Source organism: Pseudomonas sp. R38(2017) (assembly GCF_002112395.1).
Lineage (GTDB): Bacteria > Pseudomonadota > Gammaproteobacteria > Pseudomonadales > Pseudomonadaceae > Aquipseudomonas.
This window is the reverse complement of record NZ_NEHN01000006.1, coordinates 1-57,671: the sequence shown is the minus strand read 5'-3', so window position 1 is coordinate 57,671 and position 57,671 is coordinate 1. Positions and strand designations below refer to the sequence as shown.

The window sequence follows — 57,671 nt, the reverse complement described above, 5'->3', positions numbered from 1 at the left end:
TGAACGTCACACCGGCGGCGGTAGCATTGTTGCCGACCAGCGTGCCCGACGAAACCGGCTTGCTGTCAGCGGTGACCGGCGCGGCGTACAGGTCGAAAGCCGTGGCGCTGGTGAACTTCAGGATCGCACCGCCGCCGGACGGGAATGCCGCGTCGTAGGCCGCCTGATTGGTTACACCGGAGCCAGTGATGACCGCGGTCGACGGGTTGCCCGCGCTGCGCGAGGTGGTGAACGAGTCAGGCGTGGCCGCCAGCTGGAAGCTGTGGCCGGCGATGACCGCATCCGGGTTGGTGTCGCCAGGCTTGAGGTTGATGTTCAACTTCAGGTCGACACCACGGAAGCTGACGGTCTGGTTGGCACCGTTGCTGTTGGTGATCGCACCGCTCTGACTGGCTTCGCTCGTCACGTCGTTGCCCAGGGCATCGGTGATTTTCAACTGCGTGCTGCTGATGAAATCCACGGTGTAGGGCTGGCCGGCCGCGAACTTGGCGTTGTACGTCGCAGCAGTGCCAACGATACCGTTGGTCAGCACCACACGACCATCATCGACGGCAGGCGCGGTCATGGTGGTCGTGGTGCGGCTGGTGTTGATGGTCTGCTGGAATGCATCCCAACCCGTGGTGTTGGTGGCTACCGAGAGGCCGTCGCCAATGCCCAGGTTGATCTGGGTCTGGTCACCATTGTAGGTGTAGGTGCCATCGGCATTCTGCGAGTACGGCGCGGTATCGGTCTTGGAGCCGGAAAACAGGTAATTGCCATTGGCGTCCTTGGAGTTCATCAGGCCCAGCACTTGTTGCTGGATCTGGCTCAGCTCGGATGCGTAGGCCTTGCGGTCTGCGTCGGTGGCAATACCGTTGTTGGCCGCCAGGCCGATTTCCTTGGCGCGCTGCAAGGCCGTGGTGATGGAGTTCAGCGTGGACTCCTGCACGGTCAGTGCACTCTTGGTGGTATCGATGTTGCCCTGATATTGCTCGAGCATCGAGGCCTGCTGACCCAGCTTGAGCAGGCGCCCGGCACCGATCGGATCATCGGCGGCGGTATTGATGCGCTGCAGGCTGCTCGCTTCGTTCGCGGTGGCAACAGTCTTGCTGTAGTTACGCTGATATTGGGAAGCTTGTGTCGCGTAATACTGAGCGGTGGAAATGCGCATGAATTACGACTCCTTAAAGACTGTTGATCAGCGTGGCGAAAGTTTCCTGCGCAGCCTTGATGATCTGCGAAGACGCTGTGTAGTACTGCTGATACTTGACCAGGTTGCCGGTCTCTTCATCCAGGTTGACCTGGGACAGCGAGTCGCGCGCACCCTTGGCCTGATCGAGGATCGTCGAGGTGGCTTCGTTGTCGGACTTGCTCTGGGCCGCCTTGGTACCGACGTTGGTCACCAGTTTGTTGTACGCGTCGGTCAGGCTGATGCCCTTGCTGCCGGTGCCGGTGTCCACGGTCTGCTTGGTCTGCAGGCCGACCAGCGCCTGCGCGTTGCGGTTGTCCGAAGAGGCGGCGCCGGTCAGGTTGATCGTGAAGGTTTCGCCTGGCTTTGGCGTCGCGCCCACGGTGGTCTGCACGGTGAAGGTTTTCTGCACGTTCGGCGTGACCGAGGTATCCATCACCGGTGCACCGGTGGAGTCGACCATGCCGATCTTCAGGTTCAGGGTGTTGGCCTGCCCCGGCACGATGGTGCCGGTGCCGATGGTGTTGCCCTTGGCATCGACCATGTTGTACGACTGGCTGCCGCTGGTGACCGCACCCATGACCAGTTTGACCGGCGTCGAATACTTGAGCGCGTTCTGCAACTCGGCCTGGGAGGCCGGGTTGGTGATGTCGATGGTATCGACCAGTGTCGGCTGGGTGTAGGTGCCGGAGTTGTTGGCACTGGCCACGCCGGTCAACGGTGCTGCTGCCGCGATTTTCTTCGGATCGGTGAGCACGGTCTGAATGTTGGTGGCCGCGTCACGGGTCGGGGTCACCTTGAAGGAGTCACCGGCACTCATCGCGCCGCCGTTCAAGGCCAGGGTAAAGCCGTCGATCACCGGCGGTGGCGTGGTGGTGGTGCTGAACGAACCCATGTCGGTGCCGTCGGAGCGCTTGACCGAATAGTTGGTGGCGCTGGTGAAGGTGACCTGGTAATCGCTGGTGGTCAGCTTGCCGGTGTCCTTGATGGTGACGTTCAGGTTACCCGAGCCTGCGCTGTTGCCTGCCGAGGCAATGCTGCGCTGGCTGATCAGCGCGGCACTGTTGATGTCGTTGAAGATCGGCGCGCCGAAGTCACCATTCTTGTCGATGCCCTGGGCTTGCTGGCGATTCATCTGGTCGGCAATGACCAGTGCTACACGGCCCAGCTCGTTGAGCGACGGGTTGAGCACTTCATTGCGATAGGTCAGCAGCCCGCCGATTTCACCGCCGCTGATCACCGAAGTGATGTCGATGGTGCTTGAGCCACGATCCATCTGGATGCCCATGCGCGACGGGTCGTCCTTGCTCGGAACGGTGCTCAGGGTGTTGGTGGTGTTGCCGACGACCAGCGGCTGACCGCTGCCGACGTAAACGTCGAAGCTGGTGCCGCGCTCGACCACTTGCGCGCCGACCAGTTCGGAGAGCTGGCGCACCGCTTCGTTACGGCTGTCGAGCAGATCGTTCGGCTGACCGCCGCTGGTGGAAACTTCGCCGATCTTCTGGTTGAGATTGGCAATCGAGGTGGCCAGCTTGTTGACCTGGGCGGCCATGTCGCCGAGGTTGCCATTGATCGTGGTGTTCTGATCGTTCAGCTGTTTGGCCAGGGCGTTGAAGCGGCTGGTCAGCGCTTGCGAGCCGGTCAGTACCGACTGACGGGACGTGTCGTCGGTCGCCGAAGTCGCCACACCCTGCATCGAGGTGAAGAACTTCTGCAGTACGCCGGTCAGGCCTGTGTTGGTATCGGACAACGAGTTGTCCAGGGCAGTCGCCTGGCCACCGTAGGCAGCCGCTTCACTGTTGAGCGACGTGGCGGTATGCAGCTGGGTTTCCAGGTAAGAGTTGTACACCCGGCGCACGTCGGCCAGGGTCGTGCCCGTACCGATGAACACGTTGCCAGTCTGGATCGAGGACTTGGTGCCCTGCACGGTTTGCTGGCGTGAATAACCGGCGGTGTCGACGTTGGCAATGTTGTTACCTGTCACAGCCAGAGAGGACGAACTCGCGGCCAACCCCGACATCCCGATATTGAGCAAACTCATGATTCAAACCTTACCTTGTGTTTATAAAGGCGTTGTTGAAACGCCGGCCGCAGCGTAGTTCTGATTTACCGTCATCTGCCTGGCAATCTGCGAAATCTTGCTTGCGTAGTTCGGGTCGGTCGCATAACCGGCCTTTTGCAATTCGCGTACAAACTGTTCTGGGTTATCGGCCGACTTCAGCACATCTTGATAGCGATTATTGCTCTGCAGCAAAGTCACCAGATCGTGGAAGCTGTCCTTGTACGAGGCGTAGGAACGGAACTCGGCCGTCTCCTTGACCATCTGCCCGTTGCGGAACTCGCTGGTGATCGCCCGGGCCGAATCGCCCTTCCAGTTGCTGCTGGCCTTGATGCCGAACAGGTTGTGGCTGCTGGTGCCGTCCTGGGCGCGCATGACCGATTTGCCATAACCGGTTTCCAGTGCGGCCTGAGCCACCAGATAACGCGGATCGACGCCAATGCGCGCCGCCGCCTCTTTGGCCATCGGCAGCATGGTGTTGACGAATTCGTCGGCGTTGCTGAACGCCTTCTTCGCCGGTGCCAGCGGAATCTGCGCCATGGCGCGACCGTAAATCTGCATCTGCCCGCCGGAGGCCTTGTCCGCCTCGGCGCGGGCCAGCCAGTCGCCGTTGTACAGCGGGCCGGAACCGGTGGCGGCAGCCATTGTGTCGCGCTGCGGCAATTGAGTGGCTGCGGTGTTCGTGGCCGAAGGCACCAGACCTGCCAGAAGGCGGTCAGCCAGTTTCGGCGGCAGCGCCAGGCGACGCTGGTTGATCATTTCCATGTCATTGCGATGGGCCAGCTGAGTGTTCGGCGCATGCACCGAACGCGAAGCCCACAACGGACGCTCGCCATTGAGGCGCGACAGCGGGCCGTTGGTGGCCACGGTGCCGGCGGCAATCGGCGTTTCCACCGCAGCGGCCTTGGCCAGCGCTTCCTGCTGCTTGGCAGCGGACGCGGCAGCAGCCTCACCCGGCGCCATCGGTTTGTTCTTCGACATTTGCTTCATCAGCACGTCGGCCAGACCGATACCACCACCCTCGCGGGACAGGGACACCGCCAGTTGCTGGTCGTACATTTCCTGATATTGCTTGGCCGCCGGGGTATTGAGCGGGTTGTCCTGGCCCAGCGCTTCAGTGGCCGAGCGCATCGACTTGAGCATCTCGCCCAGGAACAGCGATTCGAATTCCTGCGCCACCTTGCGCATGTTGCCGTCGCTGTTCTTGTCGCCGACCTTGAGCTGGTTCAGACGATTGAGGTCGGAGTACGAACCCGAATCGCTGCTGCTGACCAGACCGCTTTTGCGCATATCCATGGGCGGCGTCCTCAGATCACGATCAGGTCGGCTTGCAACGCGCCGGCCTGCTTCAGTGCTTCGAGAATGGCCATCAGGTCACCCGGTGCCGCGCCGACCTGGTTCACCGCACGGACGATTTCGTCGAGGGTGGTGCCCGGGCCGAACTTGAACATCGGCTTGGCTTCCTGCTGAGCATTCACACGCGAGCGAGGGACCACGGCGGTCTGACCATTGGACAGCGGGCCAGGCTGGCTGACGATCGGGTCTTCGGTGATGGTCACGGTCAGGCTGCCGTGGGTCACGGCGGCCGGCGACACCTTCACGTTCTGGCCGATGACGATGGTGCCGGTACGGGAGTTGATGATGACTTTCGCCACCGCCTGACCCGGGTCGACTTCGAGGTTTTCCAGGATCGACAGATAGTCGACGCGCTGGCTCGGATCGAGCGGAGCGGTGACGCGGATCGAACCGCCGTCGATGGCCTGGGCGACACCTGGACCGAGCATGTCGTTGATCTTGTCGACGATGCGCTTGGCGGTGGTGAAGTCGGAACGGTTGAGATTCAGCGTCAGGCTGTTGCCCTGGTTGAAACCGCTCGGCACCGAACGCTCGACCGAGGCACCGCCCGGAATGCGACCGGCCGACGGAACGTTGACGGTGATCTTCGAACCGTCACGACCTTCGGCATCAAAACCGCCGACCACCAGGTTGCCCTGGGCGATGGCGTAGACATTGCCGTCGATACCCTTGAGCGGGGTCAGCAACAGGGTGCCGCCGCGCAGGCTCTTGGAGTTACCGATGGACGAAACAGTGATGTCGACCTGCTGACCCGGCTTGGCGAACGCCGGCAGATCGGCACTGACCGATACCGCCGCGACGTTTTTCAACTGCACGTTGCCCGATCCCGGCGGCACCTTGATGCCGAACTGCGAGAGCATGTTGTTGAAGGTCTGCAGGGTGAACGGGGTTTGCGTCGTCTGGTCGCCGGTGCCGTTAAGCCCGACCACCAGGCCGTAGCCGATCAACTGGTTGGAACGCACGCCGGAAATGCTGGCGATATCCTTCAGCCGCTCGGCGTGGGCACCAAAGGCTGCGGACATCAACGCCGCAGCGAGCATGAGGCTCTTGAAATTCAACGTAGCCACCTAGAAAGGGAACAGCGGGCTGAGGAAGAAACGGTCGAACCAGCCTGGCTGACTCGCATCGGCAAACGAGCCGGTGCCCGAGTAGGTGATGCGCGCATCGGCGACCCGGGTCGACGACACGGTGTTGTCGGTGGCGATGTCATCGGCACGTACGAGGCCGGCGATTCGCACCAGCTCGTCGCCGGTGTTGAGGGTCATCCACTTCTCGCCGCGCACGGCGATGATGCCGTTGGGCAGTACGTCAGCGACGGTCACGGTGATCGAACCGGTCAGGGTGTTGCCCTGAGCTGCCTTGCTGTCACCCTTGGTCGCGCGGTCGCCGCTGTAGCCGACGTCGAGGCTCAGATCATTGCCACCCAACGGGTTGTTGGTGGTGCCGCTGCCGCCGAACAGCGAAGTCAGGCCGATGCCGGTCTTACTGTTCTTGGCCACTTGCGAGTTGGCGTTTTTACTGGCCTGGGTCTTCTCGTTCAGGGTGATGGTGATGATGTCACCGACCCGGAACGCCTTGCGGTCGCTGTACAGGTTCTGTTCGAAACCGGCCTGATAGATCGAGCCGTTGTTGGCGGCCGCCGGCAACGGCGTACGCGGCAACACCGGGGCGTAGTAAGGGTCATTGGGCTTGGGCGTCGGAGCGACGCAGCCCGCGAGCGAGACCACCCCACCCAATGCCAGAACAGATACGAAGCGTTTCATGACCCTTACCTCACGGTGTTGCAGGCGGCCTCATGGCCGCCTCATAGACTTGATTACAGATTCTGCGTTACGAACGAGAGCATCTGGTCGGCGGTGGAGATCACCTTGGAATTCATCTCGTAAGCGCGCTGAGTGGTGATCATGTTGACCATCTCTTCCACGGTGCTGACGTTGGAGGTTTCCAGGGTGTTCTGCAGGGTGGTGCCGAAACCGTTCAGGCCCGGAGTACCGACTTGCGGCGCGCCGGAAGCGGCGGTTTCCAGGAACAGGTTGTTGCCCACGGCTTGCAGACCGGCCGGGTTGATGAAGTCGGCGGTCTGCAGGTTGCCGATCACTTGCGAAGCGGCGTTGCCGGCAACGGTGATCGACACGGTGCCGTCACGGCCGACGGTAAAGGTCTGAGCGTTGTTCGGGATGACAATTGCCGGCTCCAGAGCGAAACCGCTGGCGTTGACGATCTGGCCATTGGAGTCGAGGTGGAAAGTACCGTCACGGGTGTAGGACGTGGTGCCATCCGGCTGCAGGATCTGGAAGAAACCACGGCCATCGATGGCCATGTCCAGCGGCTGCTCGGTGGTTTGCAGGCTACCGGCGGTGAAGTTTTTCTGGGTGCCGACGATGCGCACACCGGTACCCACTTGCAGACCCGACGGCAGTTCGCTGTCCTGGGTCGACTGGGCGCCTGGCTGACGCTTGATCTGATACAGCAGGTCCTGGAACTCGGCGCGGTCACGTTTGAAACCCGTGGTCGACACGTTGGCCAGGTTGTTGGAAATGGTGGTCAGGTTGGTGTCCTGGGCGGACAGACCTGTTTTGGCAACCCATAGAGCCGGAAGCATTCGATTCTCCTCGTGCGCCTGTTTTACGGCGCGACGTTCTGATAATTAGCTGATCTGCAAGACCCGAGCCATGGCCTGGTCGTCGTCTTTGGCGGTATTCATCATCTTGACGTGCAACTCGAACTGCTTGGCCAGGGCCAGCACCGAGGTCATCTCTTCCACGGCATTGACGTTGCTCGACTCCAGGAAACCCGACACCAGTTTGACGTTGGCGTCGGCCGGCGCAGGCTGGCCGTCCTTGGTGTAGATCGAACCGTCCAGGCCCTTGTTCATGTTCTTGATGTCAGGATTGACCAACTTGATCCGGTCGACTTCGGCCATTACGCGCGGACCCTCGCCCATCGCACGGATACTGATGGTGCCGTCTTCGCCGACTTCCACCTGCTGCTCCGGCGGAATGGCAATCGGGCCGCCATTGCCCAGGACCGGCATGCCGTTGCCGGCACGCAACACGCCAAGGGCGTCGATATTCAGGCTGCCGGTGCGCACGTAGCTTTCGCCGCCATTGGGGTTCTGTACGGCAATGAAGCCGTTGCCGCTGACGGCCACGTCGAGGTCACGCCCGGTCTGCACCAGGGAGCCCGGAGTGAAATCGGTGGCAGGCCGTTCGCTCATGGCAAACGCACGCGCCGGAAAGCTGTCACCGAACACCGGCATCGAACGCGCCTGCTCCAGGTCGCGCTGAAAACCATTGGTGGAGATGTTCGCCAGGTTGTTGGCATGAGCCTTTTGCGCCAGAGCGTTCTGGCTGGCGCCGGTCATTGCCACATAAAGGTACTTGTCCACACTCTTTCCTCTGCATGCCGGACGTTTGCCGCCCACCGCTGTACTGCTGAGCCACAAGCAATTTGCAGACCAACTTTTTTCTGGCGGTCGAGGACCCGATAAACAAAGGACTTGAGGGGTTTTGCGGGAAAGAAGGAAATGTATCGAAGACGAAAAACCGGCGGTGTCATGCCGCTTGGCGGCAATGGTGCTGCGCGATCGCCCCGTGCGTTGCGCAGGAGCGATCGCGCAGGGATCAAGAATCGGTCTTGCCTACCTCATATTCACGCAGTTTGTTGGCAATCGTGGTGTGCGAGACGCCTAGCCGCTTACCCAGTTGCCGACTGCTAGGATGCTCGGAATACAAACGCTCCAGCACTGCTTTCTCGAAGCGCCCGACAATCTCGTCCAGCCCGCCTTCGAGGGAGAAATCGCCAAGCGGCTGACGCACGCCATAGTCTGGCAGACGAATATGTTCGGCTTTGACCGTCCCGCCATCACACAGCGAAACCGCCTGGAACAGCACATTCTCCAGTTGCCTCACGTTGCCCGGCCAATGGTAATGACTGAGCCGATCCATCGCCGCCGGTGCCAGTTTCGGCAACGGACAACCGATCTGCCGACTGGCCTGATCAAGGAAGTGCTCCACCAGCGGCGTCAAACCGTCGAGACATTCGCGCAGCGGCGGAATGTGCAATGAGAGCACGTTGAGGCGGTGGTACAAATCCTGGCGAAACTCGCCGCGAGCACACAACTCTGACAGGTCGACCTGGGTGGCGCAGATCACCCGCACATCCAGATAAACCTCTTCATCACTACCCACTCGACGGAAACATCCGTCCTGCAGGAAGCGCAGCAATTTCACCTGCAAGCGCGGGCTCATTTCGCCGACACCATCAAGGAACAACGTCCCGCCCGCCGTCAGCTCCAGCAGCCCGAGCTTGCCTTCCGCCCGCGCGCCTTCAAAGGCACCGGGACCGTAGCCGAACAGTTCGGTCTCGGCCATCGACTCCGGCAGCCCCGCACAGTTGAGCGCCATCAACGGCGACTGGCCACGCGGGCTCGCCAGGTGACAGGCCCGCGCCAGCAACTCTTTACCGGTGCCGGTTTCGCCTTCAATTAGAAGAGGCGCATCGAGCGGCGCCATGCGCCGGGCTTCGCGCACCACCGCCGCCATCACTTTCGAGCTCTGGAAGATGCTGTCGAAACCACGCAACTCCTGCTTGCGCACGTTATAGATGCGCTCGCCAACCCGGTCCGCCCGGTGCAGCGTCAATACCGCACCGGCCATGGCCTCGCTGTCGTCGTGCTCCGATTGCAGCGGGGCGATGTCGGCCAGAAAGATATCGCCCTTGACCTTGACCCGCATGCCATTGATTCGCGACTTGTTGGCGCGCACCAGTTCCGGCAGGTCGAAGTCTTCGGCGTAACGCGACAGCGGAATCCCCGGCACCTCGTCCACCCGCACCCCGAGCAACTGCGCCGCAGCACGGTTGGCGGCAACGATCGAGCCACCCATATCGATCGACAACACCGGAAACTCCAGTGCACCGAGCAACGCATTCAGCTCCATGTGCCGACGCTCGCTGGGCATCAGCCCTACTCGCTTGACGCCGAACACCCCGGCGATGGCTTCGAATTTGGGCCGCAACGCCTGGAACTGCAGATTGATCAGGTTCGGACAATGCAGATAGATCGCGTTGCCGTGCTCACCGCCGACCTCGCCGCGGGCGACGTTGATCCCGTACTCCACCAGCAGATTGAGAATGTCGCGCAGGATGCCGATGCGGTTCTGGCAGTGGACTTTGATACGCATATAAAGGCCCGAAACAGGTAGAGGGGCGGATTTTTCTCTGCCGCCCGCAAGATAGTCGTCAAGATTATGTGACAGACACAGGTCGTTTCAAACCCGCGAATCACTGCAATCCCGACTTATCGCACAAAGCGTAACGATAATTTTACGTTTTAAAGAGACTTTTCCTACTCGACAGGTCTTCAACCTGCTGCAACACGGCACGCTCTGGGGTATTTCTCAGTCCATAGCAGGACATAACAAGAACGAATTTCCCTCGCAGGAGAGCAGTATGAAGCAGACGCAATACGTGGCCCGCGAGCCCGATGCGCAAGGTTTTATCGACTACCCCGCCGAAGAACACGCGGTGTGGAACACGCTGATCACCCGCCAGTTGAAAGTGATCGAGGGTCGGGCGTGCCAGGAATACCTGGACGGTATCGAAAAACTCGGACTGCCCCACGACCGCATCCCGCAACTGGGCGAGATCAACAAGGTGCTCGGCGAGACCACCGGTTGGCAGGTTGCCCGCGTCCCGGCGCTGATTCCCTTCCAGACCTTTTTCGAATTGCTCGCCAGCAAGCAGTTTCCGGTGGCCACCTTCATTCGCACCCGCGAAGAACTGGACTACCTGCAAGAGCCGGACATTTTCCACGAGATCTTTGGTCACTGCCCGCTGCTGACCAACCCTTGGTTCGCCGAATTCACCCACACCTACGGCAAGCTCGGCCTGCAAGCGACCAAGGAAGAACGCGTGTACCTGGCGCGCCTGTACTGGATGACCATCGAATTCGGCCTGGTCGACACCCCGCAGGGCAAACGCATCTACGGCGGCGGCATCCTGTCATCGCCGAAGGAAACTGTTTACTCGCTGTCGGACGAGCCCGAGCATCAGGCCTTCGATCCGCTGGAAGCGATGCGCACGCCGTATCGCATCGACATCCTGCAACCGCTGTACTTTGTCCTGCCGAACCTCAAGCGCCTGTTCGACCTCGCCCACGAAGACATCATGGGCATGGTCAAGCAAGGCATGCAGCTGGGTCTGCACGCACCGAAATTTCCGCCGAAACCAAAAGCTGCGTGAACCGTGGCTTTTACTTACAAGTGAGTCTGTCAGTCGTCGCGGCTTTGGTTTAGCGTGACGACATTGCCAGCCAATATAAAAAAACACCTCTAGATTTCAGGAAGTACACCATGTCCACCTTGAACCAAGCCCATTGCGAAGCGTGCCGTGCCGATGCTCCACAGGTCAGCGATGAAGAATTGCCGATCCTGATCAAGCAGATCCCTGACTGGAACATCGAAGTGCGTGACAGCATCATGCAGTTGGAAAAAGTCTTCCTGTTCAAGAATTTCAAGCACGCCCTGGCCTTCACCAACGCCGTCGGCGAGATCTCCGAGGCCGAAGGTCACCACCCGGGCCTGCTGACCGAGTGGGGCAAAGTCACCGTGACCTGGTGGAGCCACTCGATCAAGGGCCTGCACCGCAACGACTTCATCATGGCCGCGCGCACTGACGAAGTGGCCAAGACTGCAGAAGGACGCAAGTAATGCACTTCGACGCCATCGGCCGGGTGCCCGGCGACCCGATCCTCGGCCTGATGGAGGCCTACGCGCAGGATTCCAACCCGCGCAAGTTCGACCTTGGCGTGGGCGTCTACAAGGACGCCCAAGGCCTGACGCCGATTCCCGAGGCGGTGAAAATCGCCGAGGCGCGTCTGGTCGAGAGCCAGGACACCAAGACCTACATCGGTGGCCACGGCAATCCGCTGTTCGGCAAGGTCATCAACGAGCTTGTGCTCGGCGCCGATTCGGCACTGATCGCCCAGCAACGTGCCGGCGCCACCCAGACCCCGGGCGGCACCGGTGCCCTGCGTCTGGCGGCGGACTTCATCGCACAATGCCTGCCGGGCAAGGGCGTCTGGTTGAGCAACCCGACCTGGCCGATCCACGAAACGATTTTCGCGGCCGCCGGGGTCAAGATCAGTCATTACCCGTACGTGGGCAGCGACAACCGCCTCGACGTCGATGCAATGCTCGCCGTGCTCAATGAAGTGCCGAAGGGCGATGTGGTGCTGCTGCATGCGTGCTGCCACAACCCGACCGGTTTCGACCTGAGTCACGACGACTGGCGTCGGGTGCTGGACGTGGTGCGCAGCCGCAATCTGCTGCCGCTGATCGACTTTGCCTACCAGGGCTTCGGCGACGGTCTGGAGCAGGATGCATGGTCAACCCGGCTGTTCGCTGCCGAGTTGCCCGAGCTGCTGATCACCAGTTCCTGCTCGAAGAACTTCGGCCTGTACCGCGACCGCACCGGTGCGCTGATCGTCTGCGCGAAAACCGCCGACAAGCTCATCGACATCCGCAGCCAGCTGGCCCACATCGCCCGCAACCTGTGGTCGACACCACCGGATCACGGCGCAGCCGTCGTCGCCATGATCCTCGCCGACCCGGAGCTGAAACGCCGCTGGGCCGACGAAGTGGAAGCCATGCGCCTGCGTATCGCCCAGTTGCGCAGCGGTTTGGTCGAAGCACTGGAACCGCACGGTCTGCGCGAGCGTTTTGCGCACATTGGCGTGCAACGCGGCATGTTTTCCTACACCGGCCTGTCGCCGGAACAAGTGAAAAACCTGCGCGAACATCACAGCGTTTACATGGTCAGCTCGGGCCGGGCCAACGTCGCCGGGATCGATGCGACGCGTCTGGACCTGCTGGCCGAGGCGATCGCCAACGTCTGCAAATAAACCAATGTCAGGGGCGGCGGGCACACCGCCGCTCCCGCATTTGCCCTGCGTCACCCTGTCGCACTTGTCTAGACAATCCCGCCCGTCGCAACAAGCGGAATTAAAAATCTGTTTGTCATTTTTACTGCTGTATCCTTCGCAGGCTTTCTGAAAGCGCGGATCTACCAGATCTATCAACAGACTTAGCGAGGAGCGCAACCATGCACGAGATTCCGAATCTCCCCTTCCCAAGCCTGCACGTACCTGAGCAGACGACCACGCAACAAGCCGGTGCCCAACAGCCCGAGCCGAAAGAAGCCGCCGAAAGCCGTCCGGCCGACAGCGAAGAGTAAGCAACACCCGCCGTACAGACCGTGTGGAAAGCGCTAACATGCGCTTTCCACACTGCCTGAAACCTGAGACTGCCATGACCGACGAAACCTTTAACGAACAACAGGCTGAAATCCTTATCGGCGCCACCGAGAAGATGATCGAGATCTGGAGCCGTCTCTCGCCCGAGAAACAGGCCGCACTGCTCGCCCGTTTCGGCAGCGAAGAAAACGCCCTCGCCGCACTGGTCACCACGCAACTGGTCGCCCCGGCCAAATAGTTTTACTTTTCCCCGCCGCAGAATCGTCCACGCCGGTATCATGAGCAGCCTATCTATTCTGCTCTCCCCGTGGATCGTTACCCATGTCGTCCTCTATGCCAGAACCCCAGCGCCCCCTGGCGGTCACGCTGCAAGTCGTTTCCATCGTCCTGTTCACCTTCATCGGCTACCTGAATATCGGCATTCCGCTGGCGGTGCTGCCCGGCTACGTACATAGCGACCTGGGCTTCGGCGCGGTCATCGCCGGTCTGGTGATCAGCGTGCAATACCTCGCCACCCTGCTCAGTCGTCCGTATGCCGGCAAGATCATCGACAACCAGGGCAGCAAACGTGCGGTGATGATTGGTCTGGCCGGGTGTGGACTGAGTGGCGTGTTCATGCTGATTTCGGCCTGGACGCCCAATCTGCCGATGCTCAGCCTGATCAGCCTGTTCATCGGCCGTCTGGTACTGGGCAGTGCGGAAAGTCTCGTCGGCTCCGGATCGATCGGCTGGGGCATCGGCCGCGTCGGCGCGGCCAACACGGCCAAAGTCATCTCATGGAACGGGATCGCCAGTTATGGTGCGCTGGCCATCGGGGCGCCGCTGGGTGTGTGGCTGGTCAGCCATTTCGGTCTGTGGAGCATGGGCGTGAGCATTCTGTTGCTCGCATCGTTGGGCCTGCTGCTGGCCTGGCCGAAAACCGCCGCGCCGATTGTCGCTGGCGAGCGTTTGCCGTTCATGCATGTGCTGGGTCGCGTCTTTCCCCACGGCTGCGGACTGGCGCTGGGCTCGATCGGTTTCGGCACAATCGCCACCTTCATCACTCTGTATTACGCCACACAGCATTGGGAAAACGCGGTGCTGTGCCTGAGTCTGTTCGGTGCAAGCTTCATCGGCGCGCGACTGCTGTTCGGTAACCTGATCAACCGCCTCGGCGGCTTTCGCGTGGCGATTGCCTGCCTGTCGGTGGAAACACTGGGCCTGCTGTTGCTATGGCTGGCGCCGGACGCGCACTGGGCAGTGGCGGGTGCGGCATTGAGCGGTTTCGGCTTCTCGCTGGTGTTCCCGGCGCTGGGCGTGGAAGCGGTGAACCTGGTGCCGGCTTCCAGTCGCGGTGCGGCGGTCGGCGCCTATTCGCTGTTCATCGATCTGTCGCTGGGGATCACCGGGCCATTGGCCGGGGCGATTGCGGCGGGCTTCGGTTTTGCCTCGATCTTCCTGTTCGCCGCAATCGCCGCATTGAGTGGCCTGGCGTTGAGCGTCTATCTGTATCGGCACACGTCGAAGTACCGCGAAGACTAGAAATCCACCTTGCCGCGCCCGGCCTTGATGCTGCCGCGCTTGGTCTTCGACTCCAGCCGACGCTTCTTCGACCCCAGCGTCGGCTTGGTTGGACGGCGTTTCTTCTCGACCTTGGTGGCGCTGAGGATCAACTCGGTCAGACGCTCCAGTGCATCGGCGCGATTCTGTTCCTGCGTGCGGTATTGCTGAGCCTTGATGATCAGCACGCCATCGCTGGTGATGCGAGTGTCGCGAAGCGCCAGCAGCCGCTCCTTGTAGAACTCGGGCAAGGACGAGGCAGGAATATCGAAGCGCAAGTGCACGGCGCTGGAGACCTTGTTGACGTTCTGCCCGCCAGCCCCTTGGGCGCGGATGGCAGTCAGTTCGATCTCGGCATCCGGCAGATGCACGTTATTGGAAATCTTCAGCATTGCATTCTCATCGTAAAGCCTGTTTCGCCGCACCTGTAGCAGCTACGGTCAGCATGACCCTGAGTGTGCTTTCAGCGTCGCGTCTTTTCACTATACACGGCGACTATCTGGCGAAACGGGAAAACTGCCCCGTCAACATGGGGGCATTAATCAGTGCCAACGAGCGCCGTACTACGTAGAATATCGCCACGGCAATGAACACCCGAGACAAGAATCTCCTCGATTATTGTTCGAATATTGCATTTACCCTTTCAATGCAGGAAGCATAACCATGAGCAATAAAGCAGTCATCGTATTTAGCGGCGGGCAGGACTCAACAACCTGTTTGATCCATGCCTTGACCCACTACGATGAAATCCACTGCATCACGTTTGACTATGGCCAGCGCCATCGTGCAGAAATTGAAGTTGCACAGCAACTGGCAAAAGAACTTGGTGTAACCGTACACAAGACCATGGACGTGTCGCTGCTTAATGAACTGGCCATCAGCAGCCTGACGCGCGACAACATTCCAGTCCCGACCATTAATAGTTCAGGAGAAAGCCTGCCGAGTACATTTGTGCCGGGCAGGAACATTCTGTTTTTGACCCTGGCTTCCATATATGCGTACCAGGTTCAGGCCAGGACCGTCATTACCGGTGTTTGTGAAACAGACTTCTCCGGCTACCCGGATTGCCGAGATGACTTTGTCAAGGCACTGAACAAAGCCCTTGAACTGGGTATGGATTATAAATTGACCCTGGACACTCCGCTGATGTGGCTGAACAAAGCGGAAACCTGGGCCCTGGCCGATTACCATAACCGGCTGGAGTTTATTCGCGACCAGACACTGACCTGCTACAACGGCATTAAAGGTAACGGTTGCTCTAATTGCGATGCCTGTAATCTTCGCGCCAAAGGCCTCAATGAGTTTCTCAATAACAAAGATCAAGTTACGCTCAGTCTGAAAGCAAAACTGAATTTGAACTGAGTATTTAACTGCACAGCAACAAGCGCTCACCTGGAATTATGGTAACGACCTACCCGGCGAGCGCCATCCTGCATTATTGCGCCTGACTGCCGGTCAAGTATTTCTTGAACAATGCCCTTGCCCCGTAGGCAGGCAAGACATTGAAGAAAGCGAAACCAACCTTTATCGCAATCTGAACATAGATCATGTTCAGTATCGCGCTGGTTTCCATCGCGCCATAAAACGCAATGAAGCAGAAAAGAAAGCTGTCGATGATCACCGCAAACAACGTACTTAAAAACACGCGCAAAAACAGGAATCTGGAGTTAGTGAGTTCTTTGATTTTGCACAACAAATACGAGTTAATATTCTCGGAAACCAGAAACGAAACAGAAGACGCCACCAGGACAGAAGACAACTGACTGATGACATCATTGTAAGGCCCGTCGAGCTTCCAGCCCGGCAGCCCGGGGAGATGAGTCGTGATGGCCAGCAAGATAATGATGGCCGCGTTGCTGATAAAAGCGAAAAGTATCGCTTTTCGCGCAAGCCTGAGACCGAATGTCTCATTCAACAAGTCGACGATCAGAAAGGTCAACGGATAAAGAAAAGTACCCGGCGTAACGATAATATCAAAGTATTCCAGATAGATCGGCTTGGTCGCGGCGATACTGGTAAAGATGTACAGCGTAAACAACATAAGGTTCAGAATGATATAGATCATCCAGGAACTCTCATGACGATCATTAAGATCATAGGCGGTGAGCGTCCCTCCCTGGGAATAAAATTTCTTGTACAGGTTTTTGACTTCTATTTTATTCAGATTATCCATAATCTCACTATTCAACACTTCACTCAGTTTTATTTTAATAATCTTTCCGGTCGCGATGACCATGATGACGGCCAGGCTTTTTCCATTTTCAAATCCCAATAGCTTGTACTTGCTGTTTTCCATTTCAACACTACAACCCATTAAATCGTTCCTCGATTATATCCCCTACAACACAAATGCGATCCGTAGCCACGTCGGACTTTTGGATTACAAGCAGCCTGTTTGTGATTTTGTCATACACCAGCTTTTCCCTGTCGCCGGTCGACGAACCTTTCTGCACGATCAATAGATCGCCTGGCTCATGCAAACCATTGATCTCGTTCTCCAGCAGAACACCTATCAAGTTGAAGGAAGTGCCGAAATAATAAGTCAATGGGTAAATCGTGGCCAACTCGCCTATCCTCTTATCCAGACTCTGGATAACCAGGCTCTCTTTTATAATAGGTACTGCCGCCGGGTTCATATTCCCTTGCGGAGAAATACTGCTTTCTATGATCTCCTTCTCTTCAAAATCAATCGTTTCTATTTCTTCATAAGAAACACCAAAAAAATCAGAAATCTTGCGAACCGTGGACTGCTGTACGTTGACCACCTTCCCTTCGAGAATATTGTAAATGGTCGTTCGAGTCAGGCCACTGGAGTTACACAAGGACAGCTGCGTCTCCCCACGACTTTTTATCAAGTACTTGATGTTATTTTTCAGATTCTCCGATCTTTCTCTTCTGTGCATGAAGTGCTTACCATCCATTTATAACCGTAATTGACATCACACCCCGAGCGCTCGCTATTGGATCACTCAAGTCAAGTGGGTCATTACAGTTGCATCCGTATCAAAGCCGCGCGCGATCATAGCATCCTCCCTCCTTGAGCGACTAAACGAACACCGAATAGTCCAGGCCAGCAAAGTCTGTACTGACTTGTTAGTTCTCCTTGTCATCACGCACAGCACCGGAAAGCCACGCCTGCCGAGCCGCAGTTTTACACCCTTCCGGGGGACAAAAAGAATCATTTTATTTGAACAATGTTCATTTTTCTGATTAATCTTGTGGCATTCCCAAGCAAAAAACCTATGATGCATCCGGCGATACTCTCCTCACGGTTACGAGCAGAGGTCATGAAAACCGGCTGTTTATACAGGCTTTAGTTTTGCGCGCATCGCCGCCAGAACACGGATCGGCCTGTATGGCGTTTGGCAGAACATGGACGCAGGTGCGCACACGCAAGACCAGGGAAGGCGCGCGATTGTTGGTTGCGCGCAACAAACAGGGAAGGAAAACAGACAATGCCAGTCAATACCGAACAGCTTACGAATCAGGCCGATTTACTGCGACGTGGCCTGGCGGATCTCCGGGCGGAAGACGCCGAACTCGCACAGATCCTCGACGCTGAAGTCACGCGTCAACACCGGACGCTCTCGCTGGTCTCCTCCTCTTGCGCAGTCAAGCCTCGCACGTTGGTGGCATCGGCGTCGGCGCTGGTCAATGTGACGGCCGAGGGCATGCCCGGCAGGCGCTATAACGCCGGGTGCGAGAACGTCACCCGGGTCGAGTCGCTGGCCATCCGAAGAGCTCGGGAGCTGTTCGACGCCCAGTACGCCAACGTGCAATCACACTCGGCGTCGAACGCCAACTACCAGGTGCTCACCGGCCTGCTTGAGCCGGGAGATACGCTGCTGGGAATGGCCGTCGAACACGGAGGCCATCTCACCCACGGCAACACCGCCGCATTCTCGGGCGACCACTACAAGGCGATCCAGTACGGCACGACCGCCGAAGGTCTGATCGATTACGACCAGGTACGCCGACTGGCCCTCGACCACCGCCCGCGCATCATCATGTGCTGTGCCAATGCCTATTCGCAGGTAGTGGACTTCGAACGGTTCCGTGAGATTGCCGATGAAGCCGGGGCCATCCTGCTCGCTGATATTTCGCACATCGCCGGACTGGTTGCCACCGGGCGACATCCGAGCCCGATCAACGTTGCACACGTCACCACGACCTGCACACACAAGCAACTCATGGGCCCCCGCGGCGGCCTGATCCTTTCCGGCCGGGACGCGAACACCAAAGTACCCGGCCTGAGGACGACCTTCAGTCGTGCCCTTGATCAAGCCGTGTTTCCCGGAATGCAGGGCGCGCCGGCCGTCAACATGATCGCGGCAAAGGCGGCGGCACTTGGCTATGCAAGGTCGGCAGAGTTCGACGCCTACATGGCGCGGATCCGGAGCACGGCCGATGAGTTCGCCAGTGCGTTTCAGGCCCATGACTACGAGGTTGTGGGCGGGCGCAGTGAAAACCACGCGGTTCTGCTTCAGTTGCGCAACGGCATCACCGGCGCCATTGCAGAGGCGGCGCTGGAGCACTGCGGGATCATCGTGAACAAACACCGCGTCCCCGGCGAAACCCGATCATCCCTCGTGACCAGTGGGCTGCGCATCGGCACCGGATCCATCGCGCAACGCCACATCGACGCCCGGGGATGTCGACAGATTGTCGATCTGATGTGCCGGATCCTGGACAATGTGACGCCGCTCGGCGAGCAGGATTACACGCTGGCCCCCACACTGAGGGAGCAATTCCGCCTACAGACCGAAGCGCTGTGCGCGCTGTATCCCATCACTGACTACGCATAGCAGCTGGAGTGGCTCGAAACTCGGAGAAGCCTCCAGAATCTGCTAACACAAAAAACCCGGCACTTGGCCGGGTTTGTTGTTTCTGCAGCGTCGCTTATTTGGAAGCGCTTGCTGCAGACAGTGCTTGCTGCGCACCACGCTTGTTCTTGATCACGTAGCAGACCCACATGAACACGACCCACACCGGAATCGCATACACCGAGATCTGGATGCCCGGGATCAGCAACATCACACCCAGAATGAACGCGACGAACGCCAGGCAGATGTAGTTGCCGTACGGGTACCACAGCGCCTTGAACAGCGGCTTCTGGTTAGTTTTGTTCATGTGCTGACGGAACTTGAAGTGCGAGAAGCTGATCATCGCCCAGTTGATCACCAGCGTTGCAACCACCAGCGACATCAGCAGTTCCAGCGCGTGTTGCGGAATCAGGTAGTTGAGCAGCACAGCCACCAGCGTTACCGCTGCCGAAGCCAGAATCGAACGCACCGGCACGCCGCGTTTGTCGATCTTCGCCAGACCTTTCGGCGCATCGCCCTGCTCGGCCATGCCCAGCAACATACGGCTGTTGCAGTAGGTGCCGCTGTTGTACACCGACAGTGCCGCCGTCAGGACCACGAAGTTGAGGATGTGCGCGGCGGTGTTGCTGCCGAGCATCGAGAACACCTGCACGAACGGGCTGCCGCTGTAGGAATCGCCCGACGCGTTGAGGGTTTCCAGCAGGCTGTCCCATGGGGTCAGCGACAGCAGGATCACCAGTGCACCGATGTAGAAAATCAGGATCCGGTAGATCACCTGGTTGATCGCTTTCGGGATCACGGTTTTCGGCTTGTCGGCTTCGGCAGCGGTGAAACCGAGCATTTCCAGACCGCCGAAGGAGAACATGATGATCGCCATGGCCATGACCAGACCGCTGACGCCGTTCGGGAAGAAGCCGCCGTGGGACCACAGGTTGCTGACCGACGCCTGCGGGCCGCCATGGCCGCTGACCAGCAGATAGCTGCCCAGAGCAATCATGCCGACAATCGCCACGACCTTGATGATCGCGAACCAGAACTCGGCCTCACCGAAGACTTTCACGTTGGCCAGGTTGATCGCGTTGATCAGCAGGAAGAACGCCGCCGCGGTGACCCAGCTCGGAATGTCCGGCGCCCAGTAGTGGATGTACTTGCCGACCGCGGTCAGCTCCGACATGCCCACCAGGATGTACAGGATCCAGCAGTTCCAGCCCGAAAGGAAACCGGCGAAGCCGCCCCAGTACTTGTGCGCAAAGTGGCTGAAGGAACCGGCCACCGGCTCCTCGACGATCATCTCGCCGAGCTGGCGCATGATCATGAAAGCGATGAAGCCGCAGATGGCATAGCCGAGGATCATCGACGGGCCGGCGGATTTCAGCACCCCGGCCGAGCCGAGGAACAATCCGGTACCAATCGCGCCACCGAGGGCGATCAGTTGAATATGGCGATTTTTCAGGCCGCGTTTCAGCTCGCCTGATTGCGAGTTTTGTCCACTCATGAAAAAGGTCTCACGCAAGGTTTGATGATGTTCAGTAGACGTTGCTGCAAGGTTGCGATTTCAACCAACCTTGATCAAACCCCAGCGCAGGCACCAGGAATTCAGCTTTATTACAACGGTCATGCGTCACCTGTTTGTTTTTATCTGTGACGAAATCGAACCCGACACGCTCGTGACGCGACGGAGTGAACAAGACGGATAGTCTTGAGGTATGCGCGATTACGCAGAGGGTCACAGTTAAAACGCGGCGCATTGTACACCGCTAACCCCCTGCTGCCAGACCCCGCTGGATCAGCGTGTCGGTTGCCGGGATTGCGTGTGTCCGCCCCGAGAGGCCCGGGCGGCTGCAAAAATTGAGTCAGGCCTTTGCAGGCCATCGGCGTGGACGATGGAAAATCCGTCCCACGTAGAGAAGTGAAAATGGATATCGGCGTTCATTGCGCCTCCTTCTTGTTATGCACCTGCACGACAGGCATGGGGCGCATCTCACCTCTCAAACGAACCTGAAACAAGCATGCCAGAGCGCTGCGCCAGGCCCGGCGGACGGGGCTTCGGCAGATTTTCCTTACAGCCAGGAAGAAGCACAGGATCCACGGGGCTTCATGGGCTTTTTCGTAAATATTCGCTGACAGCGCGTAACGTAAAGTTTCCACTCCTGACCATTCGAAGCCGGGACCGATGCTTGACGTTAGCTGGCTAACTATCTGAAAGGCGTCATTTTTTTGTTTTAAAACAAGAAAAAAACACCCAAAAAAAAGAAATAAAAAATCCAAAAAAAAACGCCAACCTTGAGGTTGGCGTTTCTGTTTTCAGCTTGAAGCGTGCCGCTCGAAGCTTATATCTGCGTTATTCCGGCTTCTTGCGACCGAAACCCGGACGCTGGCCGGAACCGGTCGGAGCGCCACGACGCTTGCCCGACGGCTTGTCATCGTCAGCCAGTTTGATGCCTGGACGCTTCGGTGCCGGTTTGGCCGGACGCTTGGTCTCGGCAGGACGATCCGCCACTGGCGTACCGCGACCGGTCGGTGCACGACCCTCACCGCGCTCGGTACGGCCACGCGGAGCGCGCTCGCCCTCCGGACGCGCTGCCGGCTTGCGACCCGGACGCTCGCCTTCGATCTGCGGCTCACGCACGGTACGCGGGCCGGTAGCCGCCGGTGCGCCATTGGCCGGACGCAAGGTACGCACGCGCTCGGTGCGAGGCATCGGGCGCGACGACTTGCGCTGCATGCGGTCGAGCTTGTCTTTGCTCTTGGCGTTCAATTGCGGCATGGCCACCGGGGTCAGACCGACTTCGGCGCTCAGCACGTCGACTTCGTACTGGCTCATTTCGCGCCAGCGGCCCATCGGCAGGTCGGAGTTGAGGAACACCGGACCGAAACGCACGCGCTTCAGGCGGCTGACCACCAGACCCTGGGATTCCCACAGACGACGCACTTCACGGTTACGACCTTCCATCACCACGCAGTGATACCAGTGGTTGAAGCCTTCGCCGCCCGGTGCCTGTTGAATGTCGGTGAAACGCGCAGGGCCGTCTTCCAACACAACGCCGGCCTTCAGGCGCTCGATCATCTCGTCATCGACTTCGCCGCGAACACGTACCGCGTACTCACGGTCCATTTCATAGGACGGGTGCATCAGACGGTTGGCCAGCTCACCGTCGGTGGTAAACATCAGCAAACCGGTGGTGTTGATGTCGAGACGACCGATGTTGATCCAGCGCCCTTCTTTAGGACGCGGCAGCTTGTCGAACACGGTCGGACGGCCTTCCGGATCGTCACGGGTGCAGATCTCGCCATCGGGTTTGTTGTACATGATCACGCGGCGGACCGACTCGGCGGCCTCTTCGCGCTTGATGACCTTGCCATCAATGGTGATGGCATCGTGCATGTCGACGCGCAGGCCGAGGGTGGCCTCTGTGCCGTTGACCTTGATCCGGCCCTGGCTGATCCACGCTTCTACGTCACGGCGCGAGCCGACGCCGATACGGGCGAGGACTTTCTGCAGTTTTTCGCCTGCTGGGCCGATTTCCTGGTCGTTTTTCTGGTTGTCACTCATCTGGGCACCTCCCGGTGTGATCTGATCAGCGGCTCTGGATTGGGCCTGCCGAAGCATTGAAATCTGGGTTTTCGAGCGAAGGGATCGCCGAAGGGTCGCGAATCATACGCGGATGTGTTCGTTCGCGCATCAGAGACTAGTCGATCGAGGCCAGGTTATTTCTTTTTCCGCCGACCGGTGGCGCCGAGCTTGATCAGGCGCAGCGAAGCTTCGGCGAGCACCGTGCGCTTGTCGTCCTTGTCGAGTTTCTTCCAGGCCCTGATCTCGCGCTTGCTGCGACCGCAGCCAAGGCAGACGTCGTCGCTGAACTTGCATAGGCTGATGCACGGGTCTTTGGTCGAGCTCATGCTCAATCTTCGAACTCGCGGCGTTCGGCTTCGATGGCTTCGGCCAGGGCGCGGGCTTCGGCTTCTTCTTCGCTCAGTTCTTCCTCAGGTTCTGGTGCGGGTCGTTCGAGGCGGGCGACAGCGGCCAGCAGTTTTTCCCGGGCTTCAGCCACGCCGAGCACATCGTCTTCCTGCTCAGGCTCGGGCTCAAACTCAGGCTCAAAATCGACCTCCGGCTCTGCTTCGGCCTCTGCCTCGACCGACGGTTCGAGCGAATCGGACTCAAACCCCGACGGCATCGGCTCGCCATCCGCGACATCACGCAGCAAGTCGTCGAAGTCGGTCTTGATCCCCTCCTCCATGCTGTCCAGTTCCAGCAGCAAGCTGTGGAAACTGGTTTCCTCTTTCGGCTCTTCCGGCTCGGCGCTGGCATCGGCCTGCTCCTGCAAGCCTGCAGGTACGGGAGCGTCGTCGAAGTCGAGCACCGGATCCGGCTCGATCTCACGCAACTCCGCCAGCGGCGGCAATTCGTCGAGGCTCTTGAGGTTGAAATGATCGAGGAATAGTTTGGTGGTCGCGAACATCGCCGGTTTGCCCGGCACGTCGCGATAACCGACGACGCGGATCCACTCGCGCTCCATCAGCGTCTTGACGATGTTGGTGTTGACCGCCACGCCTCGCACGTCTTCGATCTCGCCTCGGGTGATCGGCTGGCGATAGGCGATCAGCGCCATGGTTTCCAGCAAGGCTCGGGAATAACGCTGTGGGCGCTCTTCCCACAGTCGGCCGACCCATGGCGCGAACTTCTCGCGAATCTGCAGGCGATAGCCGGAGGCAACCTCCACGAGCTCAAACGCTCGCCCCTCGCAGGACTTGCCGAGCAGGGTCAGGGCTTTCTTGAAGACCGACGGTTCCGGCCGTTCGCCTTCCTCGAACAACTCGTACAGGCGTTCAAGGGTCTGCGGCTTTCCCGAGGCCAACAGAAAGGCTTCAAGCAGGGGCGCCAGCTCGCGGGGTTCACTCAGGTTCATATCGGGACTCGTTATTCGGCTCGGGCTCGCACGTGGATCGCGGCGAACGGCTCATTCTGCACCAGCTCGATCAGGGATTCCTTGACCAGTTCAAGGATCGCCATGAAGGTCACCACCACGCCGAGCCGGCCTTCCTCGGCAGTGAACAGCTCGACGAACGGCACAAACCCGGCGCCCTTGAGCCGTTCCAGCACATCGCTCATGCGTTCTCGGGTGGACAGTGCCTCGCGGCTGACCTGATGGCTTTCAAACATGTCGCCACGGCGCAGCACTTCGGCCATGGACATCAATATCTCTTCCAGCGCCACGTCCGGCAACAGTTTGCGTGCCCGGGCTTCCGGGGCGTCGAGCTTGGGCACGATCACGTCGCGGCCGACCCGGCTCAGTCCGTCGATGCCTTCGGCAGCGGCCTTGAAGCGTTCGTATTCCTGCAGTCGGCGGATCAGTTCGGCCCGCGGGTCTTCCTCTTCCTCTTCGACGGTTTCGGCCCGGGGCAACAGCATCCGCGACTTGATCTCGGCCAGCATCGCCGCCATCACCAGGTATTCGGCGGCCAGCTCCAGGCGCACCGACTGCATCAGCTCGACATAGCCCATGTACTGACGGGTGATTTCCGCCACCGGGATGTCGAGGATATTGATGTTCTGTTTGCGGATCAGGTACAGCAGCAGGTCGAGCGGGCCTTCGAAGGCTTCGAGGAAGACTTCAAGGGCGTCCGGCGGGATGTACAGGTCCAGCGGCATTTCCGTGACCGCCTGGCCATAGACCATGGCAAACGGCAGTTCCTGCTGGGCACCGGCCTGGGGATCAACGGTTTCCACTGCGGACATTCAGGCCTCGACCATGAATGGAGCCGGATCGCCGCAACCGACGCGGATCACTTCCGGATCATCGCCCGTGAGGTCGATCACGGTGGAGGCCTTGATGCCGCCGGAACCGCCATCGATGATCAGGTCCACCTGATGCTCGAGCAACTGGCGCATTTCGTACGGATCGCTCAGCGGGTCTTCTTCGCCCGGCATGATCAGGGTCACGCTCATCAGCGGCTCGCCCAGTTCGGCCAGCAGCGCCAACGCGATGGGATGGCTCGGCACCCGCAGACCGATGGTGCGTTTCTTGGGATGCAGCAACAAACGCGGCACTTCGCGAGTGGCGTTGAGAATGAAGGTGTACGGTCCCGGCAGGTGGGCTTTCAGGATTCGAAAGGTCCCGGTGTCGATCTTGGCGTAATTGCCCAGTTGCGACAGGTCGCTGCAGATCAGCGCGAAGTTGTGCTTTTCGTCGAGCTGACGCAGGCGTCGAACGCGCTCGATGGCGTTCTTGTCGCCGATCTGGCAACCGATTGCGTAGGAAGAGTCCGTTGGATAGACCACCACCCCGCCCTTGCGGATGATCTCGACCGCCTGTTTGATCAGGCGCGCTTGCGGGTTTTCCGGATGGATCTGGAAAAATTGACTCACATTCTCTACCTGTTCAGACGGCGGTAATAACTGTGTCATGTTTGAACCGACACCACAGGGGTGGAAGGTCCTCAGGGAGTGGCCGGTACTGGCCGATCTCCGACCAGCCTCCAGGGCCATGAAAATCACTGCCGGCGCTGACCAGCAGACCGAACTCACGGGCAAGGATCGCCAGGCTGCCCACCTGTTCCGCAGGCTGATGGCCGTTGACCACCTCGATCGCCTGTCCGCCTGCTTGAATATAGTCGGCAATCAGCTTTCGGCGCTTGCTGCGGGTGAAATCGTAGTGCCAGGGATGCGCCAGGCTGACCCAGGCCCCGGCGGCGCGCAGCGTGCCGACGGTGTCTTCGAGGGACGGCCAGTGTTGTTTGACGTCCCCCAGCTTGCCGGCGCCGAGCCATTTGCGGAACGCTTCGGCGCGATCCTTGACGAAACCTTCACGCACCATCCAGTCGGCGAAATGCGGACGGGCCGGCGCGTTGCCGCTGTCGCCCAGTTCCTGCTGGATCTGCCGCGCGCCGTCGAGCGCATTCGGCATGCCCTTGAGGGCGAGCTTGCGGCTTATTTCTTCAGACCGTAGCCAGCGGCCATCGTGCAGCTTCGCAATCGCCTCGACCAACGGTGCGGCGTTGACGTCGAAACCATAGCCCAGCACATGAATGGTGGCACCGCCCCAGGTGCAGGACAGCTCGACGCCGTTGACCAGTTGCATTCCCAGCTCCATGGCCGCAATGCGCGCCTCGGCGAGGCCTTCGAGGGTATCGTGATCGGTCAGGGCCAGGACTCGCACGCCGTTTTCGAACGCACGCGCAACCAGTGCCGCAGGCGCCAGGGCGCCATCGGAGGCCGTGCTGTGGCAGTGCAAATCAACATTCACGGGGATGTGTAACCTCAAATCAGCTGGCGCTATCGCGCGCCCATATGTTTGTTATTATGCCGCCACATCCAGCTTCTGGCTCTCACTGTGAAACAATTCATCGATTTCATCCCGCTTCTGCTGTTCTTCATCGTCTACAAACTCGATCCCCGCACCGTCGACGTTGCCGGCCATGAGTTGACCGTAGGCGGCATTTACAGCGCCACCGCCGTGCTGATCATCAGCTCCCTGGTGGTCTATGGCGCGCTCTTCATCAAGCAGCGCAAGCTGGAAAAGAGCCAGTGGCTGACCCTGATCGCCTGCCTTGTGTTCGGCAGCCTGACCCTGGCCTTCCACAGCGAAACCTTCCTGAAGTGGAAAGCCCCGGTGGTCAACTGGCTGTTCGCCCTGGCCTTCATCGGCAGCCACTTCATCGGTGACCGCCTGCTGATCAAGCGCATCATGGGCCACGCGCTGACCCTGCCGGACGCCGTCTGGACCCGACTGAACATTGCCTGGATCGGCTTCTTCCTGTTCTGCGGCGCTGCCAACCTGTTCGTCGCGTTCACCTTCCAGGACTACTGGGTGGACTTCAAGGTGTTCGGCAGCCTGGGCTTGACCGTGCTGTTCCTGGTCGCCCAGGGCATTTACCTGTCCCGTCACCTGCACGACGCCGATACCACAACACCAAAAACCGAGGACTGACATGCTCTACGCAATCATTGCCACCGACGTCGCCAACTCCCTGGACGCGCGCCTCGCCGCCCGCCCGGCCCACCTTGAACGCTTGCAAGTGCTCAAGGGCGAAGGCCGCATCGTCCTGGCCGGCCCGCACCCGGCGGTCGACAGCAATGATCCGGGCGCAGCGGGTTTTACCGGCAGTCTGATCGTTGCCGAATTCGAATCCCTGAGCGCTGCACAGGCCTGGGCCGACGCCGATCCGTACATCGCCGCCGGTGTCTACGCCAACGTTGTCGTGAAGCCGTTCAAGCAAGTCCTGCCGTAATCCTTCCCCACGCGATGAACCTTGTCGGTTCATCGCGTTCTCAATCGCTCATTATTCTCGTTTGCCGGCCGACAACCTGCCCAATATCCATTTGGTAACAGGAGTCGCGATGCGCAAGGGTCCGTTGTGTCTGATGTTGGTCACGTTGTCGATCGTGGCGCCCGCCCATGGTGAAGAAAGCACCGAAAGCGGCAATTCCACGCCGCTTTCGTTGAGCGCCGGCAGCCAGATCACCGAGTTGCAGCAGCGCCTGAAGGCCAGCGAGCAGCAGCGGGAAGTACTGAGCAAACAACTGCAGGATGCCGACAACACCCGCGAAAGCGCCCAGCTTGCCCGGTTGCGCCAGGAGAACCAGCGCTTGAAGCTGCAACTCAAGGAAGCCCAGGCCAGCCCGCTGCCGCGCCTGCTGACCGAACAGCAGCAATGGTTCGTCACCGGCGCCGGGGTAGCGCTATTGGCCCTGCTCTGCGGTATCTTTGCCAGTGGTGCAAGTCGAAAACGTCGACAATGGCTAAATTGAGTGAGTCATGAGCGAGCTGTTACTGATTGATGATGACCAGGAGCTGTGTGAGCTTCTGAGCAGTTGGCTGAGCCAGGAAGGCTTTCAGGTCCGTGCCTGCCACGATGGCCAGAGCGCCCGCAAGGCTTTGGCCGAATCCGCCCCCGCCGCGGTGGTGCTGGACGTGATGCTGCCCGATGGCAGCGGCCTGGAACTGCTCAAGCAATTGCGCAGTGAACACGCCGATCTGCCGGTGGTGATGCTTTCGGCCCGTGGCGAACCGCTGGACCGGATCCTCGGTCTGGAACTGGGTGCCGACGATTACCTGGCCAAACCCTGCGATCCGCGAGAGCTTACCGCCCGCCTGCGTGCCGTGCTGCGCCGCAGTCATCCGGCCGCCGTGTCGACTCAGCTCGAGCTGGGCGATCTGAGCTTCAGCCCGGTGCGTGGCGTGGTCAGCATCGACGAAAAGGAATTCACCCTCACCGTTTCCGAGAGCCGCCTGCTCGAAGCGCTGCTCAAGCAGCCGGGCGAGCCGCTGGATAAACAGGAACTGGCGCAGATCGCCCTCGGCCGCAAGCTGACCCTGTACGACCGCAGCCTGGACATGCACGTCAGCAACCTGCGCAAGAAGATCGGCCCCCACGCCGACGGCCGCCCGCGCATCGTGGCCCTGCGCAGCCGTGGCTACTATTACAGCCTCTGAAACCCCGCACGCGGACGCTTTGTCAGTTCGATGACAAAGCGTCTTTACCCAAGCTTTACCCAGCGCTGACCGCCGCTGACCTTGATCTCCGTAATCTGTACTCATCCGGAACGTACCGGGAACGAGACAAGGAGATACACCATGCGCAAGACTCTTATCGCTCTGATGTTCGCTGCCGCTCTGCCAACCGTCGCCATGGCCGTGCCGCAGGATGGTGGCCCGATGGGCGGACCGGACGGTGGCTGGCGCCACGGCGGTCAGATGCACGGCATGCACGGCAAAGGCCCGTACAGCCAGCTGGACCTCTCCCGTGAACAGCGCGAGCAGATCCGCAAGATCATGGGCGAGCAGATGCACGAACGTAAGCAGACGGTCGAGAAATACCTGGAGAAACTCTCGCCAGCCGACCAGAAAGCCATGAAGGACGAGATGGCGGCCAACCACAAGAAAGCCGAGTCCGATGTCCGCGCCGTGTTGAAACCGGATCAACAGAAGAAATTCGACGAGATCCAGAAGAAACAGGCCGAGCGTCGCGCCGAATGGGCCGAGTTCAAGGCCTGGAAAGCGCAACAGCCGCAAAAGGCGCAATAATGCTCTAGCGTCACGCCCCGACCCAACGGCTCACCGCCGTTGGGTTTTCTTTGTTTGAGGATTTTCTGTGCGTTCATTGTTCTGGCGTATTCTCGCGAGCTTCTGGCTGGCCATCGCTCTGGTTGCGGGGCTTTCCATCCTGCTGGGGCACATGCTCAATCAGGACGCATGGATCCTCAGCCGCCATCCGGGGCTCAATACGCTGGCTGCCGACTGGACGCAGACCTACGAATCCCAGGGCGAGGACGCCGCTCAGGACATCCTCCAGCAGCGCAAACGCCAGTATCACATCGACGTCCAGGTGCTGAACGAAAGCGGCGACCCGGTGGTGCGCGGCACCTTCCCCCGCCGCGCGGCGGCGTTCGAGGCACGGCAGAACAACGATGACCGACGCCTGCCCTGGCGGCGCCTGACCGATGAGTTCACCAGCGAAAAGACCGGTGACACCTACCTGTTCATCTATCGCATCCCGCATCCGGAACTCGACGCCTGGCATCGCGAAAGTCTGCTCTGGCCATTGAGTGCGCTGGGGATCGCGCTGGTGGTGCTGACCCTGTTCAGCCTTTTGGTGACACTCTCCATTACTCGCCCACTCAACCGATTGCGCGGCGCGGTGCACGACCTGGGACAGACCACCTATCAGCAGAACAGCCTGGCGAAACTGGCCAACCGCCGGGATGAGTTCGGCGTACTCGCCAACGACTTCAACCGCATGGGCGCACGCCTGCAAAGCCTGATCGGCAGCCAGCGCCAGTTGCTGCGCGACGTATCCCATGAGCTGCGCTCACCGCTGGCGCGGCTGCGTATCGCCCTGGCACTGGCCGAACGGGCAAGCCCGGAAGAACGTGAAAAACTCTGGCCACGCCTGACCCGCGAGTGCGACCGGCTGGAAGCGTTGATCAGTGAAATCCTGGTGCTGGCACGGGTCGATGCCGACAATGCCAGTGCCGAAGCCGTTGATCTGAATGCCCTGCTGGGCACCCTGCAAAAGGACGCGCAACTCGGCTCGCCGGAGCAGACCGTGCGCCTTGAGGCCGAGCCGCAGCTCAATCTGACCGGCTGGCCGACCATGATCGAACGCGCCGTGGACAACCTGCTGCGCAACGCCCAGCGCTTCAATCCGGTGGGGCAGTCGATTGAAATGCAGGCTTCACGTCAGGGCGAGCGAATCGTGGTCAGCGTGCGCGACCACGGCCCGGGGGTGCAGGCCGAGCATTTGAGCCAGTTGGGCGAACCGTTTTATCGGGCACCGGGGCAGACCTCTGCCGGCCATGGACTGGGCCTGGCGATTGCCCGGCGGGCGGCGGAGCGCCATGGCGGAACGCTGGTACTGGCCAATCACCCGCAGGGCGGGTTTGTGGCCAGTCTTGAGTTGCCGCTGGAGCCGGGGGCGATTGTCCAGCCCTGATGGTGTTTTCAGTGTCAGGCTTTACCCGGCCAGGCACTGACAAACTCGGCCAGATCAACCTTCTCCGCCACGCGCGGTTCTTTCTGCGGCGTGCCAAGGTAAAGGAACGCAATCACCTCTTCATCGTTCGTCAGGCCCAGGCCCTTGGCGACGTGTTTCGAATAAGCCAGATCACCGGTGCGCCACACCGCGCCAATCCCCTGCGCGTAAGCCGCCAGCAGAATGCCGTGGGCCGCACAGCCCGCCGCCAGCAACTGCTCGGCCTTCGGGTATTTGACGTGATCCTGCAATCTGGCGATGACCACGACCACCAGCGGCGCCCGCAGCGGGCCGTTGCGCGCCTTGTCGATCATCGCTTCAGTGACTTCGCCTTCCTGCATCTGCGCCGCTTCGGCCAGCAACTCGCCCATCTGCTCACGCGCCGCGCCTTCGACGGTCAGGAAACGATACGGCTGCAAATGGCCGTGATCCGGTGCACGGGTCGCGGCGGCAAACAGCACTTCGCGCTGTTCGGCGGTGGGGGCCGGATCGATCAGTCGTGGAACGGAAACACGGTTGAGCAAAGCGTCGAGAGCCTGCATCGGCCACCTCCTGAAAAAAATGTCCGGCTATTCTAGCTGCAAGTGATCCGGCCGCGTCGGTTTACATGCCTTGCCCCGCAGGTAGAATGGCGCCCTTCCCACATCAGCCCGAGCGGACTTCATGGCGTTGCCGACCTTACGGATCATTGGTTTCATCATCGGCATCTTCCTGATCACCCTGGCCATCGCCATGGTTGTGCCCATGGCCACCCTGGTGATTTTCGAGCGCACCGGCGATCTGCCGTCGTTCCTCTGGGCGAGCATGATCACCTTCGTCGCCGGCCTGGCCCTGGTGATCCCTGGACGCCCGGAACACATTCACCTGCGCCCCCGCGACATGTACCTGCTGACCGTCACCAGCTGGCTGGTGGTGTGCATTTTCGCCGCGCTGCCGTTTCTGCTGACCCAGCACATCAGCTACACCGACTCGTTCTTCGAAAGCATGTCCGGCATCACCGCTACCGGTTCGACCGTTCTCAGCGGCCTGGACACCATGTCTCCCGGCATCCTGATGTGGCGCTCGCTGTTGCACTGGCTCGGCGGCATCGGCTTCATCGGCATGGCGGTGGCGATTCTGCCGCTACTGCGTATCGGTGGGATGCGCCTGTTCCAGACCGAATCCTCAGACCGCTCGGAAAAGGTCATGCCCCGCTCGCACATGGTGGCGCGACTGATCGTGGCGGCCTATGTGGGTATTACCATTCTCGGCAGTCTGGCGTTCTGGTGGGCCGGGATGAGCCCGTTCGACGCGATCAACCACGCGATGTCGGCGATTTCCACCGGTGGGTTTTCCACCTCCGACCAGTCCCTGGCCAAGTGGACGCAACCGGCGGTGCACTGGGTGGCGGTGGTGATCATGATCCTCGGCAGCCTGCCGTTCACCCTGTATGTCGCGACCATGCGCGGCAACCGCCGGGCACTGATCAAGGATCAACAGGTGCAGGGTTTGCTCGGCATGTTGCTGGTGACCTGGCTGGTGCTCGGCACCTGGTACTGGTGGACCACCGACCTGCACTGGCTGGACGCGCTGCGCCATGTGGCGCTGAACGTGACCTCGGTGGTCACCACCACCGGTTTTGCACTGGGGGATTACAGCCTGTGGGGCAATTTCTCGCTGATGCTGTTCTTCTATCTGGGTTTCGTCGGCGGCTGTTCCGGCTCGACGGCGGGCGGGATCAAGATCTTCCGTTTCCAGGTCGCCTACATTCTGCTCAAGGCCAACCTCAATCAGTTGATCCACCCGCGCGCGGTGATCAAGCAGAAGTACAACGGTCATCGCCTCGACGAAGAAATCGTCCGTTCGATCCTGACCTTTTCGTTTTTCTTCGCCATCACCATCTGCGTGATCGCCCTGCTGCTGTCGTTGCTGGGCGTGGACTGGATGACGGCGCTGACCGGCGCCGCCAGCACAGTTTCCGGCGTCGGCCCAGGGCTGGGTGAAACCATCGGGCCGGCGGGCAACTTCTCCTCGCTGCCCGACGCCGCCAAGTGGATTCTGTCGTTCGGCATGCTGCTCGGCCGACTGGAGATCATTACGGTGTTTGTGCTGTGTATTCCGGCGTTCTGGCGTCACTGATCGTGTTCGGTGCATCGAGCAAGCGCGCCCGGTAATCGCCGGGCGTGGTGTCGAACCAGCGGCGGAAGGCACGGAAGAAATTGCTCGGGTCGGCAAACCCCAGCAGATAGGCGATTTCCAGCAAGGTCATGCTTGGCTGTGCCAGGTATTGCTCGGCGAGTTCGCGGCGAGTGTCATCGAGCAACTGCTGAAAACTGGTGCCCTCCTCCTGCAGACGCCGTTGCAGAGTGCGCTGCGACAGGTGCAGGGTCTGCGCCACAGTGTCGCGTTTGGGTTCGCCCTGAGGCAACAGACGACACAACACCTGGCGTGCCTTGTGGGTCACGCGGCTTTCGGAAAACCGCGCCAGATATTCTCCGGCAAAGCGGTCGTGCAGCAGCGCCATAGCCTCGTTGGCGGTAGGCAGCGGTGCTTCCATGTCGGCGCGTTCGAAGATCAGCGCGTCATAGGGCGCGTTGAACACCAGCGGTGCATGGAAGGCTTGTTTATAGGGTTCGAGATCATCGGGCTCATCGCCCTGCACCAGCACTTTGCGCGGGTGCAGCGTGCGCCCGGTCAGCCAGCCGCACAGCGCCAGCGCGCAAGCCAGCGAGGCTTCGGCACTCTGACGGGTCGGCGGCAGATGATCGCCGTGCACCGTCAGAATCAGCGCATAACCTTCGTCGAGCAGGCGAAAACTCAAGTCGGCACTTTCGGCAATGATCCGCTGATAACGCACCAGTCGCTGAAAGCCTTCGGCCAGGGTGTTGCTGGACATCAGCGCGTAGCCTGCGACATGGAACGAAGCAGGTCGCACCACCTTGCCCATATTCAGACCGATGGCGGGATTACCGGACAGCTCGACCGCCCGTTGCCAGAGTCGGGTCATGGAATCCTGCGGGAAGCGTGCGTCCGGATCCTCCAGCGCCGCGTAGTCGAGCCCCAGCTGTTTGAACAGAACCCGGCAATCCAGGCCGTCCATTTCCAGTGCTTTGACAATCCCCATTGCCCAGCTTGCAGATGTCGTTCGTTCGCTCATGGCGCTTTTTTCTTGGATGACATGGTGAGCCACATACTACGGCCAATTTCCCAAGGATAGTAAAGTGGCGCCGATTGTCACTGGCCGACGCCAATGATCACTCTAGACTCAAATAAGCTACCCGCCGAACAACTTGCCGTCAGAACAACAATCACAGAGATAGCGGTCGTGGAATCCATCAAGCATTTCAGCAGCTTCGCCGAGTTCTATCCGTATTACCTCAGCGAGCACAGCAACAGCACTTGCCGTCGTCTGCACTTCATCGGCACGACGCTGGTGATCTTCATTCTCGCAATGACCATCGCCCAGGGCGCCTGGCTGCTGTTACTGGCCCTGCCGCTGGCCGGCTACAGCTTCGCCTGGGTCGGCCATTTCTTTTTCGAGAAGAACCGGCCGGCGACATTCCAGCATCCGCTGTACAGCCTGCTGGGGGATTTCGTCATGTACCGCGACATGATCCTGGGTCGCGTGGCGTTCTAGAAACCCTGACCAAGAGGATTGCCGATGAGTGCCAATGCCCGTTTCACCCACATGAAGGACGGCACGCAGGAAGACTGGGCGATCATCGCGGCGGACTTCAGCGCCTACGCCCGTCAGTTGCCGAGCCGGATCATGGCGCACCTGAAATTGCTCGAAGGTGATTTCGGCGGGTTCCCGGTGGATCGCCTGACCCACTCGCTGCAAACCGCCACCCGTGCATATCGCGACGGGCGTGACGAGGAATACGTGGTCTGCGCCCTGCTCCACGACATCGGCGACACCCTCGGCTCCTACAATCACCCGGACATCGCCGCCGCCATTCTCAAACCGTTCGTCAGCGCAGAGAACCTGTGGATGGTGGAAAAGCACGGAATCTTCCAGGGCTATTACTTCTTCCATCACCTGGGCATGGATCGGCACCTGCGCGAGCAGTTCAGCGACCACCCGCAGTTTCTGGCGACCGCGGAGTTCTGCGCGAAATACGACGCGGCGGCGTTCGACCCCGAGTACGACACCCTGCCGTTGAGCTTCTTCGAGCCGATGATGGAAAGGCTGTTCGCCCAGCCTAAAAACTCGATCTACAAAGCGGCGATGGAAGAGCACACCCCCGCATAAAGACAATCCCGATCCATTGTGGGAGCGAGCTTGCTCGCGAATGCGGAGTGTCAGTCAATACTGCTTTGTCTGATGTACTGCATTCGCGAGCAAGCTCGCTCCCACAGGGGCCGTCGCTCAGGCCAGCTCGGCAACCTTCGCCGCTTTCAGTTCGGCCTCCCGCGCCTGTGCATCGGCCAGGCGATACAACTCGATCGTGCCGTCCCAGTGCTCGATCAGCGCCGTACACGACTCCACCCAATCGCCACAGTTGAGGTAATCCACCTCGCCGACCTTGCGGATCTCGGCGTGGTGAATGTGCCCGCAGACCACGCCGTGCAACTCGCGCTTCACGCATTCGTGGGCGATGGCTTCTTCGAAGTCGCTGATGAAGCTGACCGCCGTCTTCACCTTGTGCTTGAGATAGGCAGACAGCGACCAGTAGCCATAACCGTATTTCGCCCGCCAGTGATTGAGCCAGCGGTTGAGGGTCAGGGTGAATTCGTAGGCCGAGTCGCCGAGAAAGGCCAGCCAGCGGTGATAGCGGGTGATCACGTCGAACTGGTCACCGTGGATCACCAGCAGATGCCGGCCATCGGCGGTGACATGCACGGCTTCGTCGACCAACTGGATGTTGCCCAGGATCAGCTTCGAATAGCGGCGCAGGAATTCGTCATGGTTGCCGGTGACGTAGATTACCTCGGTGCCGCGCTTGCTCATGGTCAGCAAGCGGCGGATCACGTTGGTGTGCGCCTGGGGCCAATACATGCCGCCGCGCAGTTTCCAGCCGTCGATGATGTCGCCAACCAGATAGATCTTGTCGGCGTGATAGCCCTTGAGAAATTGCGACAGATGCTCGGCCTGGCAATCCCGCGTGCCCAAGTGCACGTCGGAGATCCACAAGGTGCGAACCCTTTGTTTACGGCTGGGTCTGGCGAGCTCGGCGCTGGTCATGGGCAACCCTCTGCGATGTTTTCGCCACTGTGCGCGAGCCCGGTTAATCGACCATGACAGGTGTGCGTCAGTCCTGTGACAAACGCGGCGCTCTCGCGCCGGTGTAGACTGGCGGCTCGCCCGGAGACCGCCATGCAACCGATCCTGACCCTGCGCCATTACACCCACGACCTGATCGTTCACAGTCACGACCACGCGCAACTGGTGTTCGGCCTGTCCGGCGCGCTGGATTTCGAGGTCGAAGGGCACGGCAGTCAGGTCTTGCAGCAGAGCTTCGTGGTGATTCCCTCCGGCGCGCATCACGCGTGCGGCAGTCCCAAGGGCAGCCGTTGTCTGGTGCTGGACGTGCCAGACGAGCAATGGCTGACGCGCTCGCTGGGCGATCATGCCGATGCCAGCCGCCGTCTGCTGGATAACGCCGCGCGTCTGTCGCTGGATGCCGGGCAAGGCCAACTGGTCAACTGGCTGGCGAACAGTCCGGTGAGCGATCCGCTGATTGCGCAACAGGGCGCGGTGCTGTTGCTGGCGAGCCTGAACCATGCGCAACCTGCCGAGGTTTGCGCACGTCGCCTGCCCTACGCAGCCCTCGATGCGCACATCGAGCAGTACGCGGCCTACCCCCTGCAGGTCGCGGATCTGGCGCGTGTCGCCGGACTATCCAGCGCCCGATTGCATGCGCGGTTCGTCGCCGAATGCGGTCAGACACCCATGGACTACATACGCAGTCGACGCCTGCACAAGGCCGTCAAGCTGTTGCGGGAATCCACGCTGCCCATCGGTGAAGTCGCCAGCCGTGTCGGTTATGGATCGCAAAGTGCGTTTTCGGCCGCCGTCCTGCGCGAGTTCGGGACCTCTCCCACACAATTGCGACGCGAGGCTGACGACAAAAGTCGATAGTCTGCCGACAGACTTATGGGTCGTTTCCGGCTTCAATGAGCCTATGAAATTGTGTTTGGAAAAAGGATCGACATGACTCCCCGTACCGCCCTCGGCGCCCTGCATATTGGCGCATTGATGTTCGGCCTGACCGGCGTCTTCGGCAAACTCGCCGCCGCAACGCCGGCGGTCATCGTCTTTGGACGGGCCGCGTTTGCCGTTCTTGCGCTGGCGTTTTTCGCCCGTTTCGCCAGTCAGCACGGCTGGCAAAAGCTGCAAGCCGTGGACTGGCGACGCCTGGCCCTGAGCGGTGTTTTGCTGACCGGCCACTGGGTGAGTTTCTTCATTGCGGTGAAGGTGGCCGGTGTCGCGGTGGCCACCTTGGGTTTCGCCAGTTTCCCGGCCTTCACGGTGATTCTCGAAGGACTGATTTTCCGCGAACGCATCCGTGCCAACGAAATCATTCTGGTGGCGCTGGTCAGTGTCGGTCTGGTGCTGGTGACCCCGGCGTTCGACCTGGCCAGCGGTGCGACCACCGGGTTGCTCTGGGCGATCCTCTCAGGCCTGCTGTTTTCCCTGCTGTCGCTGACCAACCGTGCAAGTTCCGGGCGTATTCCGGCGGTGCAGGCAGCACTGTGTCAGAACGTGGTGGTGGCGTTGTGTCTGCTGCCGGTGGCGGCGCCACAGTTGAGCGACGTGCGCGCCATTGACTGGCTGTGGATCGGTTTGCTCGGGGTGTTCTGCACCGGCGTCGCCCACAGCCTGTTCGTTGCCAGCCTTGCGGTGATCAAGGCGCGCACCGCTGCTGTGGTGTTCGCCATGGAGCCGGTGTACGGCATTACCGTCGCGTGGCTGCTGTTCGATGAAAACCCGACCTTGCGGATGCTGCTCGGCGGCGCGCTGATCATCGTCGCCATCGTTGTGTCGAGCCAGATGTCAGGCAGCGCCAGCAAAAAAAAGGTGGAGGCCGAGGCCGCGTCTCATTGAGTTCGATCGTTGTGGCCGAGGTCGCGGTCAGGGTCGATCTGATCGCGCACCCGTTGCTTGAGCACCTTGGCCTCAGGGAAGCCACCGTCGGTCTTGCGCTCCCAGATCTGCACGCCGTCGCAACTGATGTGAAAGATCCCGCCGGTACCCGGCACCAGTGACACTTTGCCAAGGTCATCGCCGAAGGTACTGAGCAGCTCCTGCGCCAGCCAAGCGGCGCGCAGCAGCCACTGGCATTGCGTGCAATAGGTGATGACGATTTCCGGTTTTGTGGCAGTCATGATCGTTGAAACTCCTGAGCCAGAGGGCGCCGCTATAATAGCCGGCTTTAACGCTCGCCCCGAGACTCACAATGCGTCGTCTGCTGATCTGCCTTTTGCTTGGTTTCCTTCCGCTATTCGTTCATGCCAGTGAAGCGCCGCGACCGAAAGTCGGCCTGGTGCTGTCCGGCGGCGCGGCCCGTGGGCTGGCACACATCGGCGTGCTTAAGGCGCTGGAAGAGCAAGGCATCAAGATCGATGCGATTGCCGGCACCAGCATGGGCGCAGTGGTCGGAGGCCTCTACGCCTCGGGTTACAAGATCGACGAACTGGAAAAACTCGCCCTGAACATCGACTGGCAGCAGGCGCTGTCCGATGCTCCCCCCCGGGAAGACGTACCGTTTCGGCGCAAACAGGATGACCGCGACTTTCTGGTGAAGCAGAAACTGAGCTTTCGCGACGACGGCAGTCTCGGTTTGCCATTGGGTGTGATTCAGGGCCAGAACCTCGCGCTACTGCTGGAAAGCCTGTTGGCCCACACCAGCGACACCCGTGATTTCGACAAGCTGCCGATCCCGTTCCGCGCCGTGGCCACCGACATCGCCAACGGCGAAAAAGTGGTGTTTCGCAAAGGCCACCTGCCCCAGGTGATTCGCGCCAGCATGTCGATCCCGGCCGTGTTCGCACCGGTCGAACTCGATGGCCGGCTGCTGGTGGACGGTGGCATGACCGACAACATTCCCCTCGATGTGGCTCGGGAAATGGGTGTCGATGTGGCCATCGTGGTCGACATCGGAACCCCGCTGCGCAACCGCAAGCAACTGACCACCGTGGTCGATGTGCTGAACCAGTCGATCACCCTGATGACCCGGCGCAACTCTGAAGAACAACTGGCGGCACTGCACCCGAACGACGTGCTGATCCAGCCGCCACTGGCCAGTTTCGGCGCCACCGATTTCGGTCGCGCCGAGGAAATGATCGATGCCGGCTATCGTGCAGCCAAGGCCCTCGACGCCCGCCTCGCCCGATTGAAGCCCGCCGTGTCTCAGGACGCCGAACTCAACGCCGCCCGCGCACCGGGCCAGCGCACGCCGATCATTACTGCGATCAGGGTCGAAAACGACTCGAAAGTCGGCGACGACGTGATCCGCTACTACATCCGTCAACCCATCGGCGAGCCGTTGGACCTCGGACGCCTGCACTCGGACATGGGCACCCTGTACGGCCTGGATTACTTCGAACAGGTGCAATACCGCGTCGTGCACAAGGGCAAGGAACACACGCTGGTGATCAGCGCCCGAGGCAAGCGCAGCGGCACCGACTACTTGCGGGTCGGCTTGAACCTGTCGGACGACATGCGCGGTGACAGCGCCTTCAATCTCGGCGCCAGCTACCGAATGAACGGCATCAACCGCCTCGGCGCCGAATGGCTGACCCGGGCGCAGATCGGCGACAAGCAGGAACTCTATACCGAGTTCTATCAGCCACTGGACGTCGGCTCGCGCTACTTCGTCGCACCGTATGCGGCGTTCGAAGCCCAGAACGTCGACTCGGTGCTCGACAATGATCCGATCGCCCAGTATCGCGTCGAACGCTACGGCTTCGGCCTCAATGTCGGCCGCCAGATCGGCAATAACGGCGAAATCCGCTTCGGTGTCGGCGAGGCCTGGGGCAAGGCGGATGTGCGGATCGGCGATCAGAACCTGCCGAGCGAACATTTCAACGAAGGTTTCTATGCGTTGAAGTACTCGTTTGACTCACTGGATAACGTGTACTTCCCCCACGACGGCAAGGACGTCAGCCTGACCCTGATGCAATTCGAACCGAGCCTGGGCTCCGACACACGCTACCGGCAATGGGAGTTCAAATTGGACAAGGCCATGAGCAGCGGCCCGAACACGCTGATTCTGGGAGGGCGATACGGGCGCACGCTGGACGATGCCAATGTGGTGACGTCGAGCTTCCTGCTCGGTGGCGCCCGGCAGCTGTCTGGCTTCCGCGAAGATGCCATCTCCGGGCAGAACGTCAGCCTGATGCGGGCCGTGTACTACCGCCGTCTGACGCCACGCGCCTACCTGCCGCTGGACTTCCCGTTGTATGCCGGCGGCTCGCTGGAGCGTGGCCGGGCCTGGAACAACGACAACGAGTTCGACAGCGGCTACATCAATGCGGCCAGCGTGTTCATCGGTTTCGACACACCGCTGGGGCCGCTGAATTTCAGCTATGGCCTGAACGATGCCAATGAACAGGCGGTTTATCTGAATCTGGGGCAGACCTTCTGACCCGGGTCAGCGAATCCCCGCCAACAATGTCCGAGCGGTTTGCCTGAGGGGTTCGTCCCCCTCCTTCAGCAGCTCATTGAGCAAGGCGATCGCACTGTCGAGGTCGCCGTCGTCGATGCAGGTCTGGGCCTGTTCGAGCTTGCCGGCGTTGGCGGCTTCTGTCGGATCCGGCTCGGGCTCCGGCGCCTGCAGGTCCAGCGGCTCCAGGGCCAGTGACTGACCGGGATCGCCAAACTCGTTGAGAAAGTCTTCGTCGATAGCCTGAACTTCCGGTTCGGCGATCCACTCCAGCTCTGTGGTTTCAACGTCATCGCTGGCGGTTGGCGGCAATTCGAAATCCTGCGGCAAGACTTGCAGGCTAGAGCCAAGTGTCGATGGCGGAGAGGACAGTGGGTCCGTTGCCGGGCGGCTGTCTTCCAGATCCCAGCTGGAATCCATCGACAGTTGCTCCAGATTCAGCTCGAAGTCATCCTCGGCCAACGTCGTTGTGGGTGCAGCTTGCTCAACGGGTAACGCGGCAATGACCGGAGCCGCCGCAACCAACGGTTCAGTCCTGGCCAGTTTCGGATATCGGGCGCGAATCTCGTGCAACCGCTGCTCCTCGATACCGAGCTGGCGCAATTGTTTTTCCTGTTCGTCATACGCCGCCTGATCGCCCTGGCGCCCCAGCACCTCGAGCAACTGCATGCCGAGATCGATGCGCTCCGGTTCTTTTTGCAAGGCGTCGCGCAGCAACCCGAGCGCTTCACCCAGTCGTCCATAAGCCAGATAAATACCCACGGCTTCCAGCACATCGCCGTTTGTCTGTTCGTCTCGATGCTCGACGGCGCCATGGCCAGCATTCGGACGAACCTGTTCGCTGTCATTGAGCTCTGATTCGCTTCGCTGCGGCAGCACGCGTGCCGGCACGTCCGGGATCACTGCCTGCTGACGTCGGCGGCGCACGATCAGCCCGGCCACCAGCCCTCCCAGTAACACCAGCAAGCCACCGAGCAATGGCCAACTGACGGAGTCGTCTTGATTCTCCGCCGGCGCAATGACCGGCGCCGGGATCGAGGCAGGCGCCGCCGGCGCTGCGGGTGCCGGAGGCGCCTGTTGAACCTGTGCGAGATGCGCCTGCAGATCGGCCAGCTGTTTCTTGCCGTCGGCGATCTGCACGTCCTGCGCCTGGAGCTTCAGGTTCAGCTCATCGATGGTTTTCTGCAGTTGCTGGTTCTGCAGCACACTGGCGGCCAACTGTTCCGCTTGCGCGTTGTTGGTCGTGGCCGTTTGAGGCGTCGGCACGGCCGCTGCAGCAGGCTTGTTCTGAAGGGTGGCAGCAGGCGCCTCCGGGGTTGGAAACTCCGAAGACTGCGCATGGACATCAGGTTCATCGGTGGCCGGCACAATGCCCGGCGAACCCGGCGGATCGATCAGCACCGTGTATTCGCGCAGCACGTGGCCGTTGGGCTGATTGAGCTGCACCAGGAAATTCAGGAAAGGTTCGTTGACCGGTTTGCTCGATGTCACCCGGATCAGGTTGCGATTGCCATGCAGGATCGGGGTGAACTTGAGGTCGTTGAGAAAGAACACACGTTCGACCCCGGCGCGGCCGAATTCGTCCGCCGAGGCCAGGCTGGCCGAAAGCTCGCCGGCACTGAGCCCCGCGGCGTCCACCAGGGCGATGTCGGCCTTGAGCGGCTGATTGAGCGCTGAATGCACGGTGATGTCACCGAGACCCAGCGCCAGTGAGGCCGTGGACCAGGTGAGCATACCGGCCACCAGCAGCGAATTGGCGCAACGCAGTACTACGTGCCGACTGTCGAGCATGAGCATCCCTTAAATAAGCAAAACCGACTTCTCTGGGTTCGCACATCCGGTACGAACACGATATTGCCCAGTAGTTCTTATAGTCTGCTCAGCGCGATCCCTCAAAAAAACGGCACGTCGGTGTGCCTCAAGATTTTTCCAGGTTGGCCAGAATGTGGCCGTGAACCCGCATGCACACCTTCATGTCAGCCTCATCGATGCCCTCAAACAGCTCCTTGCGCAGTTGCGTGGCGATGGTTTCGATCTGTTCGATCAGCGGGCGGGCCGGGGCGCACAGCACGATCTTTTTCGCCCGGCGGTCTTCCATCACGGACTGGCGTTGCACCAGGCCCTGGCTTTCCAGGCTGTCGAGCAATCGTGCGAGGGTCGGCCCTTCGACGCCGACGCTTTGCGCCAGCTCCCTTTGGGTCGGCGCCTCTTCGAAGCGAGCCAGATGCAGCAGCACCAGCCAGCGCGCCTGGGACAAACCCAGACCGGCCAGCCGGCGATCCAGTTCGGCACGCCAGCCACGGGACATCTGGGCCAGTTGCATGCCAAAGCGGTGTTGATCGGTTAACGGCATAAAACACTCATGGTTAGACTGAAGAAATAGAGAAAAACTAATTATTAGTCAGCTAAGCATGACATTTGGCTATAGGCAAGAGCTGCCCTGTACTGAATCGTTACATCCGTATAACGGTTTGTGTAAGCAAATGCTCACATCTCGAATTCCGATTGCAGCGCAGCCCTTACGCAATACAGCACACCTTCCGGTACGCGACCGGCAAACAGCTCCGCCACTTCGGCGACCGACGGCAACTCGCCCTCGCCGTCGAGGAACGCGTCCTGGACTTCGCCCATCAGGTCCTCTGGCAAATCAAGCGCCTGTTCCAGCGACAATTGCTGCTTGCCGATGGCTTCGGCGAGCATGGTGTAAACGTTCTTTTCCGAGCACTGCAACTGACCGGAAATCTGCAGCGGTGTCATGCCGGCACGGGCCAGGGTGATCAGCTCGTGACGTACGTCGGCCACCACTTTCGGGGTTTCGGCCTCGCCGCCGAGCACTTCGAGGAAGGCCTCGCCGTAGCGCTCCAGCTTGCGTGCGCCGACGCCGCTGACCTGGGCCATTTCCGCCAGCGAGGTCGGCTGGCTGCGGAGCATTTCCAGCAGCGTCGAATCGGGGAAGATGACGTACGGCGGCACGCCGTGTTCTTCCGCCAGTTTGCGGCGCAGGGCACGCAGCGCTTCCCACTGTTCGCGTTCTTCGCCGCGCACCAGTTGACTGGCCGGGCTCTTGCTGCCGCTCTTGGCGGTGACTTGCGGCTTGAGGTCGCGGCGCAGCTCCAGGCTCACTTCACCCTTGAGCAGCGGCCGACAAGTGTCGCTCAGACGCAACCCGCCGTAGCCTTCATGATCGACATCCGCCAGGCCGCGAGCAACCAACTGGCGGAACAGCGAACGCCATTCGCTCTCGCTCAGCGCCTTGCCGACGCCGTACACCGACAGGTGCTGATGGCCGAAGCTGCGGACCTTTTCGTTGTCCTTGCCCAGCAGCACGTCTACCAGATGGCCGACGCCGTAACGCTGGCCGGTGCGATAGATCGCCGACAGCGCCTGACGCGCAGGCTCGGTGGCGTCCCAGGTCTGCACGCCGTCGGTGCAGTTATCGCAATGCCCGCAGGGCTCGGGCATGTCTTCGTCGAAGTACGCCAGCAACGCCTGACGGCGGCAGCGTGTTTCTTCGCAGAGCGAGAGCATCGCGTCGAGCTTGTGCTGCTCCAGACGCTTATGGCGCTCGTCGCCTTCGGAGTTCTGCAGCATCTGCTTGAGCATCACCACGTCTTGCAGACCATAGGCCATCCACGCGTCCGCCGGGAGGCCGTCACGGCCGCCACGTCCAGTTTCCTGGTAATAGGCTTCCAGGGATTTCGGCAGGTCGAGGTGAGCGACGAAACGCACGTTGGGTTTGTCGATGCCCATGCCGAAGGCCACGGTGGCGACCATGATCAGGCCTTCCTCGTTGAGGAAGCGTTTCTGGTGATAGGCGCGCAGATCGTTGGGCAGGCCGGCGTGATACGGCAGCGCCGGGAAGCCCTGTTCGGTGAGAAACGCGGCCACCTCCTCCACCTTCTTGCGCGACAGGCAGTAAACGATGCCAGCGTCGCTGCGTCGCTCGGCAAGAAACGCCAGCAACTGCTTGCGCGGCTGCTCCTTGGGCACGATGCGGTAGAAGATGTTCGGCCGGTCGAAGCTCGACAGGAAACGCTCGGCGTTCTGCAAATGCAGGCGGGTGACGATTTCTTCCCGGGTGCGCTTGTCGGCGGTGGCGGTCAGGGCGATGCGCGGTACATCGGGAAACATTTCCGCCAACTGCCCCAGTTGCAGATATTCCGGACGGAAGTCATGGCCCCATTGCGATACGCAGTGCGCTTCGTCGATGGCGAACAGCGCGATGTTCAAACCTTGCAGGAACGACAACATGCGCGGCTGCACCAGACGCTCCGGCGCCAGATAGAGCATCTTCACTTCGCCACGCTTGATCCGGTTGGCGAGATCGCGCTGCTGTTCGGCGCTCAACGTGGAATTCAACGCGGCAGCCGCCACGCCCAGCTCTTCGAGGGTGGCGACCTGATCGTCCATCAACGCGATCAGCGGCGAAACCACCACCGCCAGGCCGTCCCGCAGCAGCGCCGGTACCTGGAAGCACAGGGACTTGCCGCCGCCGGTCGGCATCAGGACAAGGGCATCACCGCCACTGGCCACGCGCTCAATGATTGCACCCTGACGGCCACGGAAACTGTCGTAGCCGAAGATGTCCTTGAGGACGCGTTGAGCCTGTTCGAGCATAAAAACTCCAAAAATCCACCGAAACATCCCTGCACAGGCTGATTCAAGACAGCCGAAGCTGCTTTAAACAAAACGTAAGGGCGCATTGCATCGCGCTCTACAAAATCAGCCGCGACACCGGCAGGGATCGCAAAGCGCGGCAGTATACCCGAGCCCTCCCCGGCAAAGGGCACCGCCGATAAGAAGCTTGTGCGGGCAAATCTGCCGTGCGGCTGGCTTGAGGGCTCAAGAAGGCCTAGAATTCCCGCATTGTTTATTCCCCCAAGGTAGCCCTTTAATGTCCTTCGCCGAGCAACTAACCCGCCTGCAAGTCTTCCTCGACGCCGACGAGCTGCATGAAGAGGCGCTGGACTACGTGGCCGCTCACGGTTACCTGACCGCGCTGTCGATCTGCGCCGACGTGGTGCCGGATCGTGAGTGGATCGACGCCCTGTTCGCCGAAGAGCCGCATTACAGCAGCGAAGCCCAGCGCGAAGAGATCGAAGCCACGCTGATCGGCCTCAAGGCCCACATCGCCCGCCAACTGGCCTCCGATGAAGAGTTCGAGCTGCCATGCGAACTGGACCTGGGCGACGACCCGGACGATTCCGAACTGCGCGGCTGGTGCATCGGCTTCATGGAAGGCGTGTTCCTGCGCGAAGCGGCCTGGTTCGAAACCGCCGAAGAAGAAGTCAGCGAAATGCTCCTGCCGATCATGGTCGGTTCGGGCCTGTTCGACGAACAGCCTGAGTTCGAAGACATCGCCAAGGATGCAAACCTGATGGACGACATGATAGTGCAGATCCCGGAAGCCCTGACCGCGCTGTACCTGTTGTGCCAGGCACCCGACGAAAAACCGGCGATCCTAAAGCCACGTCACCACTAAGATCCGGCCTATGGACAACCCCATAGGCAACCGCCCCCTGATGTTGCGCTACATCCTGCTGGCCATCGGCTGGCTCAGCGTGGCATTGGGGGTGATCGGGATTTTCCTGCCTGTTCTCCCCACGACTCCCTTCCTTCTGCTGGCAGCCGCCTGCTTCGCCCGCAGCTCCCCGCGTTTCTATCAATGGCTGGTCGAGCATCCCCGACTCGGGCCATGGATCCGCGACTACCTCGACGGCAACGGCATACCGCTCAAGGGCAAGGTCTACGCGATCGGGCTGATGTGGGCGAGCATTCTGTTCTCGTGCTACCTGGTGCCGCTGCCGTGGGCGCGCGGGTTCATGTTGACCAGTGCAGTGCTGGTGACGGTCTACATTCTGCGACAGAAAACCCTGCACAAACGCTGAGAGCTCGGCAACCGCTCGTCGAAAAACCCTGTTCACCTGTCAGATCTGACAGTAGCCCCTCCTCCTCTCCTCAGGTTCAATAAAAAACTGTCTGCGATCCCATTGCGTGCTCTTTAAGGAGTTTCGTCATGCTCACCCACAGTCCGCTTCTGTTTCCCGATCTCCACCAGCCCGGCACGCTGGCGCTTCGGCCCATGCAGATCAGCGGTGCAGTCACGCCAATCGAGGACGCCGATGGCGGGATCAATATTGTGGTGGTTTCGGAAAGTGACAGCGGCGTGTTGTGCGTAATTGTGGCGTACCTCGACATGCTGGAAGGGGATAAAAATGTTGTTTATTGGGACGACGTTGCGGTATTCACCCGAACGGTTGAACCGGGGGAAAAAGACAGGCATCTGTTTTTTTACCTGCCCAAAGAGCTGTTCACTCCCGGTCTGCATGAATGCTTTTATGAGTTGACCCGGTTCGGTGCAACTGCGCCGGACGATCCCTCTGTGTTGTCACTGTTTCGGGTCAAACTCACCAGCCCCGGTGGCCGCGACAAGGAACCTCATCTACCTGACGGGCACTCCGAACTGCACATCGCACAATTGCCGCAGGACATCATCGATCAGGGAGTGATCGACGCCGACTGGGCGAAAAAAGGCGTTCCGCTGACTGTCCGTGCCTACCCGGAAATCACACTGAGAGACACGATTCTGATGCGGTGGGGCAGCCATACCCTGGCGCCGCACCTCGTCACACAAGCTCAGGCGGAGGGCAAGGACCCCATCGTGATCGTCGCAAAACAGGAAGACATTCTGGCCGGTGGCGACAGCGCGGCACTGGAAATCAAGTACGACCCTCACGATGATGTATGGAACTGGTCTTCCCGGCACTCCAAACGCACGCGGATCGCCGTCGACGCCGGCGCTTGGCGTCTGCCAGCCCCGATTATCAAGGAATCGGTCAATGGGATCATAACGATCATCAACTTGAACCAGAAGGACGTCACGGTCCAGGTTCATATCCAGGGCTCGGACTTCGCGCTGAACGACTCGGTAAAAATGACCTGGGTCGGCACTCCCTTCAGTAGCAAGCCTTTGATTCACACCGAATCCAGAACGGTGGCGAACATCCCGAGTGTCATGGATTTCGCAGTGCCTTACGCACAAGTCCGCGCCATCGCCATGGGCCGGGCGGATGCCTCCTACGTGCTGACGAAGGCAGACGGAAGTCTGCCGTTATCCTCCAAACGTGAGTTCGCCGACGTGGTGGGTGACGTATCGATGCCGGACGCACCGACGATTGTCGAGTTGCTGGGTGACATACTCGAGTCGGACAGGCCCTATGCCACGGTACGGATCACGTACCTGACCATTGCCAAGGGCGACCTGGTCGCCGGTCACTGGATAGGTGAAAAGTCCAACGGCCAGCCCTATGTCCATGAATTCACTCACACCGTCACTGACAACGAGGCGAAAGAAGGCTTTTTCACTGCTTACGTCGACAAAGAGCACATCATCGTGCTCGACAAGGGCAAACTCGATCTTTGGTACACCGTGTCCTATGACGAAACGGAACTCTACGGTGTCAGAGAGTCGGAGCATCTGTTGGTCAAGGTGCAAGCCGTCACAGCGACATTGCCAAGACCCGAGGTGGAGGAAGCCGACAAAGACAAGGATGTGCTCGATCCTTCCAAAGTCTTCGATGTCGTCCACATAAGCATTGAAAATCCGCCGACGAAAAAAGACGACATATTGACCTGGTACTGGCAGGCGACCCATCCGCTGGGCAGCATCAGCGACTGGGTGCCCATCACCTCGCCGAGCGCCGGTAAACCGCTGCGTTTTCGAGTGCCCGCGAACTTCGTCACGATCAGTATCGGGCAGTACGTCAGAGTGCGTTACTCGCTCAAGCACGCGTCCACAGGTTTATACAGTCACTCCGCCGCACTCAATCTGCTGATCGGGTCGCTGGTAGGTGAATTGCCAGCGCCACAAGTCAAACAGGCACCGAACGCCGTACTCAAAGCAATGGATGGATTGAACGGTGTGGACGTCAACGTCAGCTACGGCAGTATGAATCCGGCCCTCGATATCATTCCCCTGCATTGGATCGGAACTCCAGGCGCCGGCACATCGAATGATCTTGAGCTACCCGGGCACAGCAGTGGCAGCGTGGGCTTTCATCTTCCCCCAACGGTCATTGGCCCCAACATCAACAAAACAGTGGACGTGAAGTACTTCGTGCGCCGCTATGGCCACGAGACAGAATCAGAGTCGTTGGGCCTGAGAGTAACGGGATTCGACGACCCCGAGAACGATCTGCCTCGCCCTCAAGTACCTGAGTCAGACGATAACCGGGTCCTAGATCTGAGGACGTTCAACGGGAACGCCACAATACTCGTTGCCAAGTGGCATTACATTGCGCTCAAGCAACGTCTCTGGCTAAGGCTGGAAGGCAAGACAGCGGTGGGCAGCGACCACATCATCCGGATGCTCGATGGCGTGGAAATCACTCCCGCGCAATTCAGCAGCGGGCTGAATGAAGTGCTGCTTCGAAGCGAGTTAATGAAACTGGGACATTCCACACCGGCGAACGTGATTTGCAAAGTCTCGTTTGATGGCAGCGCTGAAGAAGTCGATGCAATTGAGTTCCCGGGATTGCCGCTTACGATCAGAACCCTATACGACTGGCTGACGCCAAAGATCACCCATGTGACTGACGCCAATGGGGAGGTTACAGAAGGTGGCGAGACTTTCTTTGAGCAGGTAACTGTCGAAGGCTCTGCGACCCGAGATGAGACAGTCGAGATTTTCGATGGCTCGACCTCGCACGGCAATGCTGATGTTGGTGCCGATGGCGTCTGGCGCAAGACCCTGCTCAACCTCCAGATCAAGGATTATCACATTACAGCTCACGCTCTATATCCAGCGGACCCGGTTTCCAGCCTGATCCGTGCCTTTACGGTGATGGCAGCTGTTCCACCGACTATCACCGACATCACCGACTCCAAGGGCAGCGTGCCGCACAACGGCACCACCTTCGACACCAGCGTCACCATCACCGGCAAGGCCAGCCCCGGCCAGACTGTGCAGCTCTATGACGGCGCCATCGCCGTCGCGCCCGTCACCAATGTCGATGCCAACGGCGACTGGAGCAAAACCTTCACCGGCCTCAGCGTCGCGCCGCACAACATCAAAGCCCAGGCACTGTATGGGGCACAACCGGAGTCGGCGGTTCGCAGCCTTACCGTCGCGGTCGCCTCAGCTCCGTCCATCACCAATGTCACCGACTCCAAGGGCAGCGTTCCGCACAACGGCACCACCTTCGACACCAGCGTCACTGTCACCGGCAAGGCCAGCCCCGGCCAGACCGTGCAGCTCTACGACGGCACCACCCCCGTCGCGCCCGTCACCAATGTCGATGCCAATGGCGACTGGAGCAAGACCTTCACCGGCCTCAGCGTCGCGCCGCACAACATCAAGGCCAGGGCACTTTATGGGGCACAACCGGAGTCGGCGGTTCGTATTTTCACCGTCGCAGTTCACACCGCTCCGTCGCTCGATTCAGTAAGAGACTCCCGAGGGGAACTGCCGAACAATGGAGCGACCACAGACACTTCAGTCTCGTTGCAAGGCCGGGTAACGCCTCTGCATGATGTCCAGATCTACGATGGAAACACGCCAAAACACATTGCGACTGCTCTTAACACCGGCATATGGACCACTACGCTGGCAGTAGGACTGGGCGGACATACCATCACCACACGGGCTTTAACGACCGGACAAACGTCAAACCCACGAAGCTTCACCGTCAACTCTCCGATTCCGCCACTGACCATCAACCCAGCCACTATGAGTCTGAATGCCTGGCACTTCAGGGATAACGACACCCCTACCAACCCTCCTGCCGGCGCCTTTGGTGACCGATCGGCCAGTGGAGGCGTGCTTCCCTACAGATATGCCTCCAGTAACCCCAACGTCGCAGAAGTCAACGCCACCAACGGCCGCGTCATTTCAAAGGGCAACGGTTCAGCAACCATTACCGTTACGGACAATGCGAATCAAACCGCGAGTTACACCGTCACCACTTCAAACGTGGACCGTCTGTTTGGCACAGGCCACTTCAATACCTACACCGTATGTGCAAACACGGCGGCCAATATGGGAGGAAGAATTCCTTCTCTGGCCGAATGGCGAGCCTTTATCAGTAACTACAGCGGTCGACGCACCATTGAGCGCTGGTGCTGGGCGTCCGACTCGGGCGGCATCGGCAAACGGATGGTGATCTTCCCGGCCACAGGCCAGGCTGATACCCGACTCGATATCGGGATCGGAGGCGGCACAGCTGATGGCTTCGGCGTTCGACGCGCATAAAAGCCAGGCACAAAAAAGCCGCTACTCTGCGAGGGAGTAGCGGCTTTCTTATAGTCGGGGACTGTGACTTACCAGCTATACCGCAACCCCACATTCCCCCCCCAAGGCTGCTCGATATGCTTGCCATTGGCGTAATCCAGATCGACATGTACCTGCCATTTGTCCGACAACGCCACCGCCACACCCGTGCCAAACTCCGCCCGCGAGCCCGACAGGTCGTTGTTGAACACGTTGTTGTTGACCTTCACTTCGTTGTTGTTCGCAAACTCATGGGCAATGGCCGCGCGCACATAAGGTTGCGCCACAGCACCGTTGCCAATGTCGAAGTTGCGCCCGAACGTGGCGCCCGCCTTGCCCAGCAATGAACGGGGGCGATCGCCATCAGCCTGCATGTCGTTGTCCAGGCTGAAGCGTTTGCCCTGGATCTGCGCTACCGAAAACTGAACGAACGGCTCAATGAAGTAATCGTTGCTCAACTTGATATGACGACCGACTTCCGCCGATGCGCTGACTCCCCAGTTATCGTAATCGCCCTTGGCACGCGTGCCGTCGCTCAAACCGACTTTGGCTTCATTGCGAAAACGGTTGAACTTCAGCACACCATCAACGTAGTAGCCGCTGTCCTGGTCCATCCACGTCACGTACGGCCCAACGTAGTAACTCTTGACCGTACCCGACGTTCCCTGCTCGACATTCAGATCAGACTCGCTGAAACCACCCATCACGCCCAACAGCACGTCACTGTCACCCAAACGGGCATCGGCGCCGAGAGACAGTCCCTGCTGGTTCTGCTTGTACGCCACACCTGAACCGTCAGCCACGTTGTACTGATTGCCATAGGTGCGAATCCAGGCGCCCGATTTGCCACCGTTGAACCGCAACTCGCCCATGCGGCTACGCAGTGAACTGGCTTCGCCGTACAACAGGGTGATCGGAGAGTTGAACAGGGCCAGCACCGCACTGGCGCCGGGACTGATCACCTGGGTGGTCGGATCGAGGAACCACTCGGTGCCGCCCGTTCCTCCCGGTCGCTGGGCCAGATCATAGGACCAGGTACCGAGATCCACTCGCCCGCCCGTCAAAGCAAATTGCGCATCGCCCGCGGCCGTGTGCACCAGGGTCAGTTGCTGTGGATTCACCGCATCCAGGCCGGACGCCGCCACCAACAAACCGAACTGCCCGGTCGCCACACCGGTGACATTGAGGAAGTCATGCTGCCCCGTGGCGAAGTTGCCCTTCATGGCAAAAGTACTGGAACCATCCGGCGAGCCGGCGAGCGTACCGACGTTCAACTGGTAGAAGGTATTCGGCACATCCTGCGCACCAAAGCGAACCGTCCCACCGTTCATGGCGAGTGTTCCGATAGTGTCATTGCCGGTCAGGGTCCAGATCGAATTGCTGTTGACCGTCACACCGTTGACCTTGTCGAGACGGCCGGTGAACTGCGAACTGTTTTGCAGAGTGACGTTGGCGGTCGAGCCGTTTTCGACCAATACGTCGCCGGTCATTCGGCCCTGATCGAAGGTGAGGTTGCCGGTGCTGTTGCCGGCGATGTTGATGTTGCCTTGCAGGCTGCTGTTGTTGACGGACATGGCGGCGGTGGAAGCGCCCTGGACGTCGAGCAAGTTGTTGTTGCCGGCCAGCAGGTTGGCGCCATTCGACAGATTGACGGTGGCATTCGTACCGCTCGTCACCAGAATCGCAGAGCCGTTGACGCCTTGTACGGTGGCGTTATCCAGCGAGAGCGTACGAGCGCCGACATTGGCCGTATCGTTGACCATGCGCACGCCTGTGGTCTGACCGGTGATTTGCGTCCCGACGGAGGCATTCACCTGCCCACCCAGAATGTTCACGCCGATGCCGTTCGCACCCGTGCCAGTCACCTGTGTATTGACCAGCGACAAGGTACTCAGCCCCGTGACTTGCGCACCAAAGACGTCACCGCGAATTTGACTGTGGGAAACATCCACAGTGGAGCCGCCGGCGACAATCGAAGAGCGGTTGACGGCCAGACCGATGTCGTCGCTGGTCACGCTGGCCTGGTTGATGGTGCCCCGGCTGCTGGTGACCAATATGCCTTCGACGCCGGGATTGCTTTCGACCGTGGCGCCATTGATGTTCAGCGTCGAGCCGGATTGAATGGTGATCGACTGGGTGGTTGCGCCGTTGACGTTCAACACCCCGTTGTTGCGCACCAGGTAATCAATCGGCGTTGTCGTTGAATCGATATTCAGTGAAGTGTTGTCGACGATAGTCGCGGCCTGCACACCAGTGCCAGACAAGGAAAAGGCGGGTATGACAACCAATACACCAAACGCGCTTTTTAAAGCAGGACTGACAAGCCTTCCGCCAAATACTTTCATTTATCCACCTCCAGATCATTAAAAATGCGAAAAGCATCTACTTGAAAAAGTGAGCGCGGAAGATAATCGGATTTCTCTCGGAAAAATGTAGGACAAGTCCGATAACGAATAAGGAAAAACCCTGAAACCTCTCTGAACAAAAAAACGGGAGGCAATGGCCTCCCGAAATTTCCTGTCAAATCGTGCAAGGTGTCGTATCACCATTCCTCATGAGCACCCTGACCAAGTGACGCTCCGAGGGTGTAGGCCGCCCATCAATCACAGCGCTATAACTCACAGCCCCCCATGCATTTCCTGTATCAAGAAATTTTTGATACGGAAAACTGATGGTAAAGCCATTCTGCACATCCGATGAGTCTGGCTTGTACGTTACTTCCTCTTTGTTATTCGGTATCACTGTACTGCCAGCCGAGTCACTGTACCCCTGATAAGTGAAGGTCAACGTCTGGCCTTCCAATTGTGGCTCACCGGCCGGAACGAAAACCTCGATACATTTTACAAGTACCGGATGGCTTCGCAACGAAGGGCAGTTCAAATATTCAAAATCCGGATCGAGATGCTGGAACTTTGCCTGAGGCACACTACCCGGCCTGATAAATACATCAACATCCTGTGGAAGTGAGCGTTCTTCGTTATCATTCACATCAGGGTTGGTGACTTTATAAGTAACTTGAACATCCGTACCGTTCCCACCGGCGTCCACAACAGACCAATCGATCGTCCAATCCAGATCTGTCTCCGTACCATCCAACGTAAGAACGCCGCCCTCAGCGTCTGTCACTTCAACCCCGTTCCAGATCAGCGTGGCAATATCTTTATCCTTGATACCTGGGAACGCGGCCACTGTTACTTCAACATCTTGATCCTTGTCCAGCACCGTCAATACGTTAACCGGATTACCGCCCGCACCTTGAACATCTACCGGAAGAAAATCGGGATTTGGATCATCTGGACCTTCGCCGCCCCCTGGCCGACGCAGATCGACTAGTACAGCGTCGTTTTTGGGGGGATTACTGGCAGGATGCCGAATCGTTCCACGTTTTATTTGATAGCTGACCTCAATGGTTTTTTCTCCGAGATCACCGTTATGCCAGTACGAATAAGGAATCTCTACATAAGTAGGGAAGCCAGCGATTTTTTGTGCTGACATTACAACGCCATCGACGGTGACCTCAAGTTCATCACCATCCACAAAATTGTCATACTGATCGATGATCCCAACCCCTGGGCGCATCCGAGCGTCGGCGAGGTCAATCTTCTTCGGTGCCGTGTCGTTATCAAACAGCGGAATACTTGGATCCTCCAAATTCGCTGGAGGATCCGTCAATGTTACGTTCACTCGTTTGAAAGGCGAATTTAGACTTCGGTTACCTTTCCGATCCTTACGATAGTAAAAAATCGCTTTCTCACCCTCTTCAGTTCCGACCATTGCGGTCGTCAGTCTAAAGGTAACGGGAACAAGAGGATCGACAACAGGAAAATCTCCTACGTGTACCGGTGTCGGAAATGTCGAGCCAAAATAACATTCATACTCGTCCCCTTTTTTGATGTCGGCGACGGTTGGCATGGTAATCAGGACAAAACCGTGGGCATCCAGATAAGGCTTGGTAATCCCGTTGGTCTCCACCTCGGGAGGAAGAGTAACAAGACCGCTGACATCAGGTGGCGTAGTGTCGATATTGATGATCAGATCCGGAATAGTTTTCGTGTTCCCTCCATGATTGAGCACATAGCTCAACGTGTGAGGCCCGGAAACATTCGTAAAACCTTCTGGCAACTCCATGGGGATTACAATAACTCCAGAATCAATAGGGGTTGTGTATCTATGCCGGGGGCCTCGCTGAGTGCCATCCCAAGCCAGATTTATAAACCCGTCAACAGGAGGATTATCGTCAGCCCCGTCGAACCTGAGGACATTCACTTTCAATGAAAATCCTTGATACTGTTTGTGCAATTGATTCGGATCATCGTCACTTTCATCAGGCAGCAGCGGATTGTCATCATCCAGCACAGGCGGCTCAAAGTCCGCTTTAGGTGCATTTCGGAGAATATTCAAATAACGCTCACGACTTTGTACCGGGGTCAACTTAATGACACTGTTCATCTTGATCATCCTTTCAGTGACTTGATTAAATGACAAAGGGTATTGCAACCCCGTGTCAGAACACCTGAAACCAACCGCAAATCAAAAAAACACTGCATCGGCACGACTTTGCGCATCAGCAGTTATTACCCGCCCCTACTTCCTTAAACACCTGCCACTTCGGCGAGATCACTGATCACAAAGGTCATTATCCGGCCCACACACTTCCGTACTGGGCATGGTTCTATTGACAACCACGAAATCCGGCCTGGACTCTCCTCGCCCGCCATTACTCTTTCTCAAAAAGTAACGACAAAGCGCCGATCCATAATTGACCATGGGCGCAATCAACTTTTCATAGTCAGTCACCAGTACGTCAAAACCATTGCGTGCCTGATCAAGACTCAGCGTCGTTTCAAAAGAGTCCACGACGCCCGGAATAGGGGAAGTTCCATTAGGGCCCAGACACCCTTGCCAACGCAGCTCGACAGTATCGTCCTCGTCGAACGCGGCATTCCCTTTGACATGGACTTTCACATGCACCCACAACCGTGGGTTAGCGCAGCAATTGAGTACCCCTTCCCGCCCGCCATCGGGGAAGGTCGGCTCGGGCAGATTCCTGATGATGATGATTGCCACGTTCACCAAGGTTGTCGGGGCCAATTGCTGGTTCACACCGTTATCGGTGAAGTACCGCACAGGCAGCGCCGGATTTTCCTTGTCCTGGTCGATAAACTCCCAGGGGATACTGAAGGGAATTATTTTCCCGGTCGTGTCACCGGGTTGAACTTCATAATCCGCAACAGGTGTGCTGATGATTCCCCAATACAGAAAAACTTTTTCCCCAGGTACGGGATTGTCATGAAGTGCCAGTTGCCCTTCGGCGGGTAATTCGTAGTCATCGGGAAGCAGCTTGTTCAGCTGTTTTGAAACGGCGCCGTAAATCTCGATTTTCGCCAGTCTGGTGTTCAACAGTGCGGGCGCATCGGGGTGGTCTTGACCTGCGACTTTAAAGTTGCAGGGCACGCGTGTTTCGGGTGACGGCGGCGTCGGCGTCGGCGTCCCGCCCCGACTGACGCGGTAGTCGACACGTGCGTCCATGGGACCGAGCCCGTCGGCCGTCAATGTTGCCCAAGGCACGGTCGCGGTCTGTACCGGCTTCGAAGGATCGACATCGAGGGGTGCAAGATCATGACCGTTCAACTGGATCAGAAGTTTGTCGGAAGCATCCGGATTGTCATAAGGGTCGATTTCAACCGTAACAGCCTTCTGGTTCGTAGCCCCTTCGCGGGCATGCTCGCGGTCGATCAATCCCCGGGCCGACAAGGGCACACGAGGCGGCTTGAGATTACCGGGTCCGGGTTTCAGATCGACAAACACCGGCAATAGAGTGGAGCGCGGTCCGGTGTTGCCGGACCAGTCCCGCAACTTGTAATAAAAGTAACGTTGGCCGTGCCCCTTGACCCGAATGTCCGCTTCATAAATCGTGATGATCAGTTGCCTCTGATCGATGTCCTGCTGGCTGAATGCTTGCTCACGAATTTCCTGCTCGGAGTCCGGCGGATTGTCGTTGTCGGTCAAGTAATAAATCGCACGGTCCCGGGCCTTGGCATCCACATAGAACTGGACTTGAAACCTGACCTCGCCAAAACGGGTGAGGTAGTCGTCGGTAATGACGTCACCGGGAACGTCCAGCAGTATCAGGGCTCTGGGGCTTTGCCCATCATCCGGAGGCAGCCGATCGACCGTCACTCGAGTATCAAAGGAGTACTGTTTGTTCCCGCCATAATTCACTTCGTAGGACAAGGCGTAAATGCCATGCGCCAGCTTGTCCCGAGGGACTATCAAGACCTTCTCCCCCGGCGTATCGAATGTCTCTCTGCACACCGTAGTGAACGGGCCGCCCTCCAGCACCCAACTGACGGAAATGATGTAGGGGATGGGATCAGCGACGGGGGGCGGTATCCAGTCAGGGACAATCACCTGCAGATCATCGCTCAAGGCGCTGCGCGGCAGCAGCCCATCGGGGCTTTCATCGCCGTTCTCATCCTTGAGAATGATCGGAACCCTGGGTTTTTTCAGATCTGGAGCTACAGAGTCGATCTGGTTTCGAGTCATCGGCATGACAGACGCCCTCTCACGAAATGGCTACGCGCCCTGAACAACTGCACGTTATCTGCAGGTTCAGAAATCGTTGCTCTGACGTGATTTAACGACGTTGCATATTCGCTGGCTACTGTCAGAAATTACAGGTTTTGCGACCGTTCGTCGGAGATGCAACCCCTCATCTTCAGAAAACCGCTGCTCAAATCCTACACCCGCTACCTCATCGCCCCCGGCATCGACAGCGAAGAACTGCTGGCCGACGCCTGCGAAACCCTGACTTCGGCCAAGACCATGGCTAATGACTTCGCCGGGTTGGTGGATGGCTCGCAGCGGCATGTGTTGTTGGGGATTGCGCAGTTGATCATGCTGGGGGAGCTGGCGGTGAATCGGGTGCTGGATAATCTGGAGCTGAAGTCTGAGGCGTCCGCTGTAACCTGAGCAAAGAAAAACCCGCCGCCCCGATCACTCGGGACGGCGGGTTTTGTTGTTTGGGTCTACAGGTCACCGTTCGTCTTAAACCCACACGCACCTGTAATTTCTGACAGTAGTCAACCCCGCTACAGCGCCGTTCAATGCCTCCATCGCCCCGCCATTCGATCGGAGTTCGCG

At 59.4% G+C, this 57,671-nt stretch carries 52 protein-coding genes (1 of these 52 running past the window's edge); 24 read left to right on the top strand and 28 right to left on the bottom strand.

The window, feature by feature from the left end:
* From CAF87_RS16310 to CAF87_RS16275, 8 genes are all read right to left on the bottom strand, one after another.
* A protein-coding gene (locus tag CAF87_RS16310; protein ID WP_085733774.1) for a flagellar hook-associated protein 3 crosses the window boundary here: on the bottom strand, positions 1–1,150 show its 5' portion. The gene continues 422 nt to the left of window position 1, outside the view; 1,150 of the gene's 1,572 nt are visible here — the first part of the coding sequence; its start codon is at positions 1,148–1,150; the stop codon falls past the left edge of the window.
* Positions 1,151–1,163: 13 nt separating this feature from the next.
* Positions 1,164–3,209, bottom strand: a complete 2,046-nt coding sequence (flgK, locus tag CAF87_RS16305) for a flagellar hook-associated protein FlgK (RefSeq protein ID WP_085733775.1) — start codon at positions 3,207–3,209, stop codon at positions 1,164–1,166.
* A gap of 21 nt (positions 3,210–3,230) precedes the next feature.
* Positions 3,231–4,523: a flagellar assembly peptidoglycan hydrolase FlgJ gene (gene flgJ / locus CAF87_RS16300; protein WP_085733776.1), complete on the bottom strand. Its 1,293-nt coding sequence runs from the start codon at positions 4,521–4,523 to the stop codon at positions 3,231–3,233.
* An 11-nt stretch (positions 4,524–4,534) separates the two neighbouring features.
* On the bottom strand, positions 4,535–5,623 hold the full coding sequence (locus tag CAF87_RS16295) for a flagellar basal body P-ring protein FlgI (protein WP_080593281.1): 1,089 nt from the start codon (positions 5,621–5,623) through the stop codon (positions 4,535–4,537).
* A gap of 27 nt (positions 5,624–5,650) precedes the next feature.
* Positions 5,651–6,346, bottom strand: coding sequence for a flagellar basal body L-ring protein FlgH (gene flgH / locus CAF87_RS16290; protein WP_007965503.1), 696 nt, complete (start codon positions 6,344–6,346; stop codon positions 5,651–5,653).
* A gap of 53 nt (positions 6,347–6,399) precedes the next feature.
* Entirely contained in the window at positions 6,400–7,185 is a 786-nt protein-coding gene (gene flgG, locus CAF87_RS16285; protein ID WP_007958342.1) for a flagellar basal-body rod protein FlgG, read from the bottom strand.
* Between the two features lie 45 nt (positions 7,186–7,230).
* Entirely contained in the window at positions 7,231–7,971 is a 741-nt protein-coding gene (locus CAF87_RS16280) for a flagellar basal body rod protein FlgF (protein ID WP_085710427.1), read from the bottom strand.
* A gap of 235 nt (positions 7,972–8,206) precedes the next feature.
* Positions 8,207–9,766: a sigma-54-dependent transcriptional regulator gene (locus tag CAF87_RS16275; protein ID WP_085733778.1), complete on the bottom strand. Its 1,560-nt coding sequence runs from the start codon at positions 9,764–9,766 to the stop codon at positions 8,207–8,209.
* Positions 9,767–9,989: 223 nt separating this feature from the next.
* On the opposite strand from CAF87_RS16275, the gene phhA reads away from it, so the two are divergent.
* The 6 genes from phhA to CAF87_RS16250 all read left to right on the top strand — a co-directional run bounded on the left by phhA (position 9,990) and on the right by CAF87_RS16250 (position 14,358).
* Complete coding sequence (phhA, locus tag CAF87_RS16270; RefSeq protein ID WP_225739972.1) at positions 9,990–10,826, top strand: phenylalanine 4-monooxygenase; 837 nt, start codon at positions 9,990–9,992, stop codon at positions 10,824–10,826.
* 110 nt (positions 10,827–10,936) lie between these two features.
* A complete protein-coding gene (locus CAF87_RS16265) occupies positions 10,937–11,293 on the top strand; it encodes a 4a-hydroxytetrahydrobiopterin dehydratase (RefSeq protein ID WP_003222798.1) in 357 nt (118 codons plus the stop codon).
* Complete coding sequence (locus tag CAF87_RS16260; RefSeq protein ID WP_085733779.1) at positions 11,293–12,486, top strand: amino acid aminotransferase; 1,194 nt, start codon at positions 11,293–11,295, stop codon at positions 12,484–12,486. The genes CAF87_RS16265 and CAF87_RS16260 overlap by 1 nt, the downstream gene beginning before the upstream one ends.
* A 200-nt stretch (positions 12,487–12,686) precedes the next feature.
* Positions 12,687–12,818, top strand: a complete 132-nt coding sequence (locus tag CAF87_RS29535) for a hypothetical protein (RefSeq protein WP_256574703.1) — start codon at positions 12,687–12,689, stop codon at positions 12,816–12,818.
* Between the two features lie 74 nt (positions 12,819–12,892).
* Positions 12,893–13,075, top strand: coding sequence for a hypothetical protein (locus tag CAF87_RS16255; RefSeq protein WP_085699525.1), 183 nt, complete (start codon positions 12,893–12,895; stop codon positions 13,073–13,075).
* Between the two features lie 95 nt (positions 13,076–13,170).
* Entirely contained in the window at positions 13,171–14,358 is a 1,188-nt protein-coding gene (locus tag CAF87_RS16250; RefSeq protein ID WP_170929668.1) for an MFS transporter, read from the top strand.
* On the opposite strand, the gene arfB is transcribed toward CAF87_RS16250, so the two are convergent.
* Positions 14,355–14,768: an alternative ribosome rescue aminoacyl-tRNA hydrolase ArfB gene (gene arfB, locus CAF87_RS16245; RefSeq protein WP_085733781.1), complete on the bottom strand. Its 414-nt coding sequence runs from the start codon at positions 14,766–14,768 to the stop codon at positions 14,355–14,357. The two genes, CAF87_RS16250 and arfB, sit on opposite strands and share 4 nt — an antisense overlap.
* A gap of 271 nt (positions 14,769–15,039) precedes the next feature.
* Between arfB and queC the strand changes: the two genes are divergently transcribed.
* Positions 15,040–15,738 (top strand): 7-cyano-7-deazaguanine synthase QueC, encoded by a 699-nt coding sequence (queC, locus tag CAF87_RS16240; RefSeq protein WP_085733782.1) that lies wholly within the window; start codon positions 15,040–15,042, stop codon positions 15,736–15,738.
* Between the two features lie 73 nt (positions 15,739–15,811).
* Here queC and CAF87_RS16235 read toward each other — a convergent pair whose 3' ends face one another.
* Both CAF87_RS16235 and CAF87_RS16230 read right to left on the bottom strand, forming a co-directional pair.
* Positions 15,812–16,690 (bottom strand): queuosine precursor transporter, encoded by an 879-nt coding sequence (locus tag CAF87_RS16235; RefSeq protein WP_085733783.1) that lies wholly within the window; start codon positions 16,688–16,690, stop codon positions 15,812–15,814.
* The gene (locus CAF87_RS16230) at positions 16,680–17,279 is read right to left on the bottom strand and encodes a helix-turn-helix transcriptional regulator (protein ID WP_085733784.1); all 600 of its coding nucleotides are present in this window, start codon (positions 17,277–17,279) and stop codon (positions 16,680–16,682) included. Before CAF87_RS16230 ends, CAF87_RS16235 begins: the two co-directional genes overlap by 11 nt.
* A gap of 552 nt (positions 17,280–17,831) precedes the next feature.
* Between CAF87_RS16230 and glyA the strand changes: the two genes are divergently transcribed.
* Entirely contained in the window at positions 17,832–19,181 is a 1,350-nt protein-coding gene (glyA, locus tag CAF87_RS16225) for a serine hydroxymethyltransferase (RefSeq protein WP_085733785.1), read from the top strand.
* 94 nt (positions 19,182–19,275) lie between these two features.
* Here the strand turns inward: glyA and CAF87_RS16220 are convergent, their stop codons facing one another.
* From CAF87_RS16220 to CAF87_RS16190, 7 genes are all read right to left on the bottom strand, one after another.
* A complete protein-coding gene (locus tag CAF87_RS16220) occupies positions 19,276–20,694 on the bottom strand; it encodes an amino acid permease (protein ID WP_085733786.1) in 1,419 nt (472 codons plus the stop codon).
* 846 nt (positions 20,695–21,540) lie between these two features.
* Positions 21,541–22,752, bottom strand: coding sequence for a 23S rRNA pseudouridine(2605) synthase RluB (gene rluB / locus CAF87_RS16215; RefSeq protein ID WP_085733787.1), 1,212 nt, complete (start codon positions 22,750–22,752; stop codon positions 21,541–21,543).
* Positions 22,753–22,907: 155 nt separating this feature from the next.
* Positions 22,908–23,099 carry a DUF1289 domain-containing protein gene (locus CAF87_RS16210; RefSeq protein WP_085733788.1) on the bottom strand — a complete coding sequence of 64 codons (192 nt, stop codon included), beginning with the start codon at positions 23,097–23,099 and terminating at the stop codon, positions 22,908–22,910.
* A gap of 2 nt (positions 23,100–23,101) precedes the next feature.
* Positions 23,102–24,109, bottom strand: coding sequence for an SMC-Scp complex subunit ScpB (gene scpB / locus CAF87_RS16205; protein WP_085733789.1), 1,008 nt, complete (start codon positions 24,107–24,109; stop codon positions 23,102–23,104).
* Between the two features lie 11 nt (positions 24,110–24,120).
* Positions 24,121–24,879 carry a ScpA family protein gene (locus CAF87_RS16200; protein WP_170929667.1) on the bottom strand — a complete coding sequence of 253 codons (759 nt, stop codon included), beginning with the start codon at positions 24,877–24,879 and terminating at the stop codon, positions 24,121–24,123.
* Positions 24,880–24,939: 60 nt separating this feature from the next.
* Complete coding sequence (locus CAF87_RS16195; RefSeq protein WP_139831754.1) at positions 24,940–25,569, bottom strand: L-threonylcarbamoyladenylate synthase; 630 nt, start codon at positions 25,567–25,569, stop codon at positions 24,940–24,942.
* Between the two features lie 13 nt (positions 25,570–25,582).
* Positions 25,583–26,446 carry a PHP domain-containing protein gene (locus CAF87_RS16190; RefSeq protein ID WP_085733791.1) on the bottom strand — a complete coding sequence of 288 codons (864 nt, stop codon included), beginning with the start codon at positions 26,444–26,446 and terminating at the stop codon, positions 25,583–25,585.
* 87 nt (positions 26,447–26,533) lie between these two features.
* Between CAF87_RS16190 and CAF87_RS16185 the strand changes: the two genes are divergently transcribed.
* The 6 genes from CAF87_RS16185 (at position 26,534) to CAF87_RS16160 (ending at position 30,635) form a co-directional block, all read left to right on the top strand.
* Positions 26,534–27,130: a septation protein A gene (locus CAF87_RS16185; protein ID WP_085710410.1), complete on the top strand. Its 597-nt coding sequence runs from the start codon at positions 26,534–26,536 to the stop codon at positions 27,128–27,130.
* Between the two features lies 1 nt (position 27,131).
* The gene (locus CAF87_RS16180) at positions 27,132–27,431 is read left to right on the top strand and encodes a YciI family protein (RefSeq protein ID WP_085733792.1); all 300 of its coding nucleotides are present in this window, start codon (positions 27,132–27,134) and stop codon (positions 27,429–27,431) included.
* A 109-nt stretch (positions 27,432–27,540) separates the two neighbouring features.
* Positions 27,541–27,951: a translation initiation factor 2 gene (locus tag CAF87_RS16175; RefSeq protein ID WP_085733793.1), complete on the top strand. Its 411-nt coding sequence runs from the start codon at positions 27,541–27,543 to the stop codon at positions 27,949–27,951.
* Positions 27,952–27,958: 7 nt separating this feature from the next.
* Positions 27,959–28,636, top strand: a complete 678-nt coding sequence (locus CAF87_RS16170) for a response regulator transcription factor (RefSeq protein ID WP_085710405.1) — start codon at positions 27,959–27,961, stop codon at positions 28,634–28,636.
* Between the two features lie 141 nt (positions 28,637–28,777).
* On the top strand, positions 28,778–29,227 hold the full coding sequence (locus CAF87_RS16165) for a Spy/CpxP family protein refolding chaperone (protein WP_085733794.1): 450 nt from the start codon (positions 28,778–28,780) through the stop codon (positions 29,225–29,227).
* A 67-nt stretch (positions 29,228–29,294) separates the two neighbouring features.
* Complete coding sequence (locus CAF87_RS16160) at positions 29,295–30,635, top strand: HAMP domain-containing sensor histidine kinase (RefSeq protein ID WP_085733795.1); 1,341 nt, start codon at positions 29,295–29,297, stop codon at positions 30,633–30,635.
* A gap of 14 nt (positions 30,636–30,649) precedes the next feature.
* Here the strand turns inward: CAF87_RS16160 and CAF87_RS16155 are convergent, their stop codons facing one another.
* A complete protein-coding gene (locus CAF87_RS16155; protein WP_085733796.1) occupies positions 30,650–31,216 on the bottom strand; it encodes a nitroreductase family protein in 567 nt (188 codons plus the stop codon).
* 121 nt (positions 31,217–31,337) lie between these two features.
* On the opposite strand from CAF87_RS16155, the gene CAF87_RS16150 reads away from it, so the two are divergent.
* The gene (locus CAF87_RS16150; protein WP_085733797.1) at positions 31,338–32,792 is read left to right on the top strand and encodes a TrkH family potassium uptake protein; all 1,455 of its coding nucleotides are present in this window, start codon (positions 31,338–31,340) and stop codon (positions 32,790–32,792) included.
* Here CAF87_RS16150 and CAF87_RS16145 read toward each other — a convergent pair.
* The gene (locus CAF87_RS16145) at positions 32,749–33,810 is read right to left on the bottom strand and encodes an AraC family transcriptional regulator (RefSeq protein WP_218189730.1); all 1,062 of its coding nucleotides are present in this window, start codon (positions 33,808–33,810) and stop codon (positions 32,749–32,751) included. The two genes, CAF87_RS16150 and CAF87_RS16145, sit on opposite strands and share 44 nt — an antisense overlap.
* 168 nt (positions 33,811–33,978) lie before the next feature.
* On the opposite strand from CAF87_RS16145, the gene CAF87_RS16140 reads away from it, so the two are divergent.
* Positions 33,979–34,290 carry a DUF962 domain-containing protein gene (locus tag CAF87_RS16140; protein WP_085733799.1) on the top strand — a complete coding sequence of 104 codons (312 nt, stop codon included), beginning with the start codon at positions 33,979–33,981 and terminating at the stop codon, positions 34,288–34,290.
* A gap of 24 nt (positions 34,291–34,314) precedes the next feature.
* Positions 34,315–34,905 carry an HD domain-containing protein gene (locus tag CAF87_RS16135; protein ID WP_085733800.1) on the top strand — a complete coding sequence of 197 codons (591 nt, stop codon included), beginning with the start codon at positions 34,315–34,317 and terminating at the stop codon, positions 34,903–34,905.
* A 117-nt stretch (positions 34,906–35,022) separates the two neighbouring features.
* On the opposite strand, the gene CAF87_RS16130 is transcribed toward CAF87_RS16135, so the two are convergent.
* Complete coding sequence (locus tag CAF87_RS16130) at positions 35,023–35,838, bottom strand: UDP-2,3-diacylglucosamine diphosphatase (RefSeq protein WP_007958385.1); 816 nt, start codon at positions 35,836–35,838, stop codon at positions 35,023–35,025.
* A gap of 132 nt (positions 35,839–35,970) precedes the next feature.
* Between CAF87_RS16130 and CAF87_RS16125 the strand changes: the two genes are divergently transcribed.
* On the top strand, positions 35,971–36,735 hold the full coding sequence (locus CAF87_RS16125) for an AraC family transcriptional regulator (RefSeq protein WP_085733801.1): 765 nt from the start codon (positions 35,971–35,973) through the stop codon (positions 36,733–36,735).
* A gap of 72 nt (positions 36,736–36,807) precedes the next feature.
* Entirely contained in the window at positions 36,808–37,701 is an 894-nt protein-coding gene (locus CAF87_RS16120; protein WP_085733802.1) for a DMT family transporter, read from the top strand.
* Here the strand turns inward: CAF87_RS16120 and CAF87_RS16115 are convergent.
* Positions 37,695–37,982, bottom strand: coding sequence for a SelT/SelW/SelH family protein (locus CAF87_RS16115; protein ID WP_085733803.1), 288 nt, complete (start codon positions 37,980–37,982; stop codon positions 37,695–37,697). The two genes, CAF87_RS16120 and CAF87_RS16115, sit on opposite strands and share 7 nt — an antisense overlap.
* Positions 37,983–38,053: 71 nt before the next feature.
* Here CAF87_RS16115 and CAF87_RS16110 point away from each other — a divergent pair, with 71 nt between their 5' ends.
* Complete coding sequence (locus tag CAF87_RS16110) at positions 38,054–40,243, top strand: patatin-like phospholipase family protein (protein WP_085733804.1); 2,190 nt, start codon at positions 38,054–38,056, stop codon at positions 40,241–40,243.
* 6 nt (positions 40,244–40,249) lie between these two features.
* Here CAF87_RS16110 and CAF87_RS16105 read toward each other — a convergent pair whose 3' ends face one another.
* The 3 genes from CAF87_RS16105 to recQ form a co-directional block, all read right to left on the bottom strand.
* A complete protein-coding gene (locus CAF87_RS16105; protein WP_085733805.1) occupies positions 40,250–42,052 on the bottom strand; it encodes a FimV/HubP family polar landmark protein in 1,803 nt (600 codons plus the stop codon).
* Positions 42,053–42,179: 127 nt separating this feature from the next.
* A complete protein-coding gene (locus CAF87_RS16100; RefSeq protein WP_065260957.1) occupies positions 42,180–42,614 on the bottom strand; it encodes a MarR family transcriptional regulator in 435 nt (144 codons plus the stop codon).
* 134 nt (positions 42,615–42,748) lie between these two features.
* Positions 42,749–44,878 carry a DNA helicase RecQ gene (gene recQ, locus CAF87_RS16095; RefSeq protein WP_085733806.1) on the bottom strand — a complete coding sequence of 710 codons (2,130 nt, stop codon included), beginning with the start codon at positions 44,876–44,878 and terminating at the stop codon, positions 42,749–42,751.
* A gap of 277 nt (positions 44,879–45,155) precedes the next feature.
* Here recQ and CAF87_RS16090 point away from each other — a divergent pair, with 277 nt between their 5' ends.
* From CAF87_RS16090 to CAF87_RS16080, 3 genes are all read left to right on the top strand, one after another.
* Positions 45,156–45,743, top strand: a complete 588-nt coding sequence (locus CAF87_RS16090; protein ID WP_007958400.1) for a YecA family protein — start codon at positions 45,156–45,158, stop codon at positions 45,741–45,743.
* A 10-nt stretch (positions 45,744–45,753) separates the two neighbouring features.
* Positions 45,754–46,149: a YbaN family protein gene (locus tag CAF87_RS16085; protein WP_085710384.1), complete on the top strand. Its 396-nt coding sequence runs from the start codon at positions 45,754–45,756 to the stop codon at positions 46,147–46,149.
* A gap of 128 nt (positions 46,150–46,277) precedes the next feature.
* Positions 46,278–50,510 (top strand): Ig-like domain-containing protein, encoded by a 4,233-nt coding sequence (locus tag CAF87_RS16080; protein WP_085733807.1) that lies wholly within the window; start codon positions 46,278–46,280, stop codon positions 50,508–50,510.
* A 68-nt stretch (positions 50,511–50,578) separates the two neighbouring features.
* Here the strand turns inward: CAF87_RS16080 and CAF87_RS16075 are convergent, their stop codons facing one another.
* The 3 genes from CAF87_RS16075 to CAF87_RS16065 form a co-directional block, all read right to left on the bottom strand.
* A complete protein-coding gene (locus tag CAF87_RS16075) occupies positions 50,579–52,873 on the bottom strand; it encodes an autotransporter outer membrane beta-barrel domain-containing protein (protein ID WP_085733808.1) in 2,295 nt (764 codons plus the stop codon).
* A gap of 175 nt (positions 52,874–53,048) precedes the next feature.
* Positions 53,049–54,977, bottom strand: coding sequence for a hypothetical protein (locus tag CAF87_RS16070; RefSeq protein WP_170929664.1), 1,929 nt, complete (start codon positions 54,975–54,977; stop codon positions 53,049–53,051).
* Between the two features lie 168 nt (positions 54,978–55,145).
* On the bottom strand, positions 55,146–57,080 hold the full coding sequence (locus CAF87_RS16065) for a hypothetical protein (RefSeq protein WP_085733809.1): 1,935 nt from the start codon (positions 57,078–57,080) through the stop codon (positions 55,146–55,148).
* Positions 57,081–57,230: 150 nt separating this feature from the next.
* Here CAF87_RS16065 and CAF87_RS16060 point away from each other — a divergent pair, with 150 nt between their 5' ends.
* Complete coding sequence (locus CAF87_RS16060; protein WP_256576062.1) at positions 57,231–57,500, top strand: DUF6124 family protein; 270 nt, start codon at positions 57,231–57,233, stop codon at positions 57,498–57,500.
* Positions 57,501–57,671: the final 171 nt, after the last annotated feature.

Bases quoted from the DNA above. Each gene is read 5' to 3' on its own strand.
- flgK (WP_085733775.1), bottom strand. From the start codon at position 3,209: ATGAGTTTGCTCAATATCGGGATGTCGGGGTTGGCCGCGAGTTCGTCC.
- flgJ (WP_085733776.1), bottom strand. From the start codon at position 4,523: ATGGATATGCGCAAAAGCGGTCTGGTCAGCAGCAGCGATTCGGGTTCG.
- CAF87_RS16295 (WP_080593281.1), bottom strand. From the start codon at position 5,623: ATGCTCGCTGCGGCGTTGATGTCCGCAGCCTTTGGTGCCCACGCCGAG.
- flgH (WP_007965503.1), bottom strand. From the start codon at position 6,346: ATGAAACGCTTCGTATCTGTTCTGGCATTGGGTGGGGTGGTCTCGCTC.
- flgG (WP_007958342.1), bottom strand. From the start codon at position 7,185: ATGCTTCCGGCTCTATGGGTTGCCAAAACAGGTCTGTCCGCCCAGGAC.
- CAF87_RS16275 (WP_085733778.1), bottom strand. From the start codon at position 9,766: ATGCGTATCAAAGTCCACTGCCAGAACCGCATCGGCATCCTGCGCGAC.
- CAF87_RS16265 (WP_003222798.1), top strand. From the start codon at position 10,937: ATGTCCACCTTGAACCAAGCCCATTGCGAAGCGTGCCGTGCCGATGCT.
- CAF87_RS16260 (WP_085733779.1), top strand. From the start codon at position 11,293: ATGCACTTCGACGCCATCGGCCGGGTGCCCGGCGACCCGATCCTCGGC.
- CAF87_RS29535 (WP_256574703.1), top strand. From the start codon at position 12,687: ATGCACGAGATTCCGAATCTCCCCTTCCCAAGCCTGCACGTACCTGAG.
- CAF87_RS16255 (WP_085699525.1), top strand. From the start codon at position 12,893: ATGACCGACGAAACCTTTAACGAACAACAGGCTGAAATCCTTATCGGC.
- CAF87_RS16250 (WP_170929668.1), top strand. From the start codon at position 13,171: ATGCCAGAACCCCAGCGCCCCCTGGCGGTCACGCTGCAAGTCGTTTCC.
- arfB (WP_085733781.1), bottom strand. From the start codon at position 14,768: ATGCTGAAGATTTCCAATAACGTGCATCTGCCGGATGCCGAGATCGAA.
- queC (WP_085733782.1), top strand. From the start codon at position 15,040: ATGAGCAATAAAGCAGTCATCGTATTTAGCGGCGGGCAGGACTCAACA.
- CAF87_RS16235 (WP_085733783.1), bottom strand. From the start codon at position 16,690: ATGGGTTGTAGTGTTGAAATGGAAAACAGCAAGTACAAGCTATTGGGA.
- CAF87_RS16230 (WP_085733784.1), bottom strand. From the start codon at position 17,279: ATGCACAGAAGAGAAAGATCGGAGAATCTGAAAAATAACATCAAGTAC.
- glyA (WP_085733785.1), top strand. From the start codon at position 17,832: ATGCCAGTCAATACCGAACAGCTTACGAATCAGGCCGATTTACTGCGA.
- CAF87_RS16220 (WP_085733786.1), bottom strand. From the start codon at position 20,694: ATGAGTGGACAAAACTCGCAATCAGGCGAGCTGAAACGCGGCCTGAAA.
- rluB (WP_085733787.1), bottom strand. From the start codon at position 22,752: ATGAGTGACAACCAGAAAAACGACCAGGAAATCGGCCCAGCAGGCGAA.
- CAF87_RS16210 (WP_085733788.1), bottom strand. From the start codon at position 23,099: ATGAGCTCGACCAAAGACCCGTGCATCAGCCTATGCAAGTTCAGCGAC.
- scpB (WP_085733789.1), bottom strand. From the start codon at position 24,109: ATGAACCTGAGTGAACCCCGCGAGCTGGCGCCCCTGCTTGAAGCCTTT.
- CAF87_RS16200 (WP_170929667.1), bottom strand. From the start codon at position 24,879: ATGGTCTATGGCCAGGCGGTCACGGAAATGCCGCTGGACCTGTACATC.
- CAF87_RS16180 (WP_085733792.1), top strand. From the start codon at position 27,132: ATGCTCTACGCAATCATTGCCACCGACGTCGCCAACTCCCTGGACGCG.
- CAF87_RS16175 (WP_085733793.1), top strand. From the start codon at position 27,541: ATGCGCAAGGGTCCGTTGTGTCTGATGTTGGTCACGTTGTCGATCGTG.
- CAF87_RS16170 (WP_085710405.1), top strand. From the start codon at position 27,959: ATGAGCGAGCTGTTACTGATTGATGATGACCAGGAGCTGTGTGAGCTT.
- CAF87_RS16165 (WP_085733794.1), top strand. From the start codon at position 28,778: ATGCGCAAGACTCTTATCGCTCTGATGTTCGCTGCCGCTCTGCCAACC.
- CAF87_RS16155 (WP_085733796.1), bottom strand. From the start codon at position 31,216: ATGCAGGCTCTCGACGCTTTGCTCAACCGTGTTTCCGTTCCACGACTG.
- CAF87_RS16150 (WP_085733797.1), top strand. From the start codon at position 31,338: ATGGCGTTGCCGACCTTACGGATCATTGGTTTCATCATCGGCATCTTC.
- CAF87_RS16145 (WP_218189730.1), bottom strand. From the start codon at position 33,810: ATGAGCGAACGAACGACATCTGCAAGCTGGGCAATGGGGATTGTCAAA.
- CAF87_RS16135 (WP_085733800.1), top strand. From the start codon at position 34,315: ATGAGTGCCAATGCCCGTTTCACCCACATGAAGGACGGCACGCAGGAA.
- CAF87_RS16130 (WP_007958385.1), bottom strand. From the start codon at position 35,838: ATGACCAGCGCCGAGCTCGCCAGACCCAGCCGTAAACAAAGGGTTCGC.
- CAF87_RS16125 (WP_085733801.1), top strand. From the start codon at position 35,971: ATGCAACCGATCCTGACCCTGCGCCATTACACCCACGACCTGATCGTT.
- CAF87_RS16120 (WP_085733802.1), top strand. From the start codon at position 36,808: ATGACTCCCCGTACCGCCCTCGGCGCCCTGCATATTGGCGCATTGATG.
- CAF87_RS16115 (WP_085733803.1), bottom strand. From the start codon at position 37,982: ATGACTGCCACAAAACCGGAAATCGTCATCACCTATTGCACGCAATGC.
- CAF87_RS16110 (WP_085733804.1), top strand. From the start codon at position 38,054: ATGCGTCGTCTGCTGATCTGCCTTTTGCTTGGTTTCCTTCCGCTATTC.
- CAF87_RS16105 (WP_085733805.1), bottom strand. From the start codon at position 42,052: ATGCTCGACAGTCGGCACGTAGTACTGCGTTGCGCCAATTCGCTGCTG.
- CAF87_RS16100 (WP_065260957.1), bottom strand. From the start codon at position 42,614: ATGCCGTTAACCGATCAACACCGCTTTGGCATGCAACTGGCCCAGATG.
- recQ (WP_085733806.1), bottom strand. From the start codon at position 44,878: ATGCTCGAACAGGCTCAACGCGTCCTCAAGGACATCTTCGGCTACGAC.
- CAF87_RS16090 (WP_007958400.1), top strand. From the start codon at position 45,156: ATGTCCTTCGCCGAGCAACTAACCCGCCTGCAAGTCTTCCTCGACGCC.
- CAF87_RS16085 (WP_085710384.1), top strand. From the start codon at position 45,754: ATGGACAACCCCATAGGCAACCGCCCCCTGATGTTGCGCTACATCCTG.
- CAF87_RS16080 (WP_085733807.1), top strand. From the start codon at position 46,278: ATGCTCACCCACAGTCCGCTTCTGTTTCCCGATCTCCACCAGCCCGGC.
- CAF87_RS16075 (WP_085733808.1), bottom strand. From the start codon at position 52,873: ATGAAAGTATTTGGCGGAAGGCTTGTCAGTCCTGCTTTAAAAAGCGCG.
- CAF87_RS16070 (WP_170929664.1), bottom strand. From the start codon at position 54,977: ATGAACAGTGTCATTAAGTTGACCCCGGTACAAAGTCGTGAGCGTTAT.
- CAF87_RS16065 (WP_085733809.1), bottom strand. From the start codon at position 57,080: ATGCCGATGACTCGAAACCAGATCGACTCTGTAGCTCCAGATCTGAAA.
- CAF87_RS16060 (WP_256576062.1), top strand. From the start codon at position 57,231: ATGCAACCCCTCATCTTCAGAAAACCGCTGCTCAAATCCTACACCCGC.